Below are 56730 nucleotides of genomic sequence, written 5' to 3' on the forward strand. Positions count from 1 at the left end.
TGCCACTATATCGTTCGACTTGCATGTGTTAAGCCTGCCGCCAGCGTTCGTTCTGAGCCAGAATCAAACTCTCAAGTTGAGTTGATCTGACGATACCATCCATTGGAATATGGACGGCTACTTTAGCTGTTAAGCATCAAGTATTGCGTTCTTTGACGAGAAACCCTTAGTCACAAAGACCAGGCCGAAACCTGATCGATGGAAAAAGAATTTTCTCTTAAGAAACGCATCCGTCGTGATCGTTTGGACCGTGGCCGAAGCCCGTGTCCGCAAGCCATCACGCCGCCTGCGTTTCTCTTCCTAATCTCTTACGATGTCAAACAGCTGGAACCGAGGCTCCGAAGGTCTCCATCAGAAGCCCGTGGGCCCGTCCGGAAGAGGCGGCTTATATGGGCCGCCGCTTAGCCCGTCAACACTCTTTTTTGCGCCCTCTGCAGTTGAGTGTTTAACCACCGTCCCTGCATCAATTTTAGCGCAAAAGAACCACTTGCCGAAAAGATCCGGCTCGCAAATTCGAGCGTTTCGAGGAACCGCATATATAGCCTCTGTTCGACGAAAAGTTCAAGAACTTTTTCACCAACCAGGTGAGCTTTTCAGCGGGCCCGCTTCAGATGCCCGAGGGCGTCGTCTGCGGAAGAGGCGGCTTATATGGACCGCCCTTCTTCCCGTCAACACTCTTTTCCGCCTCTTCTGCAGTTAGGTGCCAGGCACCGTTTCCGCTTCAATTTTGGCGCAAATGAACCAGCCTGCCGAAATCATCCGGCCCGCAAATTCGAGCGTTTCGAGGAACCGACATCGACGCTCTGACTGGAGAAGAATAAAAACTTCCAAGCCATTCAGAGAACCCGGTGCCGGGCCGCTTCAGAGATCCGAAGAACTCGTCAGCGAGTGGCGGCTTATATGGACCGCCGTTCTTCCCGTCAACACCCTTTTCTGCGCCGTGTGCAGTAGAATGTTTAACCATCCATCCTGCTATGTTTACAGCGCAAAAGATCCCGTTGGCCGAACATGTCCGGCTCGCAGATCCGAGCGATTTCAGGGAACCGATATCGAGCTCTGTCTGGGGAAGATTAGAAAACTTCCGAACCAATCAGGTGCGCCGTTACCGGGCCCCGCGTCTGAAACCCGAAGGCCTCGTCAGCGGAGGTGGCGATGTACCCCCGCCCCCCGGATGCGGCAACCCCCTAATGCAGGATTTCATCACAAAACTGCAGGAAAAAGACGGAAGCTTGTCGCGGCTTCCTGCCGGCCAATCCCAAAAGCCCAATGAACACGGGGGCTGCCCCCTAATACTGAGCGGACAGGTACGATTTCATCGCTTCTGCTTCAGCTTCCGTTTCAGCGATCTTCCACTTCACCAGATCCCCGATCGAGATCACCCCGACGAGGCGTCCGTCTGTCATGACGGGCAAATGACGAATCCTCCTGTCGGTCATAAGCTGCAACGCGTCATCTATCTTGGTGGTCGATTCGACCTTGATCACGTCGCGTGTCATCGCGTCGCCAACGTTCAATTCCAGCGCCATGGCGCCCTGACGCGCCACATGGCGCACAATATCCCGCTCAGACAATACGCCGATGATGGTGCCATCATCGTCCAACGCGACCACCGCGCCGATTCGCTTTCCATCCAGCGTGCGGGCTGCGGCCGCCAATGTTTCGCCGGCCTTCACCGAAATGATGGCGAATCCCTTGTCTTTCAGAATTTGGTCGATGGTCATCCATTGCCTCCCTGTGCATACGGCCCCTTTTTTGAGTGCCTGATTTTCAGAAAGCCTATCATAATTCCAATCATGACGCGATCAGGCGTGAAATTGCGCCCGTCCGAGATTGCGTGCGAGGTACCGGAACAGCAGGGCCCCGGCGATGTATCCACCAATATGGGCCTGCCAGGCGATTGCCGAGCCGAACAGCGAAGGCCCCAGGAAGGCGAGAATCAGGTTGCCGACAAAAAAGACCGCGCTCGTCGTCAGGAAATTTCGGTCCAGAAGCCTGACGGGAAGCCCATTCTGGATCATCAGAGCCCCGGCAATCAGGCCGGAGACGCCACCTGAGGCCCCGATGGCCGGTGGCCCATCCGGATAGTGAGCCAGGAGATGGGCAACGGAGCCACCCACGACGCTCACCACAAACAGGCCGAGAAAGGCCAGATTGATGCTGAGGCGAGATCGCGCGATTCGCTCGATCACAGCATAGACCGGCTTGCCGACCGCAATCAGCATTACTGTATTCATGAGGACATGGGACCAGCTGCCGTGAACCAGCGCCGTTCCCGCAAGGGGAATCAGCGCATCCAGCGTATTTCCATACGGAGCATAGCCTCCAGCAATGGGAGAACCGCCTATCCAGCCCCAGAAGCGATCCGGGAAGACTGCGCCTACATCCACGAAAAGCGGGTCCAGCGCGGAGCCTGTGATGAGTCTCAGTCCGTGCATTGCAACAATGGCGAGCGCCAATGCGGTTACAAAGGGAGGCGCATTGATAATGGGGGGCGCTCGCCGTGATTGGCGCATGGACGGTCTCCTGAAACACTCGCTCACTGATAGATGGGCCTTTGAAACAGGATGTCACCCCGATTCGCGGAATGATCATCGTCGCCCGATGCTCTACAGAGCCCACATAGGCCCGACGGCTAGCCCAGCGCGCCACCGCCCCTTTACACCTGCAACTTCCGATCTAGTTCCTCGGGCATGTTCATACGTATCTTTCTCGGCATTATTGCCCTGACGTTCCTTGTGTTCGGAATATGGTCCTTGCTCGACCCGGTGGCCATGAGCTCATCAATGGGCGTGATCACAGGCGGCCCGAATGGGGTGTATGAAACGCGCGGGATCTATGGCGGCGTCAGCCTTGGCGCAGGTCTACTGGCAATTGCAGGCGTTTTTCGCCCGCGCATGGTCCGCCCTGCCCTGTGGTTTGTCACGACTTACATGGGTGGATATGTCTTCGCGCGCATTGTCGGCCTGATTGCGGGTGATGCCCCAACGACGGATTTCCTCATGTTTGCAGGCTTCGAGGTCGCATGCCTTGTCGTCGCAGTCGTCTCATTGGTCGCTTACCGGCCGGATTGAACTGACCAGCGCCGCATGGAAAAAGCCCCGCCGCAAGCGACGGGGCTTCCTGTTGATTCGAGGCTAACGCCCTAGAAAGATTTGCGAACCGTGAGGCCATAAGTCGCTGGCTGGATCGGATAGCCAGAGATAGACCCTGCCTGCGCAACGGCCGGGAATGCTACGGTGATGTACTCGTCATCAAAGATATTCCGTCCCCAGAGCGTAAAGCTCAACCCGGACTCGGTCGTCAGGCCTGCCGACGCGTTGAACGTACTGACTTCTTTCTCGTCGCCGATCAGGGCCTGGTTGGCCGGTTCGTCGAAATAGTCAGACGGGCTTTCATATTGCCAGTCTGCCCGCACGAAGGCGTCATAGGTCTTCACATCAAATGTGTAGGTCGCCGAGGTAGAGGTCGAAACATCCGGAATGCCGTATGGCTTCTGGCCGGAAATGTCGCCGCTCGCCGACTCCTCGAAGCTGTCATAGACGGGATCAAGGAACGTACCGGCAAAGCTGAGCAACAAATTGTCGGTCGCATTCCATTGCGCATCAAGCTCAAGACCTTGCGTGGATTGTTCGCCCGCATTCGCCAGCGCAAAGCCGGTGCCCGTGAAGATGTTCGACTGGAATCCCTCAATGGTCTGGTCGAAGATCGCCACATTGAACGCAAAGTCAGAATAAGCGCCTTTGACGCCCAACTCGTAGACTTTCGATTCTTCCGGCCCGGCAAAGCGCGTACCTGTGGTCAGGTTCGGCACAAGCAAACCACCTTGGGCGAGCAGCGCGTAATCCGCAGATGTTGGTCGACTGTCACGGGACAGGTTCCAGGAAGATGCCTTGAAGCCGGTTGCGTAGGAACCATAAACATTGATCGAGTCGGTCAGGTCGTAGGCCAGACGGAAAGTGACGGACGTGTCCTCATCATCCGTTGAACCGGTTTCTACAGCATTCGGGAAGTTCAGGAATGGCGGCAGGAACTGCAACTGTTGCAACGCGCCGGGTGCGCCGGCTGCTGTTGCCTGAATGGTCGCAAACTCCGTCGGATAGGCGGCAGCGAATGCGCCGACCGCCGCAGGATCGGTCGGATTCACGCCCGCCTGCAACAACAAGCCACCAGCCGTGGCCTGAGTGATGAACGGCGCGGCGGTATTGAGGTCCACGGCCGCAAATGTGTCAGTCGAGACAGCATTCGCAAAGGCGTCCTTGTTCACCTGAGTATAGTTCAGGCCAAAGGTCGCCGTCAGTCGATCAGTGACTTCATAGTCAATTGTACCGAACAATGATGCGGACGTGTCATCCTGACCATAGAACTCAGTGAATCCTTGTCCGGGCTGGAAGAACGTGCCGGGCGCAACTCCAAAGACAACTGGCTCCAATGATGTCAGGAGGCCGGATGACAGGATGTCGATATAGCCCCGAATATCCTGACCGTAGAGCAGTTGGTTCTCGATATCGACGGTTTCATCGAAGTAGAAGCCACCCACCATCCAGCTCAGCGGACCGCTGCCATTGGAGGTCAGACGCACTTCCTGAGTGAAGGTTTCGATTTCGACATCATCGGACTTTCGGCCGAGCAGGTCGGCACTCGTGAAGTCGGAGTCCTGGTTCGTGCTGAGATCGGATGTCCGGTAGGAAGTGATGCTGGTGAGCGTGAAGGCGCCGAGGTCGAAATCCCCCTGCAGCGAAAGGCCGCCATTCTTGATAAGGTTCTCGGACCCGAAATTGTAGGCCACATCATAAGAGAACGGATCCTCTGCAATCAGGTTTCCGCCCAGCGCCAGGATGGCCGCACCGGTTGGACCATTGATGACGTTCGCAGCTGCACAGCAGATTTCGTCGATCTCGTCATAGTCCGCGATCAGGCGGAACGACATGTCATCATTCGGCTCCCAAAGCAGATCGCCGCGCAGGCCCCAACGATTGCGCTCATTGGTATCCGGGCCGTCGCCAAGGTCTTCGACATAGCCATCGCGCGTATTGAAGTTTCCGCCCAGGCTGAAGGCCAGCGTGTCAGAAATCGGGCCAGTAACAAATGCGCCAGCACGGTAACCATTATAGTTGCTGACAGTGCCCTCAACATTGCCGCCCCACTCAAACTGCGGCTTCTGGGTCACGATCGAGATCACACCCGCCGATGCGTTCTTGCCGAACAGAGTCGATTGAGGTCCGCGCAGGACCTCGACGCGCTGAAGGTTTGGTAGGTCAGAAATCTGCGAGGTCGACCGAGAACGATAGACACCATCCACAAACACACCAACCGACGGCTCAATGCCGGCATTGTTGGCGCCGTTGCCGAAGCCCCGAATGATGAAGTTCGTGTTGGACGAAGACTGCTGCTGGCTCACGCGCAACGATGGCACGACAGATTGCAGGTCTCCCAAATCCACAATCTCCGCCTTTTCGATGACGCTCTCATCGACGACCGACACTGCGACTGGCACGTCCTGGAGTGTCTGCTCGCGCTTGGTAGCCGTAATTGTCACCGTCTGGAGCGTGCGGCTTTCATCTTGATCGGTGTCCTGCGCGTGGGCAGGCGTAGAGAGGGTTGCGAATGCAGCAATGCCAGCGCTGACATAGAGCGCCGACTTGAAATGAGCCATTTCAAGAACACTAAATTTTCTGGATTTCACGTGTGGGTCCCTTTGAGCAAGTTTCGATTTTTGTAGGTGGGAGGAATTCAACGGCAACGGATGCCATACTTAATTGTCTAGTCAGATGACCATTCATGACAAGTCATGACCATGAGTAATGGTTAAGAAACCGCATATGCTCTGCTTTCTGGATAGCAGATAGCGAGTTCACAGCCGATCGCGGCGCGAAAGTTCTCCGAGGGCGCGCCTGCGTGATTCGAGTTCGTCCAGTCTGTGTACCGAGATGAGACTCGCGCACCGTGACCCAAATGACGCTTTCTGAAAATTGCCGCCTTGGAGCCAGCAAAACCTCCTCAATGGGGAAAACCTGATCGCGGCGCACCCGAAATTTCCCCCGCGGGGGGAAAGCGGAACTGGAACAGATATTGCGGAACTGGTCTCCGAAGCAGGCCCAGCGGGCTTTGATATCTTTTACGGAGCGAACGCCCCTCATGCACGACCGGTCTATTCACCCGAACACACGTATTATGCTTGAAGCCTGGAAGCGCATGAGCGTTGATCCAGCCTCAGAAGAAGACCGCACACCGCGTGCGAACGACCATCCAGACCTGATCACGAATATCTTCATGATCCAGTCCACACAGGATGGCGCATGGATCTTTCGCACTGCAGGTGACGGCGTATCACAGCTGCTCGGCCGGACGTTGCCGAATCATGACTTTCTCGCGCTTTGGACAGGTCCCGACCGGTCCATGGTCTCGGGCTTGCTGGATGCTGTAAGGCTGGACAGCGCTCCGGGCGTGATCCGCGGCAGCGGCGAAACCCTTACCGGCCAACGTGCTGAAGTAGAGATCACGCTGATGCCGCTGGCTCAATCTTCCGTAGACGGAAATGTGACCCGTTTCCTCGGCCTTTACCAGACGCTCGGCGGCCTGCCGATGCTCAAGGGCCGGCCAATCTGGCGCCACCGGCTGGCTATGCTGGTGCCCCCGGATACGCGTCGCTCGGAACCAGCCCTGAAACTGGTCGCAAGCAACGCGCACTGAACTCTTCGAGGATCAGGCAGCCACAGTCTCCGGCTCTTCCGCCGCGAGAGGCTCCTTACCTAGAATCATGTCGGCGGCCTTCTCGGCGATCATGATCGTCGGTGCGTTGGTGTTGCCACCGATCAATGTTGGAATCACGGACGCATCGACCACGCGCAAGCCTTCGACACCCCGTACACGTAATTCTCCATCGACAGGCGCGTCGTCGCCCGCACCCATCGCGACTGTGCCAATCGGGTGATAGATCGTCTCGCCGGTCCGCCGGATGAAGGCATCAATATCCTCATCCGTCTTCACGCTCTCGCCGGGCATCATCTCTGCGCCTGTGAAGGGCCGCAAGGCATTCTGCGAGCATAAATCACGCAGCATCTTCACCGCTTCGCGCATTGCGCGGCGATCTTCCTCAGCTTCGAGATAGTTCGGATCGATGGCCGGATGCTGGAACGGATCAGATGAGGCCAGGCATACCGTACCGCGGCTTTCCGGGCGCAGCTGGCAAGCGTGGACCGTATAGCCGTCCTTGTTTGCCTGGTGCTTGGCGTGGTCCATCATGATGGCATTGACGAAGTGAAGCTGAAGATCCGGCATTTCCAGGCCCTCACGCGACTTCAGGAATGCTCCCGCCTGAAGATGGTTGTCGGCGCCTGCGCCTGTCTGGTTCATGAGATACTGCAAACCAACCCCGATCTTCTTGAACCCCTTTTGCATGGAGTAGGCAGAAATCGGCTGGGTCATCTCATGGATGACGGTCAGGTCCAGATGATCTTGCAGGTTCTGGCCGACATTCGGGGATTTCACCTCCGTCTTGATGTCAAAGCGGCCCAGATGGTCCGGATTGCCAATGCCTGAGAGTTGCAGCAATTGCGGCGACTGAACTGCGCCAGCACAGACAATGACTTCGCTTGATGCATGAATTTCCTGAGCCAATCGGCCCTTGCCTTCAACCACTTCGACGCCGGTCGCCCGCCCCTTCTCCATGAGAATCTTGGTGACAAGCCCCGTCGAGATCACGGTGAGATTGTCCCGGACACCAACTATGGGGCGCAAATAGCCATATGACGCGCTCCAGCGCTCACCCTTGTGGATTGTTCTTTGATAGCGGCCAAAGCCTTCTTGCTCTGCGCCATTGAAATCTTTCGTGCTGGCATATCCGGCCTGTTCTCCGGCTTGCAGAAAGGCCCGGTAGATCGGCGACGATAGCGGACTCTCGGAAACTTTGAGGGGCCCGTTCGCCCCATGATAGGCGGAATCGCCGCCTTCATAGCCCTCTGATTTCCGGAAATAGGGCAGCACATCTGCAAAACTCCAGCCGCGCAGCCCCATTTGGGCCCACTGATCGTAGTCGCGAGCATGTCCACGAATATAGATCATGCCATTGATTGAAGATGATCCTCCCCAACCCTTGCCACGTGGCCACCAGAGTTTGCGTCCATTCATGTGCCTTTGGGGTTCGGTCCAGAATCCCCAATTGTAAGCGCCCTCCGCTTTGATGAGATTTCCTACCCCAGCGGGCATTCTTACCATCAGAGCATTATCTTTCTTACCAGCCTCAACCAGACAGACCTTGATCGTCGGGTCTTCGCTCAACCTGTTGGCAAGAGCGCAGCCCGCACTACCTGCACCAACAATCACATAATCATACGTCTCCATGAATGGAGCACCTCCCATTAAACCCTATGGTGAAGGAATTGCGCAATTCCATCTGTTTCCCGCAACAGTTTGTGAACGAAACTGGCGTAAGTAAAGTCTAGATGGAGAAGTACAGGCAGGTTGCCCCAACGGCCTCAGGAGATTCCACATGCCAGCACTAGACTTGTCAGTGCCGCAGTTCAAACCGGTGATCAACACAGAAGAGGATCGTCGCCAATACAAGCGAGTCGATCTCGAGCTGGAAGGCTGCTTCCTGGATGAAACCAGCGAAGATCATCAACTTGTAACCGAAAACCTGTCCTGCTCCGGCGCCTACATGCGGGCTGCTACGGTTCCAACGCCGGGCTCCAATGTGATTTGCTATTTCGATGATCTGGGCCGCGTCGCCGGGACTGTCGTGCGTACTTCCAAGGATGGTTTCGCGGTTGAATTCAACGTCGTGCCGCACAAGCGCAAGAAACTTGCTGACCGCCTGAGCTGGCTGATCAACAAGGACTTGATGGAAGCGCCCGAACAGCGCGCGGCCGCCCGCTTTCCAACCGGAGGCCCGGCCTTCATCGGCCGCAAGGATGGCATGCAGATCCCTTGTACTGTCGTCGACATCTCGCTCACCGGCGCCAGCTTCGAGACCAACGGCCAGTTCCAGCCCCCTCCAATTGGTGAAGTCGTCACAGCCGGCAACCTGCGGGGTCGCGTTGTGCGCTCCAGCCAGACCGAATTCGCCGTGAACTTCCTGCGCCCGGACGAGGACGACGCCTAGTCGATGCGTCTCACGCTGTCGCGATGGCGTTTCCAGTTCTCCACATAATGCACCGCTGACATTCGGATCACCTGTATCTGGTGGTCGGAGATCTCCTTCACCACCTTGCCCGGCGCGCCCATGACGAGCGAATTATCAGGGATCACCTTGCCTTCGGGAATCAATGTGTGCGCCCCGATGATACAATTCTTGCCAATCTTGGCGTTGTTCAGAATGGTCGAACCAATCCCGATCAGCGTTTCTTCGCCGATCGTGCACCCATGAAGCATCACCATATGGCCGACGGTCACGTCTCGCCCAATCGTTAGCGGGCATCCGACATCGGTGTGGAGCACGCTGCCATCCTGGATATTGGAATTCTCGCCAATCGTGATCGGGTCGTTATCGCCGCGCAGCACGGCACCATACCAAACCGAGGCGTTCTCCTTCATCACGACATTGCCCATGACCTGCGCATTGTCGGCTACCCAGTAACTGCCACTCTCCGGTAGGGTCGGTCGGGTTCCGTCAATCTCGTAAATAGCCATGGGTCTTGCGTCTCCTCATTATTTCGCGGGCGGAATTATCATTTAATCTTCTGATAACCTTGGTACACTCTAATCATCAACAGATTCGGAGTTGGAGACGGTCATCACCAGACCTTGTCACACCCCGCCGCCCGGAGAACGCTCCCGGGAACTGGCCACACCGCCCACGGGGCGGATGGCCCTTTCTTCCTCCCAGTTTCCGCCAAGCCATCGCGCGATTCCGCCGGTGGCTTTTTTCTTGCCCGCAACCAAGGAGAACTTCCATGGGTAAACGCAATGCAGCAAAACGGATGAAGCAAGGTTCAGAGATGAACCCGAATATCTGGTTCGAGGAGGGTGCCCGCGGCAAGGGCCCGAAGCTGCAAGCCATAGAAGGCGGACGAGGCTGGCATCCAGACGATGCCGACCCGAAGCAAGAACATCAGCGTGCTGAAGGTGGTCGCACACAACGTTACCAGAAAACAGTCAAGCCCCGCACCGAGAACCAGGCCGAACTGATGAAGGCCATGGATGACAAGGCGCTTGTCGCGGCACTCGGCCCTGCCGGGACGGGCAAGACATATCTTGCCGTCTGCAAAGCGGTCGAGGCGCTGCAGAAGGGCAAGGTCGCCCGGATCATTCTGTCTCGCCCTGCGGTAGAAGCTGGCGAGCAGATCGGTTTCCTGCCCGGCGCAATGGAAGACAAGCTCGCCCCGTACCTGCGTCCTCTTTACGACGCGCTGTCCGACCGGCTCTCGCCCGGACAGCTGAAACACATGCTGGCCGAAGGGGTCATCGAGATTGCCCCGATCGGGTTCATGCGGGGCCGAACCCTGAACAATGCCTTCATCGTCATCGATGAGGCACAGAACTGCACTTACACCCAGCTGAAGATGTTGCTCACCCGGCTTGGCTGGCACTCGACGATGGTTATCACGGGTGATCCGGCCCAGTCTGACCTGCTGCCGGAATTTTCAGGTCTCGCTAATGCCGCCGAACGGCTCGAAAAACTCGGCGGCGCCTCAGTCATTCGCCTCGAAGGCAAGGATGTTGTCCGCCATCCACTTGTCGCGGAAATGCTCGACGTTCTTTAGTCTGACTTCAAATGAGTATTTCGCCCGCCCTGGAGATTCTTCGGGGCGGGCTTTTTTTAGCGTCAGGCGTTTCGCGTGATCCAGTCCGGATAGCTGACATTCGACCAATCGCCAAAGCCAAACCGGTCCACTTGCCGGGTGAGTTCAGCGGGGTTCTCATGTTCCAGGCACAGTGTCGAATACTGATGCCCGCCCAGAGACGCCTTCGCGATCTCCGCGCGCAGGCCGCCTGCATCGGTCGCTATGTGGCGTCGCTTGTCGACCACGACTTCGTCTCCTTCCGCGAGCAATGCCTCCCGTAACGCCGCCAGGCTGGTCAGCGCTGTGGGAATGGTGGGAAAGAGACGCGCCAGCGTCGCCCGGTCTTCATCATCCAATGGAAAACGGGAGGAGACGACCGGCCGCCAATGTTCGAGGCCGCCGTCACGAGTCAGCAATTCCTTGATTCCGAACTGCGCCCCGCCCCGCAATTTGGCTTGGGCTGGCGCGCGGGATGGCACACGGAAATAGATGTTGGTGCGGGGAGGCTCGGCGGCGAAATCCAGCGCGGCCCGCAGGCGCTGCTCAATCGCGACGCCTGCCTCCGGCCAGATCCGGTATTCCATAGAGCCGGATTAGCTGTCCCCATGCTCGTCCCCTTTTCCGATCGGGGGTTTTCCGAACCAATGTGTTTCCAACATTCGGATCGGCAGCAGGATCAGGACCGACAGCAGCACAGCAAGGAAAGCGAGCCGGAGATAGCCCGCCCCGCAAGCCAGGCCAATCGCGCCTGCGAGCCAGATACTGGCGCCGGTCGTCAGTCCTCGCACGGACCCACGGCCATGGATGATGGTGCCAGCCGCCAGGAAGGCAACCCCCGCCGTCACGGCTTGCACGACACGCGTCGGGTCAAGCTGGGTGATGTCATCATCCCCGCCAAAGGAATGGATCATCTCGATGGCAATCAACATGAATACGGACGAAGCAAGCGCCGTCAGCATATGCGTTCGCAAGCCGGCGGGCCGGTCGCGAACCTCGCGTTCAAACCCGACGATCAGGCCCGCCACACACGCTGCCAGCAGCCGCGTAGCCATGACACCCAAGGGCACATCGCTGTCGAAGGAAAGCTTCAGCAGATCGTCCATTCAGGACGAACGTACAAGATGCCGTTTGGTTGCGCTGGAAGGCCTAGGCTTCGTCGTCCTCGCCCTTGGCTACCGACGCGGCGAGCGCCGCCGATAGGAAGAGATCAATATCGCCATCCAGCACGCCGGACGTGTCGGAAGTTTCGACCTCTGTCCGGAGGTCCTTCACCATCTGATAGGGCTGGAGCACATAGGAGCGAATCTGGTGGCCGAAGCCAATAGCGCTTTTCTCTGCATACTGCGCATCGGCGACTGAACGGCGGGTCTGCAATTCCAGCTCATAGAGCTTGGAACGCAGCATCTGCCAGGCCTGGTCCCGGTTGCGGTGTTGCGACCGGTCGTTCTGGCATTGCACCACGATGCCCGTCGGCTCGTGCGTCAGGCGGACGGCGGAATCGGTCCGGTTAACGTGCTGGCCACCCGCGCCGGATGCGCGATACGTATCGGTGCGCACATCCGACGGATTGATTTCGATCTCGATATTGTCGTCGATCACGGGCGTGACGGCGACCGACGCGAAGCTCGTATGGCGGCGCGCCGAGGAGTCGAATGGCGAAATCCGCACAAGACGATGCACGCCCGTTTCTGATTTGAGCCAGCCATAGGCATTCTCGCCCTTGAACTGGAGCGTGGCAGACTTGATCCCGGCTTCCTCGCCTTCGCGCTCGTCGAGTTCCTCGACCTTCATATCGTGCGCCTCGGCCCAGCGCACATACATGCGGCGCAGGATATTGGCCCAGTCCTGGCTTTCTGTGCCGCCTTCGCCCGCATTGATCTGGATGAAACAATCATTGCCGTCGGCTTCACCGGACAGTAGCGCCGCGAGTTCGGCCTTCTCGGCGCGCGCCGCGGCCTTTTTCAGATTGGCCTCAATATCGGCAATCATGTCGTCATCGCCCTCGGCGAGTTCGAGCAGTTCCTCGGCATCATTGGCTTCGCGCTGCAGCGCTTCGACGGTCTCAATGCCGTCAGCAAGGCGCTGGCGCTCGCGCATCATGGCCTGGGCGGCCTGCGGGTCGTCCCAGAAATCCGGGCGCTCGGAGAGTGCAGTCAGCTCATCGAGACGTTTTGTGGCTGTATCCCAGTCAAAGACGCCTCCGTAGCAAATCGGCGGACTGGCGGATCTGGTCTGTAAGCGTTTTGATTTCTGCGGACATGGGATCAGCCTCTATTTGCACACGTCATTGAAAATGCGAGAGGCGGGGCATAGCGCGCCCGCCTCTCTGCGTCAAAAGTCGATTTGTCAATAAATGTCGCCGAGATTGTCATCCACTGGCGCTTCAGGCGCTGGGCGTGGCTGTCCGGGCTGGCCCGGGAACAGTCCCTGATCCTCCTGAACAATGCCGGCATCTCGCTCCGGATCGAATCCACCCGATGCGGCGCCTGTGCCTGCTCCACAATTCCCCGAAATGGACAGGCAGTCGCTGGTATCGCGGAAGGCGCTCATGCCGGGCTCGGTGCCGGGACGGAAGGCTTCATCAATGATGACTGCCGTGTCCGGTCCAGGCAGCTCACCCGTGCGCGCATCGATTTTCACGAGGCGTACGCCAGGCGGAATACGGAACGGAATGGCCGGATCATCTGCCAGCGCCTTTTCCATGAATTCGGTGAAGATCGGCGCAGCAACCGAACCGCCAGCCTCCCCCTCGCCAAGCGAACGGTTGTCATCGAAGCCGACGCGAACACCGACGACGAGGTCTGGAGAATAGCCCATGAACACCGCGTCGCGATACTCATCTGTCGTACCGGTCTTGCCGGCCAGCGGTTTGCCAACCCTTCTGGCCCGGCGGCCTGTCCCGCGTTCGACCACGCCTTCCAGCATATGCGTCACCTGGTAGGCCACGATCGGGTCCAGAACCTGCTCGCCAACTTCCTCAAGTTGAGGCGGTTCCCCGCCGTTCCAAACTTCAGCATGACAATCTTCGCACGGACGCTCGTCATGCTGGAACAAGGTGCGGCCATGACGGTCCTGCACCCGGTCCAGAAGGGTTGGGTTGATCTTCCGGCCACCATTCACAAAGCCCGCATAGCCACGCGCCATGTCGATCAGATAGGCATCCCCGGCGCCCAGCGACATGGCTGGATAAGGTGGCAGGTCTTCATAGACGCCCATGCGTTCGGCAAGGTCAGACACTGCATCCATGCCGATGTCCTGCGCAACGCGCGCCGTGACAAGGTTCAGCGATTTCTCGAGCGCAATGCGCAACGTGACCATGCCGTAGGTGCGCCCTTCAGTATAGTTTGATGGGCGCCAATAATCATCTGTGGACACGTCGAACGCCACAAAGGGGGCATCCAGCATCCGACTGGCCGGCGTATAACCCTTTTCCAGGGCAGCCGCGTAGACAAACGCCTTGAAGCTCGAGCCCGGCTGACGCTTCGATTGCGTGACGCGATTATAGCTCGACTTGAAGAAAGAATACCCGCCCTGCATTGCCAGGATGCGTCCGGTATGCGGGTCCAACGCGACCAGCGCACCATCCGCCTCCGGCACCTGCCGCAAAATTGCATTGCCAACCGGGATCATCATCGGTTCGGGTTCTGGCTGGTCGATCTCGTCGCCATCCGGGTCTAGTTCCAATTCTGCCGGCGCAGCTGTCTCTTCGGCATTCAGAACTTTACGCTTCAATTCGGCGATCACGACGTCGCCCACATTCAGGCCGCCCTTGCCTTCGGCCGGCTTGTAAGTCGCAGCCCATTCGACTTCCTCGGTGGGCAACGGGATGGTCGCGCCATCTGTCAGCAGCAATTCAGCGCCTCTGGAGCCAAGCTTGGTAACCAGCGCAGCTTCCCAGGTGCCATAGCCACCGGGCAGTTTCACATCGTCCAGCTGTTCGAGAATGTCTTCAGCCTTCGGGTCCAATGTCGTGACAGGGCCGCGCCAACCATGACGACGGTCATAAGCAATCAAACCGTTCTGCAACGCATCTTGCGCGGCCAGCTGCAGCTTGGTGTCGATGGTTGAACGAATGGAAAGCCCGCCTTGCTGGAGCGTGTCTTCACCATATGACTTGATCAGGTCCCGGCGCAGCTCCTGTACGAAATAGGTCGCTGCCGCATATTCCGGCCCTTTCAGGCGACGCGTCGTTGTCAGTGGCTTTGCAACAGCTTCGTCCGCCTCTTCGCGCGTGATGTAGCCATCCTCGACCATACGGCGCAAAACATAGTTCCGGCGCTGAAGCAGGCGCTTGGGACGACTATAGGGGTTCACCGACGAAGGTGCCTTGGCCAGCGATGCGAGGATCGCAGCTTCCGAGAGGTCGAGTTCCGGCAGTGACTTGTCAAAATAGTTCAGCGCCGCCGAGCCGACACCGTATGAGCGATATCCGAGATAGATTTCATTGAGATAGAGTTCGAGAATCTCTTCCTTGGAGAATTCCTTCTCCATGCGCTGTGCGATGATCGCTTCCTTGGCCTTCCGGGTCAGGTTCTGGTCGCGTGTCAGCAGCATGTTCTTGGCGACCTGCTGGGTGATCGTTGAACCACCTTCAAGCCCACCGGACCGGGTGATCTTGTTCTTTGCAGAGTTCAGCCCACCGCGCACAATACCTTTATAATCAAGCCCGCCATGCGTGAAGAAGCTCTTATCCTCGGCCGATACGAATGCGTACACGACATGGTTCGGGATTGATTCATACGGAACAAACACCCGGTGCTGGTCTGCAAATTCGGCGATCAGCGTGCCATCACCCGCATGGACCCGCGACGTAATCGGCGGCTCATATTGCTTCAGCTTGGCGATGGACGGCACTTGGCGGCCAAGGGCTGCGAAATACAACCACAACGCCACGAAACTGAGCGCTGCAAGCACGAAACCCAGAATGACCAGGCGGCGGGCCCAAACCCAAACCCAAGGGGGGCCGGGCAGAAACCGGCGCTTTGGTTCAGGTTCCTGCATGTGAGGATTCATATGATTCGACATAGTTTTCCCGTCAGCGTTCGCATCGCGGAATCGCATTGATATCCGGCAATAGTAAGGCGCGTCGGGGGCCGGTAAAAGGTCTCAGCTGCCTGACAATTCAGTCAGATATCCTGCTGGTCAATCTCCCCGTCCCCGATGGAGACGCTAGGCAATGGCCGGCGCTCGGGTCTCGGAGACTTGAGGCCATCCGCCAACTTGGCTTCCAGCTCCGCTCGCTCCCTGGCCGGCGGACGATTTTCGATCGCGTTTTGCCAGGCTTCGCGCGCCTCTTCCTTCTTGCCCTGATGCCAGTAGATGTCGCCAAGGTGCGTTTCGATTTCCCAGTGCTTGTGGGGTTTCAGCTCCGCGCGAGACTGTTCGATCAGCCGCTGGGCATCCTTCAGGTGCCCCATCTTGAAATAGGCCCAGCCAAGCGAGTCCGTAATGTAGGGATCGCGCTCGGCCAGCGAACGTGCCCGGTAAAGCACCTTGAAGCCTTCTTCATGCTTGTCGGTATACTCGATCAGAAAATACCCGAGCGAATTCAACGTATAGGGATCGTTTGGTCGGCCCAGCAGCTCGGTGCGCAGAATGGCCAGCGCCTGATTTACCTCGCCAATCTTGCCCAGAGAGTTGGCCAGCGCCATGCGGCGATCATGCGTATCATCCAGTTCACGGGCCTTCGCCGCGTGTACGGCAGCGGCTTCCAGGTCGCCAAACTGGCCCTTGATCTCAGCNNGCAGCGAGACCATGAGCAGAGGCGCGCTCCGCCTGGTTCGAGGCCAACGAAATCACCTCGTCCACCAATTTGGACGAACCATTCTGATCATTCAGCAAGGTGCGCAACTGCAGCGCACCATACAGCGTCCGCAGGCGGTCATCTTCATCCGTGATTTCCAGCGCGCGCGCCACCGCAGCCCGTGCTCCTACCTCATCACCAGACATGATCAGCGCCTGCCCGGCCGCGATCTGCAATGAGGCCGTCTCTTGCGGCGCGCTCAGCGCAACATGCGCCACGCCATCATACAGCGCGCTTTCGTAAAGCTGGTCGATGACGGCGGCACGCAGCCCTTCATCTTCCGGATTTATTAGCAATGCGACCTGATCGAAGGCCGAGCGCTGGTCATCAAATCCCTCAATCCTGCCACCCATCATGATCGTGCGAATAATGCGCTGCTCCTGCAGGGCGCGCGAAACATCCGCCAGCGACTGCGCAAATGCAGCCGGCACATCCAGGGGTTCATTGTCGAGATTTTTTCCGGTCTCGAGGCTTTCAATGGCGGCTGCGTAGCTGATCGCCTCTTCAGGCTCTGCATCAGCCAGCTTTTGGTAGACCGCCTTGGACTCCTCAATCCGACCAAGCCGCTGCAACAACAGGGCATGGCGCGAAATTACCGTGCGGACGTGGCTATAGAGCAGGCCCTTTGGGTCAAACTGATGTTCCGGCGCCTCGATCTCGGCGGGTGTCATGAACTCATAGACCGCGAGCGCCTGTTCTGGCCGTCCTGATGCTTCCAGCATGGCGGCAAGGGACAGGTCTCCCGTCAGACCAGGCATGGCCCCCGCAGCACCGCGATGGCGCTCGATCGCCTCATCCGGACGCCCGTCCATGGCGAGCAACCACGCATCAAGAAAGGCGTAGAAGCCGGTCTCGCCCTCTTCATCGCTCTGGCTATTGGCGGTCTTCAATATGTTGCGCGCCGCAACCGTGTCGCCGTCAGCCGCCCGGTCCAGCGCCAAGAAGGCATCAAATAGTGGACTGACATCGCGGTCTTCCTGCGACAGGCCGGAGGTCATCTGGAGGAAGGCGGCCATGTCACCGGCCTTCACCGCATCCAGCGGCGCCGGATAAGCGGAAATACCGACCGGCTTGCCGTTTGCCCCTATCACAGCAGTGGCGCGGGCCGCCGGGGAGAGTGGCACAGCGCTTTGAGCGATCGGCACTTCGGCCTCGACCTCCCGCAAGGCAGGTGCGGGCTCTGTGGCGCAGGCCCCAAGGGCGAGCGAAAGAGTCAGGATAGAGGCAGTAAGAGTTAGTCTTGGGCGCATATGAACGGCTCACTTCGGGTTCGCTTTGACGCCGAGTGAAGCAGTCCGATGCGGCAAGAGCAAGGCGCGAAATGGAGAAAGCGCGACAGGGTTAACCCCATCGCGCTTTCCGGAAACCATAAGGCTTGAAGCCCTGATTACATGTTCGGATAGGCCGGGCCGCCACCACCTTCGGGCACCGTCCAATTGATGTTCAGATTTGGATCCTTGATGTCGCAAGTCTTGCAGTGAATACAGTTTTGGGAGTTGATCTGGAACTTCAGTTCGCCGCCCTCCTCAATCCACTCATAGACGCCTGCCGGGCAGTAACGCGCCGATGGGCCAGCATAGACATCATGCTCGGAAGCCTTCTGAAGCGCCACTTCCTTCACGACAAGATGAACGGGCTGGTCTTCGCCGTGATAGGTATTGGTGAAGGACACATTGGTCAGCTTGTCGAAGCTGATCTTGCCATCCGGCTTCGGATAGTCGATCGGCTTGAACTTCTTGGCTGGTTTCAGCGCGGCTGCATCCGTCTTGCCATGCTTCAGCGTACCAAAGAATGAGAAGCCGCCGAACAGGCTGGAAATCCACATTTCGAGGCCGCCCATCGGAATACCGATCGCCGTTCCCAGCTTGGACCAGAGCGGCTTCACGTTCCGCACCTGCTTCAGCTCCTTGTAGACCGAAGAAGCCTTGTAGGCATCCTCGTATGAGGTCAGCACGTCGCCCTGACGGCCAGCCTTGATGGCTTCATAGGCAGCTTCCGCACCCATCATGCCCGTCAGGATCGCATTGTGGCTGCCCTTGATGCGCGGCACGTTGACGAAGCCTGCACCACACCCGATCAGCGCGCCGCCGGGGAATGAGAGTTTCGGCACCGACTGAAAGCCGCCCTCGGTGATGGCCCGCGCGCCGTAGGCGACACGCTTGCCGCCTTCCAGGTGCGGCAGCACGGAGGGGTGGTGCTTGAAGCGCTGGAATTCCTGATAGGGCGAAATGTACGGGTTCTCATAGTTCAGATGAACCACGAAGCCGACCGATACGAACGGCTCGCCATTGTCTCGGAAATGGTAGAGGAAGCTGCCGCCGCCGGTCGAATTATCGAGCGGCCAGCCCATCGTGTGCTGGACGTAGCCCTCATTGAATTGCTCTTCGGGTATGGACCACAGCTCTTTCAGGCCGAGGCCAAATTTCTGCGGGTCGCGGCCTTCATCCAGATTGTACTTGGCGATCAGCTGCTTCGTCAGCGAGCCCCGGGCGCCTTCGGCGAACAAGACATATTTGCCGAGCAACTCCATGCCCGGCTCATAGTCCGGCTTGTGCGTACCATCGGCGGCGATACCCATGACACCGGCGACGATGCCTTTGACTTCGCCATTTTCACCCAGCACGAGATCTGAGGCGGCAAAGCCGGGGAAGATTTCCACGCCCATATTCTCGGCTTCCTGGCCCAGCCAGCGCGCCACATTGGCGAGCGAGCCAGTATAGTTGCCATGGTTCTTCATGAAGCCCGGCATAGGCAGCCAGGAAATGTCTGCCTCGCCCTTCGGGCCGAGGAATTTGAACTTGTCGCCGGTGACTTCGGTCTTCAGCGGACGGTCGTCGCGCTCACGCCAGCCGGGGATCAGCTTGTCGAGGCCGACCGGGTCCATGACCACGCCGGACAGAATGTGAGCGCCAATCTCGCCGCCCTTCTCGATCACGACGACTTCAATGTCTTCGCCAGCTTCCTGTGCGAGTTGTTTTGCCCGGATCGCCGCGGACAGACCCGCAGGGCCACCGCCAACGATGACCAGGTCATATTCCATCGACTCGCGCTGTACAGCGTCATCAGCCATTGGTTTCTCCTCCTTGCGGGTGATAGGGTGCCCGCTCATAAGCCCATTTGATTAAGCAATTACAGCGTCTATCAGGAAGGTCCAGAGCGTCCAGATGCCCACCCCTGCGTCAATTGATGCAATTAAGGCCCTCACCGAGTGGTGGGGCGACATGGGCGTGGAAGTCGATGACGCTGCGGTAAAGGCCTATCTGAAGGTTGCCGACAGTGCCGCGCCGCCTGCTGCAGTTGCCCAGGATGCCCCTGTGCGCCGCCCACGCCGGAAGAAAACGGACTGGGTTGAAGAGGCCAAAATTGCCGCAGCGGCCTGTGATTCGGTCGAGGCGCTAAAAGCCGCCATCGTAGCCTTTGAAGGCAGCCCGCTGAAAAGCGCATCAGAAAATACAGTCGTCTATGATGGCACGCCGGGTGCCAGCCTGATGGTGATCGGCGAAGGGCCGGGCGCCGAAGAGGACCGCAAGGGCCTGCCCTTTGTGGGCAAGGCCGGACAGCTGCTCGACAAGATGCTGGCGGCCATTCACCGTGACCGCACGGAAAATGCCTTCATTACCAATGTGAATTACTGGCGCCCCCCGGCCAACCGGAATCCGGAAGCCGAGGAGCTCGCCGTATGTCGTCCGTTTGTGGATCGGATGGTGGAACTGGTCGCTCCGAAAGTGATTATTGCCGCGGGCGGCGTGCCAGCCAAGTCCTTGCTCGATAGCGCAGATGGCATCATGCGCCTGCGTGGCACGGAACATGTTTTCAAGACCGCCGGTGGATTCACCGCCCCGCTGATCCCAATCCTGCACCCGGCCTATCTTTTGCGCCGCCCACAGGACAAGTCCCGCGCATGGCGGGACTTGTTGCTGGTGGAGAAACGGCTCGGGGAGCTTGAATCGTGAAAAAGGGGAATTCAAGGCTTGGCGAATTCGGCAAAGGCATCCTGACACTTTTGACCGTTGGCTTCCTCGTCTTTCTTCTGGCTCTTGCACTGACGCACTGGCTGCTGAGTGTGCCATTATTGCAAACAGTGCTTTCGGTAGCCATCGGCGCGGGCTTCGTCATTGGCTCGATTGCGGCGTGTTCCAGACCCCTCCGAAATTGGATCTATGATAATTTTTACCTTCCGGACCTGCCATTTTGACGGGGTCAAAATGGTCAGCGTCCCCACTGGCCTGAGCGCCAAAAACCGGGACCGTCAGAACTAATCAGGTAATTATTCCTCCAGAGCCTCCTCGGCCTTCTGATCAACCAGCTTCATTTCGCGTTGCTTGCGCTCAAGGAAGGCTTCGCCGATCGAGCCATCTTTATCAGGGCCAATCACGTCCTTTGCGACGGGGAAGATTTCGGTCTCTTCCTCATCGATATGATGCTCGTAATCATGGCGCAGCGTCTTGAAACGCGTCAGCCAGCCAGGGGAACTCATGTCCATTTCATCCAGTTCCTGAATGATGTCGTCCAGTTCCTTGTGCTCGGCAACCGAGTGACGGCCCTTCGGCTGGCCCTCCTCGCCCTTCATCAGGGGCGCATAAAATGTCTCTTCCTCGGCGGCGGCATGCCCGCCCACATCGTAATAGAACTCCTTCCAGAGCTTGCGGCGCTTGGACGAGTCGCCTTCTGTCTCGGCCAGTTGGGCCAACAGGTCGCGATGGGAGTCATGGTCTTTCTTCAGGGTTTCGTAAATCGAGGGCATGTGAGGGATCCTTTGTCTGGTTTCTCTCAAACGCGTTAACCCCTGCCCGGTTCCGCGCCATGCGATTGCCTGATAGGGAGAGAAAATGCCCGCACCGCTCTCGATCATCATTCCCACACTGAACGCCGCCAGCGACCTGCCAGAGTGTCTGCAGGCCTTGATGCCGGGGCTTGAGCTGGGGCTGATCCGTGAGGTGATTGTCTCGGATGGCGGCTCGGACGATGCTACGCCGCGCATTGCCGGGGACACCGGCGCGACGTGGATCACCGGCGCCAGCGGTCGCGGCGCGCAACTCGCCGCCGGCGCCGACACTGCACGCGGCGACTGGTTGCTCTTTCTGCATGCCGACACGTATCTCTCGCCCGACTGGGCTGAACGCGCCGCCCACCATATGGATCGCCGCGCTGAATCGGCCGCGGCTTTCACACTGAGATATCGCTCGGACGATCGCGCCGCCCGCTGGCTGGAAGCTCGCGCCAATCGGCGCGCGCGCATGTTCGGCCTGCCCTATGGCGATCAAGGTCTGCTGATCTCCCGCAAGCTGTACGATGCGGTCGGCGGCTTTGCCGACGTGCCCTTGATGGAAGACGTGATGATAGCAAGGGCCCTCGGCAAGAAACGGCTTGTCCTGCTGAACGCCGACGCGCGCACCTCGGCTGAAAAGTATGAGCGCGATGGCTGGCGCAGGCGCGCCTGGAGCAATGCCTTCCTGCTCACCCGTTTCTTGTTGGGGGCGAAACCTGAAATCCTCGCCAAGGCGTATCGTTGATGCGGCGCACCCGTGTCCTCATCTTCGCCAAGCCGCCCCGCATGGGGCTGGCCAAGACGCGACTCGCCGCCGGTTTGGGCCGTACCGAAGCGCGCCGCATTGCACATTTCACGCTCGCCCGCACCATGCGAGCCGTCCGCTCCAGCGGCCTGGACGTGGCCCTCTATCTCGCGCCAGACCACGCGCTTGGCGAAACACTGGGCGGAACTTGGCCGCCACACCTGCCCCGCTTCAGTCAGGGGTCAGGCACGCTGACCGAGCGACTTGGCAAAGGCCTCGCCGACTCGCCGAATGGGCCGGTCCTCTTCATTGGCACCGATGCTCCGGACATTTCTGCCACTCTGCTACGCCAGGCCGTTCGTGCGTTACAACGCACCGATGCCGTGTTTGGCCCAGCAGATGATGGCGGCTTCTGGCTTTTCGGTGTGAACAAACGCCCCGGTCTTCCATCACTTTTCGACAATGTACGCTGGTCCGGTCCCCATGCACGCGCTGATGTGCAAGCAAACCTTCCCTCCTCATTTCGCCTGACACTGTTAGAAACATTGCAGGATCTGGATGAAGAGCCGGATTGGCGAAGGTGGAATGCAAACAAACTTCGTTAACTTGACCCAGGTTATCGTCCCCAACGGAAAAGCATTGTCCAACAGAATTCTTGGCCCCAGAGAGCAGGACGCCCATGTATCGACTGATCTATATCAGCACTGCGTCTGACGCCCTCACGTCCGCCGATGTCGATGCGATTGTTGACGCGTCGATCCGCAATAATGCACCTCGGAACATAACGGGGGTCCTGATCTATAATGGTTTGAACTTTCTCCAGGTGCTGGAAGGCACACGACTGAACGTCGAAGAGGTCTTCAACCGTATTGTCCAAGACCCTCGCCATATTTCGGTCACCACGGTTCTGGCCGAATCCGCAGAGCTGCGCATGTTTGCCGGCTGGAGTATGGCCGGACGAAAGACCTCGGCGCTGGCTGGCCGACATGAATATGAGAAGATCGGTGAAACGCAGGATGTCCTGGCCCGCCAGATGCCAGCCCGTGTCCGTCAAATTCTGGAAAATTTCTGCTCGCTGAAGGGCATTTGATTCCACAGGTTTTCGGCATTCACGTAAATTTATGTTCTTGATTTGTTCCGTTATCTGTGGCCTGTTCTGGTCATGAGAACTGGACAGAAACTCTCCCCCACCGGCAGAATAAATTTGATCGACACACGCCAGGTTGAAGAACGCTTCCAGCAGCGTGGGCGCGGAGCGATCTCAAACCAGACCGGCCGTTTCGAGCTCGAAACACGCCAGGCCTTTGATGATGGCTGGGGCACGATTGAGGATGATGACAGCCGGATGGAGACCCTTCTGATGAAGGATTCGGCCCGCACCATCATCACCTTCAACAAATCGCCTGACATCTCGTTCGACAGAACGGTAAACCCGTATCGCGGCTGCGAGCATGGCTGCATCTATTGCTTTGCCCGACCAACCCATGCCTGGGGCGGGCTTTCGGCAGGGCTCGATTTCGAGAGCAAGCTGTTCTTCAAGGACAATGCCGTCGAGCTGCTGAAACGGGAATTGTCGCGGCCACGCTATATCCCCCGGGTCATCGCGATGGGCATGAATACCGATGCCTACCAGCCCGTAGAGCGGGAAAAGCGCCTGACCCGTAGCCTGCTGGAGGTTCTGTCCGCGCACCGCCACCCGCTCAGCCTTTTAACCAAGTCAGCTCTGATCCAGCGCGACATCGACCTGATCGCGCCGATGGCCGAAGCAGGGCTTGCACGAGTTGGCATCTCTCTGACCACGCTGGATCGCACGCTCTCACGCAAGATGGAGCCGCGCGCCGCCACGCCGCAGCGTCGACTGGACACGATCCGCGCCCTCAGCGACGCAGGTATTGAAGTAACCGTAATGACTGCGCCAATCATTCCCGGCCTCAATGATCATGAGATCGAAAACCTGCTGGAAGCCGCCGCCGATCATGGCGCGACCCGTGCGGGCTATGTGCTGTTGCGCCTGCCCTACGAGATCAAGGATCTGTTCCATGAATGGCTGGTCCAGCATGTACCGGATCGGGCCGCCCGGGTGATCAACCACATCAGGGACATGCGCGGCGGCAAGGATTATGACGCCAACTGGCATGAACGGATGCGCGGCGGCGGCCCGGTGGCCGACATCATCTCAAGGCGCTTCGGCCGCTGCGCTGCCAAGCTCGGCATGAACCAGCCACGGGGCGCCCTGCGCACTGACCTCTTTCGCATCATTGAGGATTGCGGCGGCCAGATGCGCCTCGATATCTAGGAGAAATCGAGCACAATCCGTCCGTCGATGTCACCCGCGAGCATCTTGTCGAATACACTGTTGATCTCTTCCAGACGTGCCGTTGCCGTATGGGCTTTCACGGCGCCAAGCTTGGCGAAATCCAGCGATTCCTGGAGATCCAGCCGCGTCCCGACAATGGACCCGCGCACCGTGATCCCATTCAGCACCATGTTGAAAATCGACAGAGGAAAGTCGCCGGGCGGCAATCCGTTCAGCGAAACCGTCCCACCCCGCCTGACCATGCCGAGCGCTTGCTCAAAGGCCTTCACTGACACGGCCGTGACGAGAGCGCCATGTGCTCCGCCAATCTCCTTGCGCAGGAAGGCTGCCGGATCCGTTTTGGCGGCATTCACAGTCACCTCCGCGCCAAGCTGCTTCGCGAGGGCAAGCTTGGAATCATCGATATCCACCGCCGCCACGCGACGTCCCATGGCTTTTGCGTATTGAACCGCCATGTGGCCAAGACCGCCCACGCCTGAAATCACCACCCAGTCGCCGGGCTTGGTGTCAGTCACCTTGAGCCCCTTGTAGACCGTAACGCCTGCGCACAGGATCGGTGCGATTTCCACGAATGGAATATTATCCGGCAAATGCCCCACATAATTCGGGTCCGCTATGGCGTATTCGGCAAACCCGCCATTCACGGAGTAGCCCGTATTGCGCTGGCTCTCGCAGAGAGTCTCCCAGCCGCCCATGCAATGGTCACAATGCCCGCAAGCTGAATAGAGCCACGGCACGCCCACCCGGTCGCCTTCCTTCACATGCGTGACACCCGCTCCCACGCCCGAGACGAAACCAACGCCCTCATGACCCGGTATGAAGGGCGGATTGGGCCTTACCGGCCAGTCACCATGCGCGGCGTGCAGATCGGTATGGCAGACACCGCACGCTTCGATCTTGACCTGAATTTCGCCCGGCCCCGGCTCCGGAGCTTTCACCTCCTCAATCACCAGCGGTTTGCCAAATTCACGCACCACGGCGGCTTTCATGCTTTTTGCGGTCATTGTCGTCTCGCCTCCATTTTCCGGAAGTTTAGGCAAAGCCTCAGAAAGCGGGATAAGGACAAACCCTGAATTTGGCTGGGTAACGGGTCTTTCCCGAAATGCGGCCTTGCATGCCGCACCTTACACACTGCCAATTCACAGGCTTTCCCCGATTTTATCCACAGCACTATCCACAAGGAAAATCTGCGGCTAGTTTCGATATCGAAACATTTCGGGCTGATTCGGATGCGCAATAATTAGGGATTCAGAAACCGGCGTCCGGCACTGATTCGCGCTTCGATAAGACACATAGCGCAAGCGGGGCTGAACCAATGGAATTACAGAAGAACGTGATCATGCAGGGCGATTGCATCGACATCCTGTCACGCCTGCCGGACAGGTCGGTTGATCTCGTCTTTGCCGACCCTCCCTACAACCTCCAGCTTGGTGGTGGCCTGACCCGACCCGATCAGTCCGTGGTCGATGGTGTTGACGACGATTGGGACAAGTTCGACAGCTTCGATGCCTATGACCTGTTCTGCCACCAGTGGCTGGAAGAGTGCCGCCGCGTCCTGAAGGATGATGGCGCAATCTGGGTGATTGGCTCGTACCACAACATCTTCCGCGTCGGCACCGCGCTGCAGGATCTCGACTACTGGATCCTCAACGACGTGGTGTGGCGCAAGACCAACCCCATGCCGAACTTCCGCGGCCGGCGCTTCACCAACGCCCACGAGACCATGATCTGGGNNGTCGGCGCGATCCTGCAGGATCAGGGCTTCTGGATCCAGAATGACGTGATCTGGCTGAAATCGAACCCCATGCCGAACTTCAAGGGCACCCGCTTCCAGAATGCCCACGAAACCCTGATCTGGGCCGGAAAGTCCGAACAGTCTAAATGCACATTCAATTACGACGCGCTGAAAGTCTTCAATGACGACAAGCAGATGCGCTCCGACTGGATGATCCCGCTTTGCACAGGCGGCGAACGCCTCAAGGATGACGACGGCAAGAAAGCTCACCCGACGCAGAAGCCGGAAAGCCTTTTGCAGCGCGTCCTGCTGGCAACGACCAATCCGGGCGACACGGTCCTCGACCCATTCTCCGGCACCGGGACCACCGCCGCCGCCGCCAAACGCCTCGGTCGCAACTATGTCGGCATCGAGCGCGACGAGACCTATGCGCGCCTGTCGCGGGCCCGCCTGAAGGCCATCGAGCCCATTGAAGGCGCTGTGCTCGAAACGGAGCGCAGCAAGAAATCCCTGCCGCGCGTGCCATTCGGCGCACTACTGGAAAATGGCTGGCTGAAACCTGGCGACCGCCTGTTCAGCCCCCAGCGTCGCTATCAGGCCCGTATCCGCGTCGACGGCTCGCTGACCACCGGCACGTCCACCGGATCGATCCACCGCCTCGGCGCACATGTCCAACAGGCGCCGGCCTGTAATGGCTGGACTTATTGGCACTATGAGGATCCCAAGCGGAACCTCGCTCCAATCGACATGCTGCGCCGGCGCTATCGAGAGGAAATGGGCCTCAACTAGAGCTTGTTTCTGGCGTCACAGCACATTCGGGTGTTGTGACGCTCAGATTCGCGAGAACAGGTTTCTTGCGAGCGTTTCTGCGACCGCAGCATGGTTCGGGATCGTCCCCGAAAGCGTGATATTGAACTGATGCTCGCCCACATCGACCCAGATTGCGCTGTCACCCAAATAGCCATCTGAGGCCACGCGCGTCAGAACGACGGCCCGGTCTCCCAATCCGGAAATCGCTTCTCCGCCTATTTCCAACATTCGGTCGAGGCTGGTATCGCCTTGGCCATACCGCGCGAGCGTTACGGACTTTGCATTTGCCCCGTAGCCACTGCTCCATTTGCAACCTGCTGCCCCGTAAACGGCGCTGTGCAGGCCATCTTCCGGCGTTGCGCCGATCATGGAGCCAACACTTTCGTCGGACCAGATTTCACAGAACTCCAGAGCGGGCACAATCTCCCGAAACTGCTTTTCAGTAGTGGGCGCGGTTGGCAGTTTGGCAGCAACTTCCTCGGCGGTTGCCGCAAGGCGCACAGGGTCTGTCTCCAGACCCGTCACGAAGATCGTTACAAGCTTCTCGTCCTGTTCAAATCCCATCGCGTACGGGCGCTCTTTCTCCCACGCCGTATCGTACAGAATAAACGCTGCATCGCCGGGTCCGGGCTGGCCTTTCACAACAGGCGGCGCGTCCAGATTGTAGTCCCTGTCCTTTAGCGGTGTCGCGGTTGCAGCAGAAGCCACCGACACGACGACCGAGAAGCCCGCATTCCTGGACCACCTGCACTCCTCATTCGAAACCTCCCGGCGGACCAGCACATAATTTGTCTCTGCCGTTGCGACCGCCGTGGTGTCCGACAAAAACGGGCACGGCGCTGTTTCCTTGACGGTCTCGGCAACCAGACCAAACAATGCGTCTCGATTGAGCGGCGTCGTCGGCAAAGCAGCGCTAAGCCCCTGTTCGGACACATGATCATCAGCGGAGCCTTCCGCCGACTCTGCTTGCTGTGACAACGAAGCCGATTGATCGGCCGATCCGGTTGCGGAGGTTTCATTTCCGCATGCTGTGAGTGTCAACACTGTGCCCAAGGCGCACAATGCGAACGCGTTTCTGAATGTCATGGTATGTCCCCGATCTACTGTTCGAGAACTGTATAGGATGGACAGTCGGGAATGCCTAGGAATACCCGCCCTGTCGGGCGCGCCCGAACCAAAGCGGCGCTGGATCAGTCCTGCGCCGCTTTTTCTATGGCATCATAATAGCGTTGCCAGCAGATCTGTCCGATCTGGTTGTATTCCAGCATCTTGTCCGCCATCCGCAGGAACCCTTCCTGGTCTCCGAGCGCCGGTGGCAGCAATGGGTCGAAATTGATCGCCCGGATCACCGGCTGCCCGATCAGGAGGGTCTCGCGCGCTGCCTCATCCACGCTGCGCGTCATCAAGCCAGCCAGACTGGTCTCCATGGCCTGGATCGCGCGCGCATAGGATTGCGACAACTCTTCCGGTGACCACAGGCGCGTCCAGTCAAACGACCCCGCCATCGCGACCTGAGAGGTTCGGGTCAGGATAATACCGTCATCCGCGCCGATATCGATCAGACTGGTCCGATGCGTGTCCAGTTCACTCGCCAGGTTGGCAGGACGAACCCAGAAACCTTCCTCCGTCTGCTGGTATCCGAACAGGGCCAACGCCCGCTCACGTGCCCGAAGCTGCTTGCGGTCGCTCCGGCCAAGATGCCTGGTCAACGCCACCAGCCAGTCGCCATTCCAGTCGACCACCCGGTCAGCCACATTCTGCCACTGCTGCACCCGACGCTTGAGTGCCTGCGCTCTGGGGCCTGGAACATAGACACCGCGTTCTCGGCTCTCCAGCAGATCATCCTTCATCAGGCGCGTCACAGCCACACGCAGGGTCGCCGCCTCGATCCCGAACAGTGCCGCCGCATTGATAAGCCGGCCAATCGGCTGGGGCGCATCCGTCGTACTGCTCATCAAGGACAGGATAAGCGCGCGCGCTGACACGTCTTCAGACTTGAGAGGTTCAAAATAATACACGAATTGACTCATAATGAAATTATATGTAACAAACCTTAAAGCACAGGATGGAGACCTGCCATGTCGAACACGATGAAGCTATCCGAAGCGCTGACAAAGGATGAGCTTCGCGAGTTGCGCACGAAGTCTGATCTTCGCGCGTTGGCGACGCTTGTCTGGAATTGGGGGTTGATCATTGCGGCCTTTGCGGTCGCCATCATCTGGCCAAATCCGCTGACAATCCTCGCAGGTATCCTCATTCTGGGCGGTCGCCAGCTCGGCCTGGGCATCATCAATCACGATTGCGCCCACCACGCCTTTTTCAAGAGTCAGAGGGTCGATGATTTCGTCGGCCACTGGATCGCGGGCGCGCCGATGAACATCTCCCTGCCCGCCTATCGCGCCTACCATTTGAAGCACCACAAATATGCGGGCACGCCAGACGATCCCGACATCATCTTTGTAAAGAACTACCCTGTCCCGAAGGACAGCCTGCGTCGAAAATTCGTGCGCGACCTGACCGGCCAGACGGGCCTGCGCGATACGCTGCGCAAGATCCGCAGCTTCAAACTATCGCGCAACTGGCCGTGGCTCACGTTCCATATCGCACTGGCCGGCACCCTCACCGCTATTGGCGCACCGTGGGCCTACCTCATGTGGTGGGCGGCAGAACTCTTCATCTATCCAGCCATAGTGCGCCTGCGCCAGATCGGCGAGCATGGCACCGCGAAAGACCGGACCAGCCTCGATCCGCGCCTCAATACCGGCACCACGGTCGCCCCATTCTGGCAGCGCGTGCTGATCGCGCCGAATGATGTGAACTATCATCTCGAGCATCACATGTTTGCATCAATCCCGCCTTACAGGCTGAAACGGCTCCACAAGCTGCTGTCATCGCGCGGCTATTACGAGACATTTGATTGCATCTCGCATGGCTATGACGATGTTATCCGCCGCGCTGTCCGCAATGACGCCCCAGAGATGGTGCCTGCTGAATAGGCTGGCGCTACTCAACCGCGATCCAGAACGGACCGGCCGGCATCCCGGTCCCGTCGAAGAGATTGCAGAGGGGGGAATCGCCCTGACAATAGCGGACCTCGGACACCGCCTCATCTTCTGCCTGCACGACCACAGTATCGCCATCAAGCTTGGCTGAAGCATATTTGCACGCATCCGCATCGCACAGCTCCATGCCAATCACACTCCCTGCACTGACCGTCACCAAGCCGTCTTCCACACCCTCAAACGCAATACGAATTGTGCTGCCGTCTCGCACCGCCCGACTCGCCACGGCGCCAGACGCGCCTGCATCCACCTCACCATAAACGAGAGACTTCATCACCCGCACGACCCGTTCGGCCACCGCGAGCTTGTTTGGCGGATGAATGTCCACCGGATCGCCCATATCAATCGTCACGGCGAGCGCCACACGATCATCCCTGGCAGCGACGCGGCGCATGGATTCTCGGATCACCCCCCAGCCCGGCTTGCCAGCCTCTGTGGGTAGCGCGCCATATCGCGGCAGCTGCACAACAGTTACCGGCAAGTCAGCTCCAAACTTCGCGCGCCAATCCTGCACCAGCAGATCAAGCAGACTTTCATAGGCGACGCCATCGCCCGCATTGGATTCGCCCTGATACCAGATTGCCCCTTTCAGGCGGATGCCAGACAACGGCGCAATCATCGCATTGTGCAACATCGTGTAGCCCTTGATCGTGAACCAGGGCGCAGGCTTCGGAGCGCTTACGGCCGAATCCACTTTGCGATAGGCCCACCCCTCGGCCAGCGACTGGCTTGAGCCGTCCTCCAATTCCACGCGCAATTCAGAAGCCGGTCCGTTCATGCCGCCATCGCCATAATCATTATGGGCGTTGACCAAAATAGTGTTCTTGCCCGGCTTGAGGAGATCGGCTGAAACCTCGTACGCGCGCAATCCTCCCCAATGGAATGTCGTGCCAATTGCCGTGCCGTTCAGCCAGGTCATGTCGGTATCATCGACCGCGCCAATATGGATGGTCGCAGCCTGCTCTGCCTGCTGAGGAGTCAGATCAAAACTGACCTTGTGCCAAACCATGCCGAGATGATCGGTGAGTTCCGGGTCTCCCCATTTGCGCCAGTCGCGCAGCGTGCCGGGCACGGGCTTCCACTCGCCTGCGTCTGCATCTTCCCACGGCGCAGTTCCTTCGGTCGCGGGGTCGTCCCGCCAGCTCTGCTGCCAGCTTTCCGAATAGATCTTCGCTGCCACGCCCCGGTCAGTCTTGTAGGTTTCCAGCAAGGCCACTTGTTTGGTATGGTCCGGCATTGCGCCGATGATCTCGCCATCAATCCAGGGCTCGATGCGTGAGCCGCCCCAGCTCGAATTGATCAGACCGACAGGAACATCATAGGCTTCTGACAATGCCCGCCCGGCATAGTAACAGACTGCCGAGAACCCCGCTGCGGTCTCCGGCGTCGTGACGGCCCAAGCGCTGTCGCCCGGCAATTCCGCATTCGGAGCAAGCGAGAGATCCTTTTCGACCTGCAGCAGGCGAATATTGGAGTGGTCCGCAGCGGCGACTTCCCGTTCAGCATAGGTCACACGTGACAGTGGATATTCCATGTTCGACTGGCCGGAACACAAGAACACATCGCCCGCCAGCACATCCTCTAACGCCTGCACTGTATCACCTTCGACGGTGACGGAAATTTCATGTGATCCGCCTGCTGAAAGCTCGGGAAACTCGACCCACCATCGGCCGTCCCGGCCGGCACGAACAGGCGTGGACGCCGCGTCCAGCGAAACGATGAATTCCGCGCCGGGATCCGCCGTTCCGAACAGGCGCACCGGTGCATCGCGCTGGATCACCATATGGTCACCGAACACGCTGGCGAGCTTCGGCGCCTCTGCATGTGCGCCCAGTCCAATCAGGGCCAACGCCCCGCATGCCATCATCGTCTTGCTGGTAAACATGTCCTGTTCCGCCCTCTTGTATTTTGGCAGGAACTTTCCCGAAGGCGATGATATTGTCCAGTGTTAGCGGTAACTAAATTTCCGCAACTGCCAGCCGGAACGCCTTGGCAAACACGCTTGGCAGGCCTTCGACCTCATCGAGTTTGACCCACCGGCCGTCGGCAACTTTCGGCTTGCGCGATGCCTCGGCGCGCATCACCCGAAAGCGAAACGCGAAATGCGTGAAGACATGGCGTACCTCGCCGACCTCCTCCCAGGCCGCTTCGGCAGGCGAAGGCGTTGGCGGAAAATCGCCCTCCACCCAATCGCCCGTCGGCAGCGCCAGCATCCCGCCGAGCAGGCCCTTGTCCGGGCGGCGCACCAGCAGCGCTTCCCCCTTCACGACCAACACATAAGCAATTCCAAACCGTACGGGCTTTGGCACTTTTGCGGGCTTGATCGGATAGCGTTCAGGCGCCCCTTCGGCCCGCGCTGCGCACAGGGACGACAGTGGACAGATCAGGCAGTTCGGCTTGGTCGGCGTGCACACGGTTGCGCCCAGATCCATCAGCGCTTCAGCAAATTCTCCCGGCCGGTCCTCCGGCACCAGCGCCCGCACTGTTTCGGCAATCACCTTCTTCTCAGCGGCCCATTCGCCTTTCAATGCCAGCAGGCGCGCGAACACGCGATCGACATTGCCATCCACCGCCGCCGCTTTCTGGTCAAAGGCAATCGCCGCGATCGCGCCAGCCGTATATGGCCCGATACCGGGCAGTTTGCGCAGTTCGGCCTCTGTTTCCGGAAAGCCTCCGCGTGCAGCGACTTCACGCGCACATTTCAGCAAATTCCGCGCTCGCGCATAATAGCCGAGGCCCGCCCACGCACTCATCACCTCTTCATCCTTTGCCGCCGCCAGCGCCTCAATGGTTGGCCAGCGCGTAAGGAAGGTATGAAAGTATGGGGTGCCATGCGGGATGGTCGTCTGCTGCATCATGATCTCGCAGAGCCAGACACGGTACGGGTCAGGCCGCTCGCCCACTGCCCGGTCTGCCGGCAGCGTGCGCCAGGGCAAGTCGCGTGCATGACGCTCGAACCACGGCAGCAATTTGCCCGGCAGGCTGTTCAAATCTCTGTGCTTTGCCGGTGCCATGCCTTTTCCTCGCCCGAAAGCCGTGCAATCTCGTACGAATGGTCACGAGATCAACCCTTGATCCCATAGAGGAAGCTCGCGCGCGCGTCCGCCTGCGCTACCAGCGCGCGACACGCACTTATTCCAACATGCGCCAGGTCGGGCTTGCCGCGGAACGGGTCGGCCGTAAATCCGGCGCCAAGAAACTGCCCCCCATTCAGGTTCTCCGCCAGCGCTGGCGCGAGATCGCTGGCGAACAACTCTATAAATACTGCCGCCCGGAGCGGCTCAGCGGTGGCAAGGATGGTCGCGTGCTGACCCTGCTCGTCGTGCCGCAAGCCGCCCCGATGGTGCAGCACCAGTCCGAAACGCTGCGACAGCGCGTGTCAGTGTCCGCGGGCGGCGACATTACCGCCATCAAGATCAAGCAGGGATCGCTCGGAACAGAACCGCCCAAGACGCTGCGTCGCAAAACGCGTCCGCTCTCACTGAAAGAGCGCAAGGAACTTGAGGAATCGACCTCCGGAATTCAGAACGACAAGCTGCGCGCCGCAATTGTTGCACTCGGCGAGGCCATGTTAACCGCAGAAGATACGCCGCCCAACGCCAAGCCTGGCAAGGATAGCGGCCTGCCATTCTGATCCCGCCCTGCCCGCAAGGAGCCCCGACATGCTGAAATCCATTCTGACTGCCGTCACGGCTGCCGCCTTCCTGGCCATGCCTGCCCTTGCCGAAGACCTGTCTGTTGGCCACTCCAAGGGCTCGAAAGACGCGCCACTGACGATCATCGAATACGGGTCTCTCACATGCGGTGGATGCAAATACTTCCACGACAAGATCCTGCCACGCATCGAGGCCGATTATATCGAGACCGGCAAGGTCCGTTTCATCTTCCGTGAAGTCCTGCGCAATGATGTCGATACGGCTCTCGTGACCATGGCGCGCTGCGCTGGCCGGGACAAATTCTTCGAGGCAACCGGCACAATGTTTGCGCGTCAGCCTGATGTCATCAAGTCGGCGCAAGCTGGTACGGTGCTCGACACTTTCATCGAGATCGGCACGCCCTATGGCATTCGGGACGTCGACACGTTCAATGCCTGCTACACCGACATGAATGTCCGGCTCGACATGGCCGAAGTGCAGGAAAGCGCCGAGGAATATGAGCTGCGCGGCACGCCAACGCTGGTTATCAACGGCGAGGAAAAATACGTCGATGACGACTTCAAGTCGGCCGATGCGTTCGCCGCTTATCTCGACACACAGCTTGCCGCGCTCCCCGATTCGACCGGTTCAGAGGCAAATTAGTTAACAGAACAGGTGGTTGCAGTTAATCAATTGGCAACCAAACCGACTCAATCCTTAACGCGAAGGTTATGATCATGAATTTCTTCTCACGACGCACTGCGCTTGCAGCGATTTCAGCGCTGGCCCTGGTCGCCTGTGGCGACACCGGTGCCGACACATCGCCTGCAGGTGGCAACGCCGTGACAGCTGGCAGCGAGCTTGGCCACGTCAAAGGGGCGGCAGACGCACCTGTCACCCTGATCGAATATGCCTCGCCCACCTGCCCGGCCTGCAAGTACTGGCATGATGACATCCAGCCAGTTGTCCAATCGGACTATATCGACTCCGGCAAGGTGAAACTCGTCTTCCGCGAATACCCACTCCACGCGCCGGATGTTCCTGCTTACCTCGTCGCCATGTGCGCGGGCGAAGACAAGTACTTCGACGTGCTGGACGAGCTGTTCGAATACCAGTCCGGCATCATCGAATCCGCGCAAAACGGCGTCCTGAAGGCCATGCTCCAGACCATCGGCCAGCGGCACGGCATTGAAACCGAAGCCGACTTCGATGCCTGCATGAACAATCGCGACCTGCGCCAACAGATGGCGGACATCTACCAGACGTCCGAAAAGTTCGGCGTCACCGGCACACCAACCTTCATCATCAATGGTGAAGTGCACCAGTTCGCCAACATGAACTCCGCTGAGAAGGTCACAGCCGCGCTGGACGCCGCGCTTGAAGCTGCAGGCGTCTCAACAGACGAGTAAGGATATGGGGGAGCCAGTATGAAGATAACCGAACTCCGTATTGCTGGCTTCAAATCCTTTGTGGACCCTCAGGACGTGCCAATCGAACCCGGCCTGACCGGGATCGTCGGGCCGAATGGCTGTGGCAAGTCCAATCTTCTGGAAGCCCTTCGCTGGGCCATGGGCGCAAGCTCTGCACGTGCCATGCGCGGCGGGGAGATGGATGACCTCATCTTCTCCGGTGCGGATGGGCGGCCGGCCCGCGAGACCGCTGAAGTCACGCTCGTGCTGGACAATTCCAAACGCACCGCGCCACCGGAATTCAACGCCTCCGACACACTGGAAGTTATCCGCCGCCTGAAGCGCGGCGCAGGCTCCACCTACAAGCTGAATGGCCGGACTGTACGCGGCAAGGACATCCAGCTCCTGTTCGCGGATGCTTCGACCGGCGCGAACTCCCCGGCTCTCGTGCGCCAGGGTCAGATTTCGGAACTGATCGGCTCCAAGCCGCAGAACCGCCGCCGTATCCTTGAGGAAGCCGCCGGCATTGCAGGCCTCAATTCCCGCCGTCACGAAGCCGAGCTGAAGCTGAACGGCGCCGAGACCAATCTGGAGCGCCTGTCGGAAGTCTCCGCTGAAGTCGAGCGCCAGCTCGCCAGCCTCAAGCGCCAGGCCGCCAAGGCCCGCAAATACAAGCGCCTGTCTGAAGAGATCCACGCCCTCGACGCGCTGATCGCGCACCTGCGCTGGCATGAGGCCAAACTCGCCTGCGACACGGCCCGCACGCAATTGGACGAAGCCCGCCGCGCGGTTGAGGAAAAGACACGCGAAGACGCGATGCGGGAACGCGAGCGCATTGAGGCCGGTGAAGGACTCAATCCCCTGCGCGAAGCTGAAAGCGTTGCCGCCGCCAAGCTCGGACAGGCGCGCATCACGCTGGCAAGGCTGGAAACCGAGCGCAAGGTCGCCGCCGAGACCCATGAACGCCTCGATGCCGAAGCGACCCGCCTGATGGAAGACATCGAGCGCGAGCAGGACCAGAAACTCGAAGCCGAAGACGCCCTCGCCCATGCGAAGTTTGAGCTGTCTTCGCTGCCGGTCCTGAACGAAGCCCAGAACGAGGAAATCGAGGCCGAGACGCGAAAGGCGCTCGAAGATGCCCGCACACGTCTCGCGGGCGCGGAGAAAGCAGCCGACGAAGCGCAGGAACGCCTGTCGGAAGTGCGCGCCCAGCGCCGCGCTTCGGAGGAGAATGCCTCCGCCCAACGGCGTCGCCAGTCTCAGCTCAGTTCTGAAATCGACCGCCTGAAAGGCGAAATGGCCCGGATCGAAGATGCCGTGTCGCTGGTCGGCCGCCTGCGCGATGCCAAAGCGGCCGAACAGGATGCCGAAGCCGCCCTGCAAGACGCCGAACGCGCCGTCGAAACCGCCGAGGCCACACTCAATTCGACCCGTGAGGCGGAAACGTCCGCACAGGCGCCCCGGGATGCGGCCCAGCAAGATGTGCGCGCGCTCGAGGCCGAAATTTCTGGTCTGCACAAGCTGCTTCGCAAGGCCGAAGGCCCAAAAGCCCCGCCAGTTGTCGAGCGCATTCGCACGCAGGATGGCTACGAGAAAGCCATTGCAGCCGCTCTGGGCGACGATATCGAAGCCCCAACAGATCGCTCTGCCGCAATGTATTGGGGCGGCGCGTCGCTGGCTTCGCAATCCCTGCCGCAGGGTGCCCGCCCGCTGACAGATGTGACCGAGGCTCCCGGCGAGCTCGCGGCGCGGCTTGCCCAATGCGGCGTTGTGGACGTGGCCGATGGCGAGCGCCTGATGGCCCAGCTCCAGCCCGGCCAACGACTGGTTTCCGTCGAGGGGCATCTCTGGCGCTGGGATGGTTATATCCGCACACCAGATGCACCGGTCAGCGCAGCTGCACGTCTTGAACAACAGGCCCGGCTTGAAGCCGCCGAAGCCGAACTGCCCGCTCTGACCGCCACCTATGAGGCGCGTGAGGCAGACCTTGTAGCTGCCCGTGACGCCCGTCAGACGGCTGAGGTGAAACTCCGCGACCTGCGCCAGGCCATTGCCCCGGCCCAGCGCGCGCTCAGCGAGGCACGCAATCGCGTCTCACAGGAAGCACAAGCCTCCGAACGCGCAGCCATGAAGCGTGACACAAGCGGTGAAGCCCTTACCCGCGCCGAGGCCGACCTTGCCATGGTCAATGAGACGCTGGCCATGATTGCACCGGAAGGCCCGGCGGAAAACGAAGCCGCGCTCGAAACCCGGCTCGCCGAAGCACGTACGATGGTGGCCGAAGCCCGCACCGCTGAGATCGAAGCGCGCGGCCGCCTGACAGACATTACACGCGGTCGCGAACAGGCTGCTGCGCGTCGCGATGGCCTCGAACGCGACATCAAGACATGGTCCGGCCGCATTACCGCGACCGAGGAGCGCGTGGCGCGCCTGATTGAGCGCCGCCAGTCTGCTGCTTCCGATGCCCTGGCCGCCAAGGCACGCCCCGAACAGCTGGCCGCCGAGATCGAGAACCGCAGCAACGAAGTCGAAGCGCTGGAAACCGAACGCAAGCGCGTCGCAGACCAGCTCGCCGAAAAAGAAGCCGCCATCCGCGAGGCCGAACAGGCCGCCCGCGCCGCCGCCAATGCCGCCTCAGAAGCGCGCGAGAACCTTGCCGGTTGGAAGGTGAAGCTCGAAAACGCCGAAGGCCGGCTCGAAGAATCGGTCGAGATCGCCCGCAACAATTTCCAGCGTACGCCGGAAGGCCTGTTGGCGATTGCCGAAGCAGGCCTCGAAGAAGAGACGATGGGCGAGTTCACGCCCCGCGATGCCGAACGCCGCGCCGATGAGCTCCGCCGCACGCGCGACCAGCTGGGCGGCGTGAACATGAATGCCGAGGAAGAAGCCGAAGAACTCGAAGAACGGCTCGGTTCGCAGGTGACCGAGAAGGAAGACCTCGTCGCCGCGATCGGCAAGCTGCGCCAGGGCGTCGATGCCCTGAACGCCGAAGGCCGCGAACGCCTGCTGAAGGCGTTCGAGCAGGTCAATGAACACTTCAAGGCGCTGTTCACAGCCCTGTTCCGCGGCGGCCAGGCTGAGCTGCGCCTCGTCGATGCCGATGATCCGCTGCAAGCCGGGCTCGAAATCATGGCTCAGCCACCTGGCAAGAAGCTCGGCACGCTGAACCTCATGTCCGGCGGCGAACAGGCCCTGACGGCGGCCGCACTGATCTTTGCGGTCTTCCTGTCCCGCCCCGCGCCGATCTGTGTGCTGGACGAGGTGGNNGTGGACGCGCCGCTCGATGACGCCAATGTCGACCGTTTCTGCAACATGCTGAACGAAATGCGCCAGCGCACCGATACGCGCTTCGTGGTGATTACCCACAATCCGGTCACGATGAGCCGGATGGACCGTCTTTTCGGCGTCACGATGCGGGAAAAAGGCGTTTCCAAGCTGGTTTCTGTGGACCTGCAGGCAGCCGAAGAGCTCGTTGCGGCGGAGTAGCGCACACCCACACTATAGAAATCCAATAGAATCAGACCTCTAGCTTTCTGCAATCGCGGTTGACTTGCCTGCCCCCAATACATAGTTTGCGCCGAAATCCGGGGGGCACCCCATCAGAAGGGATTCGCTTGCGCGAAGCTTAGCAAACCATGTCCAGTGAAGGCCCGAACGACCTCGGTGAACGTATCGCCCAGGCTCAGGCGGCCAGAGCGGCAAAGGATGCTGCAAAACGCAAGTTGGATGCAGATGATGGAAGTCTTTCGGCCGGGGCCTACGCCCTGCGATACGGCGCGGAATTTGTCGCCTGCATCTTTGTCGGAGGCCTCATTGGTTTCTGGATCGACGCATTCGCAGGAACAAAGCCCTGGGGCCTGCTGATTGTCGGGACACTCGGCTTCGCAGCAGGTATACGAGCGATGATGCGCGCCTATCGGGAGCTGAATGCCCGGGCGCTAGGAAACTTATCGGAGCCTGAGGCTCCAACAGACGGGACCGGGAACGAATGAACTTCGCTCTGCAAAACACCGCGATTGATCCGATCCACCAGTTCCAGGTCACGAAGTGGCTGGACCTGCGCCTCGGCAATATCGACATTTCCTTCACCAACGCCTCCGGCTTCATGCTGCTGGGCGTGGTGCTCTGCATCGCCTTCTTCGGCTACGCCGCTTCCAAGAAGGCGCTGGTGCCGGGCCGTACGCAATCCATGGCCGAGATTGGCTATGGCTTCGTCGCCGACATGGTCCGCTCGACCGCTGGTGAAGAAGGCCTGCGTTTCTTCCCGTTCGTCTTCACGCTTTTCTTCTTCGTATTCTTTGCCAACATGATCGGCATGGTGCCTTACGCCTTCACCACAACCAGCCATCTGGTCGTGACCGGCGCCCTGGCCCTGCTCGTGATCGGCATCGTCATCGGCTTCGGCATCTGGAAGAACGGCCTCAGCTTCTTCAAACTGTTCGCCCCATCGGGCGCCCCTTGGCCGATCTATTTCATCCTCGTGCCTATCGAGGTCATTTCCTTCCTGGCCCGTCCGGTCACACTGGCGCTGCGTCTGTTCGCCAACATGCTGGCTGGCCACATCATGCTGAAACTGTTTGCAACCTTTGCAGCCCAGCTCATCGGCGCGGCCTTGTCCGGCGCGGTGTTCATGGGTGTGGTCGGCATCCTGGCCTTCGGTATGGGTATCGCGCTCAACGCACTCGAACTTCTTGTGGCAGGTCTTCAGGCCTATGTTTTCGCAATCCTGACCTGCGTTTACCTGAACGACGCACTGCACCCGTCACACTAAGGACTCTTCGCCAGTGCGGCCCTTGGGCACGCACTAAAAAACTTGACGCAGCCTAACGAACACGCTTCACGGGCCGCAAATTATTGAAACCCTTGCATTCCAAACAGGAGACGACCATGGAAGGCGATATCGCACTCGGCCTCAAATATGTAGGCGCTGGCCTCGCAACTCTCGGCATGATCGGTGCCGCGATCGGTGTGGGCAACATCTTCAGCTCGTTCCTCGACGCTGCCATGCGCAACCCGTCCGCTGCACCACAGCAGACCGGTAACCTCTTCATCGGTATGGCCCTCGCAGAGGCACTCGGCATCCTGTCGTTCCTCGTGGCCGTCCTGATCCTGTTCGTGGTCTAAGCCACTTACACGCCAAGAACGGGCCGGCGGACTTGATAGACCACCGGCCCGATCCAGCCTGATGCTGCACTTGAGGTACTGAAATGCTGCTCGCCCTGCTTGCGGAAACTGCCCATCACCTACCGGATGACGCGCCGCCTCCGTTCCCGCCTTTCGAGGCGTGGCACATGCCGGGCCAGTTGTTCTGGCTCGCGATCCTTTTCGCGACCCTCTACTTCTCCCTCTCGCGCTTCATCCTGCCAAAGATGTCGGACACGATCGAAAAACGGTCTGACCGCATCGCCTCTGATCTTGATCAGGCAGCCAAGCTGAACGAGCAGGCCACCGAAGCCCAGCAGGCGCTCGAACTGCGCATTGCCCAGGCCAAGGCGAAAGCCCGCGAAACAGCGAACAAGGCAGCGGCCAAGATTGATGCCGAAATGACGGCTGAAACGGCTCGCGTCGACGCCGAGATCGAAAAGAAGCTGGACGCTGCCGAAGAGCGGATCTCCGCCCTGCGCGCAACGGCCATGCAGAATGTCGAACAAATCGCTGTAGACGCAGCTGACGCCATGACGGCCCGTTTCGGCCTCAAGGCCTCTGCGGCTGACCTCAAGAAAGCCGTTTCGACGGCTCTGAATTAAGAGAGACATGCAGATGACCCTTCGTCTTGCCCCTGCCCTCACCTTCGCTGCGCTGGTCGCATCACCCGCCTTTGCCGCATCTGATGCGCATGGCGGTGGCGGCTTCATCGGCGGCTTCATGTATTCGCTGACCGATCCGGTCACGCACACCGCATTCCTGGCTTTCGCGGCCTTCCTGTTGATCGCATGGCGCATGGGCGCCCTGAAGACGATCCTCGGCGGCCTCGACAAGCGCGCAGACGACATCCGCAACGAGCTGGAAGAAGCCCAGAGCCTGCGCGAGCAGGCGGCTGAAGCCCTCGCCCTCGCTGAGCGTCGCCAGCAGGATGCAGACAAGGAAGCCGAAGCGATGATCGCCCAGGCCAAGGACGACGCCAAGCGGATCATGAAAGAGGCCCGCAAGGATATTGCAGACCGCCTCGCCCGCCGCGAAGCGCTGGCCGAAGCCCGCATCACTCGCGCCGAAGCCGAAGCGACCGAGGAAGTCCGCCGCGCCGCTGCAGACGCTGCCACGGCCGCTGCGAAACGCCTTCTGGCCGAAGACACGGCCGTCGACCAATTCGAATCCGCTGCCCGCGAAATCGAAAAAGCCCTCGGCTAGAGCGGGGACACCTTTCAGCCTCTCCCCGGCTCATATTTTTTAGAACCCCTGACCTGCCGCGCAGTTCAGGGGTTTTTTGTATCTGCTATCCAACCGCCCTCTGCTCGACGGCAAACTCTGGGGCATGGACACCCTGCTCGCTCCACTGGCTTCGCCCCTACCTTCCTGTCTGGAACCCCACCGGTTCTGGATCTGGCTGCAGATGGTCGCGTGGCGTCTCTATGTGCGCGCCGTGAAAGGCAGGGGCATCCCCTTCATGACGGTCATTGATCGGCAGGGAACCGTATACCTGAAATGGATCGGACATCCTCCGCACGAATTCCCGCAAGCTTCCGACGACCCGCTGGCCTTCACACCGTCAAAAGCCTTCCGCATCGCGCTTGGCGATCTGTCGTCCGCCCATCCGGGTGAGCGTGGGAGACTCAGCTCACCTACCACGAGCCCCCCGGCCTGCGCCCCCGTCAGCGCATCAGTCAGCTCACCTGTCAGCGCCTCGGTCAGCGCCTCGGTCAGCGCCCATGCGGCCGCTGTGCCCGCTCCGGACACCTGACCGAAACCCTTCCCCCGGAAAATTCATCAGCCCACCCAGCGCCCTCACAGGCGTCGCTCAGGCTTGTCCAATCGCGGGCGGACTGGCGCGGCGTGCCCGACCCGGCGTCTCTCCGACATGTTTCTTGAATGCCCGTTTGAAAGCTGCCTCGGAACTGTAGCCCACAGTTTCTGCCGCTTCCGCGATCGACACGCTGCTGTTTGACAGCAGGCTGGAAGCCAGTTGCATCCGCCAGCGCGTCAGGTAACGGGATGGCGGCTCGCCCGTATATGCCGCGAACCGGTCAGCCAGAGCCGAACGCGACATGCCCGCTTCCTTGGCCAGCTTGTACAGCGTCCACGGCTCAGCGGGGCGTGTATGGATCAGGCGCAGTACCGCGCCCACCCGCTCATCCCGTAGGCCCGAAATCCAGCCAACCGAATCTTCACTCAAGGTCTCGATATAGTGGCGCAGCGTCTGAACGAACATCAGCTCGCTCAACTTGGCCAGAACCGTCTGGCTGCCGGCTTCCGGGCGCTCATCCTCGTCCAGCGCCGAGACGATCAAATTCTGCATCAACGCCCATGTACTGTCGGTGGGCCGCACGATCATCATCCCTGGCAAGGCGCTCAGCAGCGGATTGAATGGCCGGGCATCACAGCCGAAATATCCGCAAACAAACGTTGCGGGCGTGCCGTCTCCGCCAATCTGGACGTGATTATAGGGCGTCACGCGCTTGGCCGCATCCCGATACGGCTCCACGTCAACCTTTGGGATCATGTTCGGCTTCTGATCGGACGCGATGAAATGCTCTGCCCCCTGAGGCAAGATCATGATCTCGCCAGACCGCAAGGTCTGCGGTTCGGTATCGCCTGCGGTTGACCACGCCCACGCATCGCCATCAATCATCACGTGAAACGGAATCACATGCTGAACATGCGGCATCACGATGGAGCCGATCTCGTCCATTGACGGGTTGGTTGTCACCCAGGGCGCCGACGCATTGACCTTGAAATAAAAGGCCGCTTCAAATCGAACGGCACTCAAAACCTGCGATAATACATCCATACGCGTCCCCCTGAGACCGAAACGGTCTCGATCCGAGCCACACTCTGGATGAATGAGCATTTTTTCCGGATGCAGGAGAATTACGTATTTAGGGCAACAATGCAAATATCCTCCCACGAACAGCGCGATTGTCGTGCTTATGGGGGACGGGGAAACGCAATGACCAATGTTGTAATCAATACACTGGGCGGGAGCACGCAAAGCTATTCCGCAAACGAACTTCAACAGTCGACCGGATGCCGGATCATCACGCCGGAAGCCGATGACTATGACGCGCGCCGCGCCATCTGGAACGGCATGATCGATAAACGGCCGGCTGCCATTCTGGTCGCCAGGGACGAAGCTGGCATCGCCGCTGCGGTAAGCTTCGCTTCCACCAATGGCTTGCTTATGTCGCTGCGCTCTGGCGGACACAATATCGCCGGCATGGCGCTTTGCGATGACGGGCTCGTGCTCGACATGCAGGACATGAAGGCGGTCACCGTCGATCCGGAGGCCCGGACGGCGCGGGTTCAGCCCGGCGCGTCTCTCGGCGATGTCGACCGGGCCACACAGGAATTCGGACTGGTCGTGCCAACTGGCATCAATTCAACAACAGGAATAGCCGGGCTGGCGCTGGGGGGTGGATTTGGCTGGGTGACGCGGAAGTATGGACTGACGGTGGATTGCCTGAAATCCGTACGGCTCGTGACCGCTTCAGGCTCGATCATCACTGCAAGCAAGACTGAAAATTCCGATGTATTCTGGGCCCTTCAGGGTGGTGGTGGGAATTTCGGTGTCGTCACCGAATTCACATTCGACCTGCACCCCGTTGGCCCGGAAGTGTTTGCAGGCATGCTGGTCCATCCGATTGCGGATTTTCCAGATGTGACCCGCGCACTTCAGGCGCTCGTTGCAGACGCGCCGGACGAACTGACCTGCTGGGCCGTTTCGCGCAAGGCCCCGCCCCTGCCTTTCATACCTGAGGAATGGCATGGCCGTGAAGTCATGGTGGTTCCTTTCTGCTTTATCGGTGATCTGAACGCTGCAGAGGCCGCCACATTGGGCGTGCGCTCCATCGGAAATCCGATTGCAACTCATTTTGGCCCGATGCCGTTCGCCGACTGGCAAACCAGTTTCGATCCGCTGCTCACCGAAGGCGCACGCAATTACTGGAAAAGCCATGATGTCGCCGCCTTCAGTGACGCCGCCATCGACATTATACATGAAGCGGTCAACAATCTGCCTTCGGATGAATGCGAGATTTTCTTCGGGCATGTCGGTGGCGCTGCGACGCGCATTCCGGCGGATGCCACGGCTTGGCCAAACCGTCAGTCCCATTTTGTGGTCAACGTCCATACGCGCTGGCAAGACCCGGCCGATGACGGAAAATGTGTTCAATGGGCCCGGAAACTGTTCCAGGCATTGGAGCCCCACGCCATGGGTACGCGCTATGTAAACTTCATTCCCGAGGGGGACGAAGCCAATAATCTGGAAGACGCCTTTGGGGAAAATCTTGACCGGCTTGTACGCATCAAGGAAGCAACCGACCCCGACAATCTGTTTCGCACGAACATCAATCTGACGCGCAAGATACCAGCCGGGGTGGCCGGCTAGCTCAGCTGGAGCTCGACCAAGCGCTTATAGGCGCCACTGGAGGCCATCAGCGCGTCATGCGTGCCTTCCTCCACCGCGCGGCCGTCTTCCATCACAATGATGCGGTCGGCCGCGCGAACTGTAGAAAGGCGATGCGCAATAATCAGCGTGGTGCGGCCCTTGGAGAATTCCGCAAGGGCCGCCTGCACTTTTGCTTCGCTCTCGGCGTCGAGGGCCGATGTCGCCTCGTCCAGCAACAGGATCGGCGCACCGCGCAGGATCGCCCGCGCCAGGGCCACGCGCTGGCGTTGGCCGCCGGAAAGGTTGCGGCCCATCTCGCCTGCAGGCGACTGGTAGCCGTCCGGCATCGACATGATGAATTCATGCGCATTAGCCGCCTTGGCCGCCGCCTCGATCTCTGCATTGGTCGCGCCAAGACGCCCGAGCGCAATATTGTTCTGGACCGTATCGTCGAACAGCGCTGAGTCCTGCGCCACCAGCCCGATATTGGCCCGGAGCGTATCGCCCACAATGCCGCGCACATTCTTGCCATCCACGCTTACCGCGCCGGACTCGGCATCATAGAGGCGCATGAGCAGGTTGAAGACAGTCGACTTGCCCGCGCCCGACGGGCCGACAATCGCCACCGTCTCGCCCGGCGCGGCGACAAAGGACAATCCGTTCAATGCCCGCGTGCCATCCGGATAGGCAAAGCTGACCCCATCAAACACCACATGTCCGTTGATCCGGTTCAAGCGCTCAGCATCTGGTGCATCCGCAATATGAGTCGTCGCGTCGACAATCTCGAACACGCGATCGGCTGCGGCGCCGCCTTCCTGCGCCACAGCATTCAGTGTGCCGAGTGCGCGCAGTTCCGGCGAGACGATGCCCAGCGCGGCAATGAAACCGAGCAGGTCGCCAAGGGTCATTGCCCCCTGCGACATACGCCAGGCCGCAAAGCCGAGAATTCCGGCCAATGCAGCGCCACCCGCAACTTCAAGAATCGGGTCAACCGCCGCCCGGTCCGTCAGCACTTTCAAGAACAATTTGGAGCGCTCCACAAAGCCCTGCCGCGCACGGGATTTCTGGTACGGCTCAAGCCCGTAAGCCTTCACCACCCGCGCCGATTGGAAGCCTTCCGACAGGAGCGATGTCACCTGCCCGACCTGCTTCTGGGCCTGTTTGGAGCGTTTGCGAATGCGGTTGCCGAGGCCGATGACCGGCCCGAACGCAATCGGATAGGCGACCAGCAACAGCAGGGTCAGCTGCCAGTCGATGACCAGCATCACACCGAACATGCCGATCACGGTGATCGTGCTTTTGGTGAAATTGTTGGCAAAGCGCAGCGCCGCATCGCGGATCGCGTTCACATCATTGATGAAGCGCGAGACAAAGTCGCCGGACGCATCCGCCGCCACACGCGCATAATCACCATCGGTCAGGGAATCGAACTGGCTCGATTGCACCGACACCAACCCGCGCTGGACGCCGGTATTGTTGAACAGGGTCATCAGGTAGAGCGAGAGCGCCCGCGCACAGGACAGGGCCACGATTGCGCCGCCGATCCACCAGATCCAGTCAGGGCCGGACACGGGCACCTGCGCCTCATCCCCGAAACTCGCTTGCAGTCGATCGCCAAGCATCTTCAGCACCAGCGAATAGCCCATGGCGCTGAGCGAGGTCAGCAGGGCCATGAGCGTGCCGGCGGCGAACCAGCCGATATGCTGGCGGAAATAGGCTGCAAACAGGCGCCTCAGGCTCCCCTTCTGCTTGGGGGCCTTAGCTGTCACCACCTCAGACGTGATGGTGGTCTCCCGTTTCCGGGTCCAGCAGCTTGTGAGCGTGCAGGATGAAATAGCGCGTTTCGGCATTGTCGACCGTACGCTGGGCAGCATTCTTCCAGGCGTCGTAGGCTTCCTTGTAGTTCGGGAAAGCCCCGACAAAGTCGACCTTGGACAGGTCTTCGAATTCCACTTCGGTCACATCCTTCAGCTCGCCGCCGAATACGATGTGGAGAAGTTGTTTGGTCTCGCGGGTAGTATCGCCCATTTTGGCTGGCTCCGTAGTCGCTGGAGGCACCATTTTCGGCGCCCTTTCCTGTGGGTCAGGTATATCCACAAATTCTGACCTGCGCACTAACAGAGGATGCAGGGCGTTTCCAGAAGCAATAACGCTCCTTTGTGCAGGTACTGCCCGGTTGAATATGAGTTTTTCGCCGCGATGTGTCGTGGCAACACCACCCGCTTCCTCGATGAGGATCGTGCCCGCAGCCAGATCCCAGTCCGCCTTCTGACCCAGAACGAGCGTTGCGTCCCATTTTCCTGCCGCCACGAAGGCCATCCGCAACAGGGTGGAGTTGGGCTTCGGCCGGGCGACGGTAACGGGCGGCCAAGGCTCCGGCCAGCCTGGGTGCTCCAGCATTGTCTCCGCCGCAATCAGGCGGCAACCTGCCTCGGCGGCGCACTCACTGACCCGGATGGCGGCGCCGTTCAGAAACGCCCCCTGCCCGCGATGCGCCTCGTAGAATTCGTCCAGTTCCGGCGCATACAGCACCCCGCCCACCGAGATGCCCTCTTCCACAATGGCAAGCCCGATGCACCAATGCGGATCACCGCGAATATAGGCGCGGGTGCCGTCAATCGGGTCCACGACCCAGCAGCGATCCTTTTGGCGCGCATGGGGATCGTCGAGCGTCTCTTCGGACAGCCAACCATATTCCGGACGGAAGCGTGTCAGTCGATCCGAGCAGAGCTGGTTCACGGCCATATCGGCTTCGGTCACCGGACTACCGCCGCTCTTGTGCCAGGTCTCTGCCGTTTGGCCGCCGAGCATGAAGGACTGCGCCAATTTCCCGGCTTCCTGCGCGAGCTCACGCAGGATTTTCATGTCTTCAAACAGGGTGCGGTCAGCTACCCGCAAGACTCATATCCTCGATGAGAATGCTCGGCGCGTCCCGCGTTCCCCGGAACTCAAGGTCCGAGGCCGGGATCAGCCGCGCAAACATGGAAGGCAGGTCACCCGCGATGGTGACTTCGGACACCGGATAGGCAATCTCGCCATCCTCGAACCAGAAGCCCGACACGCCGACCGAATAGTCGCCATTGTTCGGATTGATGGACGGCCCGAACATGTCGGTTACCAAAAGGCCCTTGCCCGCCCCCTTGACCAGTTCGCCGGGAGTCTTGTCTCCGGCCTTCAGGTAGAGGTTCGACGTGGTCACGCCGGGAGGATCGCCAAAGCCGAGCGCGGAAAAGCCGTTCGGCTCCATGCCCAGCTGGCGCGCCGAAGAGGAATTCAGCAGCCAACTGGTCAGTCGGCCATTATCGATCAGGTGAGTTTCCTGCACCGGCAGGCCTTCACCATCATGGCTGCGCGAACCCATGCCCATCGGGCGGAATGGATCGTCAATGATGTGGATACCATCCGCGAAGACCTGCTCGCCCATCCGGTCTTTCAGGAAGCTGACACCGCGCGCAACTGACGGGCCGGAAATCGCCCCCAGGAATGCCCCTATGAGACCCGCAGAGACCCGCCGATCATACAGGACAGCGGCCTTCTGCGTGTTCAGCTTGCGTGAGCCAAGGCGCGAGATCGTGCGCTCACCTGCCGTGATTCCGATCTCGGCAGCTGTCGGGCGGTCTTTCTTGAAGCGGACTGACCAGCTGTCATAGTCCCGCTCCATATGGCCATCGCGCTCTGCCACCGCAGCAAGGCCAAGGCTGGTCGACGTGCCTGTCTTGAAGGCGGAAAAGCCATTGCTGGCCGCAACCCAGCGCGAGGAACGGTTCCAGGATGCGCCACACCCGGCGACCGTCTTGATGCCTTCAATGCCCAAGGCGGCTGCTTCGGCTGTCAGCGCTTCGGATTCCAGGATGTCGGCGGAGATTTCCGGTTCGCCGGTCAGATCCATGTCGAGATCGCCTGTCGCCAGCTTGTCCGCATCCGGCAGGCCGCAATATTTGTCTTCGGGCACAGCGCCCGCCATCGCCACGCAGCGTTCCGCGAGCGCCTTCAGCCCTTCCGGCGACAAATCCGCGCCGGATACGTGCGCCTGTCGCTTGCCATACAGGCAGCGAAGGGCGACCGAGCGCCCCTCTTCACGTTCAATGCTCTCCAGCGCGCCGTCGCGGACGGAAACGCTTACGCCTTCGCTCTCGCCAATCCGGGCGTCGGCAGCGTCTGCACCTTCCTTTCGGCAATGGTCCAGTAGTCCGGCAAGCAATTCGGCCGGCGGTATCTTGAAATCAGCCATTCTGGCTAGATGGACGCTGCGCTCGCCTCGCGCAACTGCGCAAATCAGGCGAAGGCGTGGTACAGGATCGCCAGCGCCGTCAGCGCCATTGCAATCCAGCTGAGCAGGATGCCTCCGGCCCGCATGGCCATGATTGTCACGCCAAGCCCGATGACATGCATCAATCGCCCGAGCGTGAAGACGCCACCTGCAACATGGATGGCCCAGGCCGGCAGTCCCATCAGTGCCAAAATGACAAGGCCGACCAGCATGGACGGGATGTATTCCGTGGCATTGCCGTGCACACGCGTACGCAATTCCAGCATCTCATTGCCGCCGGTCCCGACCGAGACTTTGGCCGACTGCCGCACGGACACGACCCGGAACGCCAGATAGATCAAGAGCAGCATGTTCACGGCGACATATACGCCGGCCACTTCAAGTGATGTCATTGTGGTTTCCTCCCCATTTGAAAAAGGCCACCGACGCGAATCGATGGCCTGTTCTTATTCAATCGTGATTCTGATTGAGTCGCTCAGTCGTCGCGACGCGCATCAGGCAAGCGGTCGTTTATGTCATCGCGAATATCCAGCAATGTCACGATCAGGCCGCAGACGAGGCTGGCCGCGATCCATCCGCCCACTGTGAACACCGCAAAGTCGGCCACTTGAGCAATCGTATCGGTCAGACCAAGCAACTCGCCCGTAAATTCACCTCGATTGTAAAGGCCAAGCGCGATGCCCCCAACGATGATCGCAATGTATGCGACATAGACCATCGTGCGGAAGCTATTGATAATAAAGAACTTCATGAGATCCCCTTCCTATATTCCAAACTAATTCTATGCAGATTGGTGCCACCCGTCGCCCAATTACACGCGAGAAGCGAACTTCCCATGACCGGGCGACGTCGATTTTGCGACAGGCCCAGATTATTCATCGTCTGCCACCGCTAGTTCGCACGAAATCATTGCGGTCAGCGAAGATGCAAATTCGAGCTGGTCAGCCATGGTCAGGGATTCCACGAAATCCTCGACATCGCGCTTCTCGCGGCCGATCGCAGCGGCTGTGCGCCGAAACAGGTCCGGACTCAGCTTTTCTTCCATGGCACCCGTGATACACGCGCAGGTCTCCGGACCTTCACCATCGGCGATGCAGGCCTCGGTCAACATTTCACGGTCGGATTTCTGGCTGCAGGCGGCAAGCATGGCCAAGCAAAGGCCGGTCAGGATCAGGACGCGCATTCTGGCAGCTCCGGTATCTGTTCGGCTCAGCCAAGCACGAAATTAACTAACAGGAAAGCAACTATTCCCGTTGCAGGATCTTGTCGACCTGGATGCCTTTTCCGAACTCGCGCAGGAAACTTTCCTTCACTTCCATCCGGTCATAGTCGTCTGAAACCCAGTCGAGAAAAGGTTTCCAGTCTTCAGGCGCGCGCCCGGCATTGTAATCGGCATAGGCTTGGAAAAACGCGTCCAGCATGCCGGTCTTGCCATGTTTGACGTGAAGGTATTTCAGCGACAGCTGCTCCACCGCTTGCTCGAAAGGAACCTTTTCCCGCAACAGCTTGTAGAGCACGGACATCAGCCCCGCACGATCTGCGCCCGACTTGCAATGCATGAGAGCCGGGTATTCGATCGATTCGAACAAGTCTTTCGCTGCGAACAATGCCTCTTTCGTCGGTGTGTCGCGGGAGAAGACCTGGAAATCGACCAGCGTGATTCCCGCTTTTTCGCAGGCCTCCTTCTCCAGAAGGTAATAGCCCTTGGTGCTTTCCCCGCGCAGGTTCAGGATGGTGCGAATGCCGAGCGTCTCGGCATATTCAACCACCTTCTTGGGCGAGGGCTGGTTGGCGCGCCACATCTCCGGCGAAATCTGGTGCAGGTTCGAGAACGCTGCCCGCAGAAACCCGTGGTCTCCCCAGACCAGTTCCCGGCGCGCGCGGGCACGACCCTGCGTCGTCGACAGGTCCGGCGCTATATGCGGCTTGCGATTCTTTTTCGATCTCAGCTTTACCATTGCCCCGCGATTAGCGGTCGGGCCCGCCATCGGCAAGCACAGGCGACACAAAGAAAAAGTCAGGTGCGCTGCATCCAAACACGCCTCTGCCGGCATCTACCCTACAAAGGCGCCGAACACGACGCCCCGGAACAAGCCTGAAGGAGCTTTTAAAATGAGCGAAGATATTGTTGTCCCCGTAGTCTTTTTTGGTGCCATTGCCGGGATTGTCTGGTTGGTTAGCCACTACAATTTCAAGAAACGCCTGACCCTGCATGAAACTGTGCGGCATGCGGTCGACAAGGGCCAGGACCTGACCGGCGAGACGATGGAAAAACTCGCCCTGATCACCGATCCGGTCCGCGCCGATTTGCGCCGGGGCGTCCTGTTCCTTGCCGTCGGAGTGGCCTTCGGCTTTCTCGGTGTGATGGTTGGCATGGAAGAAGGTGAAGCCGTCAAACCCATGATCGGCGTCGCATCCTTCCCTGTCTTCATCGGTCTGGCCTATCTTGGTCTCTGGGCAGCGAGTCGTCGTGGGCAACAGGGTTGAGCTGAGGTTGGTTGCCAAGGGAGGGCGCGACATGCGCAGCGATCCGGACCTGGCCGCAAGCGCCGCACGAGGCCATGAGGCAGACTTTGCCGAACTCGTGCGCCGCCATCAGGCCCGCGTGCGCGGCATGGCGCGGCGCCTGACCGGCGCGGCCAGCGACGGGGATGACATCGCGCAAGCGACGTTCCTGAAGGCCTGGCAGAAGATCGGTTCCTATGCCGGCGGAACCTTCTCGGCCTGGATCTGCACAATCTGCTGGCGCGAATATCTGCAAGCCCGCCGAAAGCAGAAGATCGAGATAGAGTTTGACGAAACGGCAGAGATCATTCCGTTCGAGCGCACCCAGTCCGATCAGGTCGGTGAACAGATGGACCTCAATCGGGCGCTGAATACCTTGTCTGAAGCCCAGCGGGTCTGCGTGGTGCTGTGCGTCGCCTCAGGCCTGTCCCATCGCGAAGCGGCCGAGGCCACCGGCTGGCCGCTTGGCACGATAAAATCCCATGTAACGCGCGGCGTGGCCGCGCTCCGCAAACACCTTGAAAGCAGCCATGTGGCGTGATGGAGTACGATGATGCGTGACCAGGAAACCTATTCAGACCTGACCGATCTCTTCACGGCGGAAGACCGCGCGCTGGATCCGGCCCCGTTCGTGAATGACGTGATGGGCGGCATTCGCCGAAAATCCCTCTTTCGCAAACTGGTGCTGGGCGCTGTCGGTATGGTGGGTGCTGGCGTGGCGGCCGTGCAGTTACCGAGCTTGCTGACGGGTTGGAGCGGGCTCGATACACTGGTCACCCAGACTGTTACCGATGCCCAGCAGGATGCCAGCCTGCTCGCGACGGCCGATCCGATATGGCTCATGGTAGGCGGCGTGGTCGCGCTGAGCCTTCTGGCCATAACGGCCTGGGAGAAAGCCTAGGCCTTCACGCGCCAGCCCATGCCTTCCAGCAGGGCTTTCGTCTCGTAGAGCGGTAGGCCGACAATCGCCGTGTAGCTGCCATTGATATGGGTGATGAAGGCGCCGGCCATGCCTTGAATGCCATAGCCGCCCGCCTTGCCCTGCCATTCGCCGCTGGCAATATAGGCAGCGATTTCCTGATCTGTCAGGCGCTTCACCTTCACCCGAGCAAGCACGGTACGGCTGCTCACGCGGCCATCGGGGGCTTTCACGGCGATACCGGTAAGACATTGGTGTGCCCGGCCTGAAAGAAGCCGCAGGAAGGCCTCGGCCTCTTCCGCATCGGCAGCTTTTTCGAGGTTTCTCTGGCCCAGCGAAACCACGGTATCCGCGGCCAGCACAAACCCAGCCTCCGGACAGGCCATGGCCTTCTCCCGCGCCAGCCTTTCGGCCAGCGCACGCGGAGATTCGTCCTTGCGACGGGATTCGTCGATGTCAGTGGGGCAGATCGCGTCCGGCACAATCCCGATCTGGGCGAGCAGGTCTCGCCGCCGGGGACTCGCACTGGCGAGGATCAGGGGAACATGCCCTGAGGACGCCATATCTCTTATTTGAAGCGGTAGGTGATACGACCCTTGGTCAGGTCGTAAGGGGTCATCTCAACCATGACCTTGTCCCCGGTCAGCACGCGGATGCGGTTCTTGCGCATCTTGCCAGCCGTGTGGGCAATGATTTCGTGGTCGTTCTCGAGTTTAACGCGGAACGTCGCGTTCGGCAGCAGTTCCACGACTGTGCCTTCGAATTCAATCAGTTCTTCCTTCGACATGCAGTCTCCAATAAAGGGCGGTCCATTGCGCCGCCGAAACGCATATAGGGGGCGCATAAAGGTTTGCACGGATTCCGGCAAGATTTGAAGTTCAGCAAAATGCCCCGTCATGCGGGCATTTTCAGCGTATTCCCGCGCGTCTCCTGCAGACGCGACCCTGTTCCGCACCATCTTAATGCTTATATTCGCATATTGGCTGATACGCCGCCCGCAACAATAACTACGAGCACAACCTGATGAAAGCCCAGCACAAACCCCAGACGAAGGATGCCTTTGACCTCATGTCGGAGCGCATTCACGAGGCCTCAGAAGTGCTGAAGGCCATGTCGAGTGATACGCGGTTGAAGATCATGTGCGCGCTGAATGAGGGCGAGCACCCTGTTCATCAGCTGGCCGACATGACCGGCCAATCGCATTCCGCTGTGTCCCAACACCTGGCAAAGCTGCGTGCGGCCGGTCTGGTCGAAAGCCGCCGGGATGCGCAGACGATCTATTATCGTTGCGCGGGCGGGATCGGCAGGGCGCTGGTCGACACGCTGTGCGCCTATTACCGCTAAGCCTGTTGCAGCAACGCCATATTTGAAAACATCCTTTTGAATCAGGATACGTTTTCGATACAGATTCCTGCTATAAGACCCGCATGTCGCAGTCACTGACCCGGGCGAGTTTCGAACTCCACCAGATTGAACCGATCCTGTCATGGGCCGGAACGTCGGGTGTGGACGTTGACGGCCTGCTGGATCGACTGGGCATCGATCCGGGCAAACGCACAAGCCAACCCGGCACGCAGATTGATCTGGTCGACTATTATCGCATCCAACGCGAGATCGCCCGGTCCTTCGACGACCTGACTGCGCAACTTTCTGAACGAAAGCTGCTCTACCAGACCGGCACATTTGTCGTGACGCAGATCCAGGCGGCCTCGACCCTGCAAGACGCAATCCGGAGCCTCGCTTCGCATTTCAACATGATGCATGGCGGGCGCTACAACTATGTCCGCCAGACCGACTCGATGCTGGCGCTGGTGGTGGATGATTCGACTTTCCCCTATCGCTTTCGCGATGATCGTGCGTTGACGCATTTCGTCGGCGACGCCTTGCTGATCAAGACTCATGCCCTGCTCGACAGCCTGACCGGCGGCGCCGCAGGCCGGGCGCTCAAACGGGTGAGCCTGCTCAGGAACCGGAATGATGACGGCAATGGCCAGCTGCAATTCTGGCAGGTGCCCATCGGCTACGGTCATGCAGCCTATGAGCTGATCTATGATATCGACATAGCCTGCGAGACCATTCCCGCCACCCCGGAAGTCGATCTGACCGCTGACGGGATTTTCGCGCGCGTCATCCGCCATCTTGAAGCCATCGCGCCTTCTTCCGACTCGCGAAGCTATTCGGTGCGCACAGCCGACCTGATCTCGGATGGACACGAAACCCAGCAAGCTGTCGCCCGGCATCTGGACGTGAGCGTTGCAACCTTGCGCCGCCGCCTGAGTGAAGAGCACACAAATTTCCGGGACATCCTCCAGGAAAGCCGCGCCGAACGGGCCGGCCTGATGCTGGCACAAGGCACAAGCGTCACCCAAGTTGCGGAATTTCTTGGCTATTCCGATGTGCGCGCCTTCAATCGGGCGTTCAAGAAGATGCGCGGTGTTTCGCCTGCCGTCTATGCCAGGTCCAGCATGGAAACAGCTCAAACCTGACGCGCCTGAGCGAAAATGTTCACTTGCGTTGAGCCCTCAGGTCATCGCCCAAGCGCGCATGTTCTGGATAACTCCCGTCAAATACAAAGAATACTCGGGAGGAAAAATTGGGAAATCACAAAATGAATACGCTGAGATTCGGTCTCGTGTCGGCGCTGGCGCTGACCGCAGGCCAGTACGCTGCGCATGCGCAGGATGCGGATGATGAGGCCCCGGAAGAGGCCCGCACGCTAGGCCGGGTGACCGTCACCGCCCAACGCCGCGAAGAAGACCTGATCGATGTACCACTGTCCGTTTCTGCGTTCAGCGCGGACCAGCTGGAAGCCACCGGCGCGGTCGATATCACGTCCATCCAGCGTTCGACCCCGAACGCAACGATCGAAGTGGCGCGCGGCTCCAACTCCACCCTGATCGCCTTCATTCGCGGCGTCGGCCAGCAGGACCCGCTCTGGGGCTTCGAGCCCGGCGTCGGTCTCTACGTTGATGATGTCTACATTGCACGCCCACAAGGCGCGATCCTCGACATTTTCGACATCGAACGGATCGAAGTCCTGCGCGGACCGCAAGGCACGCTCTATGGCCGCAACACGATTGGCGGCGCGATTAAATACGTCACCGCCAAGATGGACGACGAGCCGGACCTGAAAGCCAAGGTCAATGTCGGCTCCTACAGCCAGCTCGACACGATCGTATCCGGTTCGGTACCGCTCAGCGACACATTCAAGGTCGGCGGCGCGATCGCCAACTACCAACGCGACGGTTACGGGGAGAACCTCTTCACCGGCGCAGACCATTACGACAAGGACGTCCTCGCCTATCGAGTAAGCGCCGAATGGGCACCGACCGACTCGCTGTTCTTCCGCTTTGCCTATGATAAATCTGAAGACGACTCCAACGCCAAGCATGGCCATCGCCTGATCCCGAGTGGCGACGGCACCCTGCCGGTCACGGATAATGTCTATGACACCCGCGCCGGTATCGGTGATGACAACTCTGTCGAAACCGAAGGCTACTCCCTCACCGGCGAGTGGGACGTCAATAACGAGATCACGCTGAAATCGATCACGGCCTATCGTGAAGGCGCAACGGTTACGCCGATCGACTTCGACGCCCTGCCCGGTCAGGATTTCGATGTCCCGGCTTACTATAATGACGACCAGTTCAGCCAGGAATTCCAGATGCTGTACAATGGCGATCGCCTGTCTGGCGTTGCTGGCATCTACTATCTTGATGGCAGTGCCGACGGCGCATTCGACCTGTTGCTCAGCGCGCTGGGCCTGACGGTCTATCAGGCTGGCAAGCAGGACAAGGAAAACTTCTCCGTCTACGGCGATTTCACCTATGATGTGACTGACCAGTGGAGCGTGTCCCTCGGTGGTCGCTTCACCAAGGATGAAACCACTGCAGACGTGACGCGTGAGCTGTGGCTCGGCATGGGCTCCGGCTCGTTCGATCCGACCAATACCAGCTCGATCTTCTTCGTCACCCAGACCGGCTATGAAGGCCTGAACCGGGAAGACGAAGAGTTTACTCCGCGCATTTCGGTTTCCTACAAGCCAACGGACGACCTGAACATCTACGCAACCTACGCTCAGGGCTTCAAGGCAGGCGGCTTCGACCCGCGGGCACGTGCCGACCTCGACACGCTCGGACTCTCACAGGAAGGCTTCGGACCGGAGAAGGTCGACAGCTATGAAATCGGTATCAAAGGTAGCTTCTTCGATGATCGCCTTTTGCTGAACACAGCCGTCTTCTTTGCTGAATATACCGATCAGCAGATCACAGTTCAGAGTGGCGCCGATTCCGACAATGACGGCGTGAACGACACCTTTGTTTCCTCGGTCTTTAATGCGGGCTCATCGGAATACACCGGCCTCGAGCTTGAGGGCAGCTGGTTCATCAATGATGAGTTCACCCTGATGGGGAACCTCGGCTATATCGATGCTGAAATTCAGGAAATCCTGTCCGCCGGCACCAATATCGCCGACCAGTTCGTGACGCAGA

Annotated in this window: 55 protein-coding genes, 1 rRNA gene and 1 pseudogene (1 of these 57 only partly in view); 29 read left to right on the forward strand and 28 right to left on the reverse strand. The window is 59.6% G+C overall.

Annotated features, from left to right (window positions below; all coding sequences use genetic code 11):
• From B2P82_RS00300 to B2P82_RS00310, 3 genes are all read right to left on the reverse strand, one after another.
• Window positions 1-79 (reverse strand): 16S ribosomal RNA (locus tag B2P82_RS00300); the annotation flags it as partial.
• A gap of 1207 nt (window positions 80-1286) precedes the next feature.
• The gene (locus B2P82_RS00305; RefSeq protein ID WP_290479461.1) at window positions 1287-1721 is read right to left on the reverse strand and encodes a CBS domain-containing protein; all 435 of its coding nucleotides are present in this window, start codon (window positions 1719-1721) and stop codon (window positions 1287-1289) included.
• An 81-nt stretch (window positions 1722-1802) separates the two neighbouring features.
• A complete protein-coding gene (locus tag B2P82_RS00310; protein WP_290494263.1) occupies window positions 1803-2513 on the reverse strand; it encodes a rhomboid family intramembrane serine protease in 711 nt (236 codons plus the stop codon).
• A 177-nt stretch (window positions 2514-2690) separates the two neighbouring features.
• Between B2P82_RS00310 and B2P82_RS00315 the strand changes: the two genes are divergently transcribed.
• Window positions 2691-3071 (forward strand): DUF4345 domain-containing protein, encoded by a 381-nt coding sequence (locus B2P82_RS00315; protein WP_290494265.1) that lies wholly within the window; start codon window positions 2691-2693, stop codon window positions 3069-3071.
• 71 nt (window positions 3072-3142) lie between these two features.
• Here B2P82_RS00315 and B2P82_RS00320 read toward each other — a convergent pair whose 3' ends face one another.
• Window positions 3143-5683, reverse strand: a complete 2541-nt coding sequence (locus B2P82_RS00320; protein WP_290494267.1) for a TonB-dependent receptor — start codon at window positions 5681-5683, stop codon at window positions 3143-3145.
• 452 nt (window positions 5684-6135) lie between these two features.
• Here B2P82_RS00320 and B2P82_RS00325 point away from each other — a divergent pair, with 452 nt between their 5' ends.
• A complete protein-coding gene (locus B2P82_RS00325) occupies window positions 6136-6690 on the forward strand; it encodes a PAS domain-containing protein (protein WP_290494269.1) in 555 nt (184 codons plus the stop codon).
• 12 nt (window positions 6691-6702) lie between these two features.
• Here B2P82_RS00325 and B2P82_RS00330 read toward each other — a convergent pair whose 3' ends face one another.
• Window positions 6703-8340: a choline dehydrogenase gene (locus tag B2P82_RS00330; RefSeq protein ID WP_290494271.1), complete on the reverse strand. Its 1638-nt coding sequence runs from the start codon at window positions 8338-8340 to the stop codon at window positions 6703-6705.
• A gap of 148 nt (window positions 8341-8488) precedes the next feature.
• On the opposite strand from B2P82_RS00330, the gene B2P82_RS00335 reads away from it, so the two are divergent.
• Window positions 8489-9100, forward strand: a complete 612-nt coding sequence (locus tag B2P82_RS00335) for a PilZ domain-containing protein (RefSeq protein ID WP_290494273.1) — start codon at window positions 8489-8491, stop codon at window positions 9098-9100.
• 170 nt (window positions 9101-9270) lie between these two features.
• Here the strand turns inward: B2P82_RS00335 and B2P82_RS00340 are convergent.
• Window positions 9271-9627 (reverse strand): annotated as a pseudogene (locus tag B2P82_RS00340) (gamma carbonic anhydrase family protein); the annotation flags it as partial.
• A 263-nt stretch (window positions 9628-9890) separates the two neighbouring features.
• Here B2P82_RS00340 and B2P82_RS00345 point away from each other — a divergent pair.
• A complete protein-coding gene (locus B2P82_RS00345) occupies window positions 9891-10700 on the forward strand; it encodes a PhoH family protein (RefSeq protein ID WP_206990855.1) in 810 nt (269 codons plus the stop codon).
• 62 nt (window positions 10701-10762) lie between these two features.
• Here the strand turns inward: B2P82_RS00345 and B2P82_RS00350 are convergent, their stop codons facing one another.
• From B2P82_RS00350 to B2P82_RS00375, 6 genes are all read right to left on the reverse strand, one after another.
• On the reverse strand, window positions 10763-11305 hold the full coding sequence (locus B2P82_RS00350; protein WP_290494276.1) for a hypothetical protein: 543 nt from the start codon (window positions 11303-11305) through the stop codon (window positions 10763-10765).
• Window positions 11306-11314: 9 nt separating this feature from the next.
• A complete protein-coding gene (locus B2P82_RS00355) occupies window positions 11315-11824 on the reverse strand; it encodes an MgtC/SapB family protein (protein WP_290494278.1) in 510 nt (169 codons plus the stop codon).
• Window positions 11825-11867: 43 nt separating this feature from the next.
• Window positions 11868-12981, reverse strand: a protein-coding gene (prfB, locus tag B2P82_RS00360) for a peptide chain release factor 2 (protein ID WP_156947800.1) whose coding sequence is annotated in 2 segments (ribosomal slippage) — window positions 11868-12911 and window positions 12913-12981 — 1113 coding nt in all. Because the reading frame shifts where the segments join, the coding sequence is not laid out codon by codon here.
• An 86-nt stretch (window positions 12982-13067) separates the two neighbouring features.
• A complete protein-coding gene (locus B2P82_RS00365) occupies window positions 13068-15722 on the reverse strand; it encodes a penicillin-binding protein 1A (protein WP_290494280.1) in 2655 nt (884 codons plus the stop codon).
• Between the two features lie 125 nt (window positions 15723-15847).
• Window positions 15848-16477 carry a tetratricopeptide repeat protein gene (locus B2P82_RS00370; RefSeq protein WP_290494282.1) on the reverse strand — a complete coding sequence of 210 codons (630 nt, stop codon included), beginning with the start codon at window positions 16475-16477 and terminating at the stop codon, window positions 15848-15850.
• Between the two features lie 1434 nt (window positions 16478-17911).
• Window positions 17912-19594 (reverse strand): electron transfer flavoprotein-ubiquinone oxidoreductase, encoded by a 1683-nt coding sequence (locus B2P82_RS00375; protein ID WP_290494285.1) that lies wholly within the window; start codon window positions 19592-19594, stop codon window positions 17912-17914.
• A 94-nt stretch (window positions 19595-19688) separates the two neighbouring features.
• On the opposite strand from B2P82_RS00375, the gene B2P82_RS00380 reads away from it, so the two are divergent.
• The gene (locus tag B2P82_RS00380; protein WP_290494287.1) at window positions 19689-20477 is read left to right on the forward strand and encodes a uracil-DNA glycosylase; all 789 of its coding nucleotides are present in this window, start codon (window positions 19689-19691) and stop codon (window positions 20475-20477) included.
• On the forward strand, window positions 20474-20719 hold the full coding sequence (locus B2P82_RS00385) for a hypothetical protein (RefSeq protein ID WP_290485372.1): 246 nt from the start codon (window positions 20474-20476) through the stop codon (window positions 20717-20719). The genes B2P82_RS00380 and B2P82_RS00385 overlap by 4 nt, the downstream gene beginning before the upstream one ends.
• A gap of 72 nt (window positions 20720-20791) precedes the next feature.
• On the opposite strand, the gene B2P82_RS00390 is transcribed toward B2P82_RS00385, so the two are convergent.
• Window positions 20792-21268, reverse strand: coding sequence for a hemerythrin domain-containing protein (locus B2P82_RS00390; protein WP_034811465.1), 477 nt, complete (start codon window positions 21266-21268; stop codon window positions 20792-20794).
• Between the two features lie 85 nt (window positions 21269-21353).
• On the opposite strand from B2P82_RS00390, the gene B2P82_RS00395 reads away from it, so the two are divergent.
• From B2P82_RS00395 to B2P82_RS00410, 4 genes are all read left to right on the forward strand, one after another.
• On the forward strand, window positions 21354-22037 hold the full coding sequence (locus tag B2P82_RS00395; protein WP_290494289.1) for a TIGR04283 family arsenosugar biosynthesis glycosyltransferase: 684 nt from the start codon (window positions 21354-21356) through the stop codon (window positions 22035-22037).
• The gene (locus B2P82_RS00400; RefSeq protein WP_290494291.1) at window positions 22037-22642 is read left to right on the forward strand and encodes a TIGR04282 family arsenosugar biosynthesis glycosyltransferase; all 606 of its coding nucleotides are present in this window, start codon (window positions 22037-22039) and stop codon (window positions 22640-22642) included. The genes B2P82_RS00395 and B2P82_RS00400 overlap by 1 nt, the downstream gene beginning before the upstream one ends.
• Before the next feature lie 74 nt (window positions 22643-22716).
• Complete coding sequence (locus tag B2P82_RS00405; RefSeq protein WP_206990864.1) at window positions 22717-23127, forward strand: BLUF domain-containing protein; 411 nt, start codon at window positions 22717-22719, stop codon at window positions 23125-23127.
• A gap of 114 nt (window positions 23128-23241) precedes the next feature.
• Window positions 23242-24333 (forward strand): PA0069 family radical SAM protein, encoded by a 1092-nt coding sequence (locus tag B2P82_RS00410; protein ID WP_242517334.1) that lies wholly within the window; start codon window positions 23242-23244, stop codon window positions 24331-24333.
• Here the strand turns inward: B2P82_RS00410 and adhP are convergent.
• Window positions 24330-25358, reverse strand: a complete 1029-nt coding sequence (gene adhP / locus B2P82_RS00415; protein ID WP_290494295.1) for an alcohol dehydrogenase AdhP — start codon at window positions 25356-25358, stop codon at window positions 24330-24332. The two genes, B2P82_RS00410 and adhP, sit on opposite strands and share 4 nt — an antisense overlap.
• Window positions 25359-25669: 311 nt before the next feature.
• On the opposite strand from adhP, the gene B2P82_RS00420 reads away from it, so the two are divergent.
• Window positions 25670-26878 carry a site-specific DNA-methyltransferase gene (locus tag B2P82_RS00420; protein ID WP_290494297.1) on the forward strand — a complete coding sequence of 403 codons (1209 nt, stop codon included), beginning with the start codon at window positions 25670-25672 and terminating at the stop codon, window positions 26876-26878.
• A gap of 42 nt (window positions 26879-26920) precedes the next feature.
• On the opposite strand, the gene B2P82_RS00425 is transcribed toward B2P82_RS00420, so the two are convergent.
• Together B2P82_RS00425 and B2P82_RS00430 are read right to left on the reverse strand one after the other, a co-directional pair.
• On the reverse strand, window positions 26921-27985 hold the full coding sequence (locus B2P82_RS00425) for a BON domain-containing protein (protein WP_290494299.1): 1065 nt from the start codon (window positions 27983-27985) through the stop codon (window positions 26921-26923).
• 104 nt (window positions 27986-28089) lie between these two features.
• On the reverse strand, window positions 28090-28929 hold the full coding sequence (locus B2P82_RS00430) for a hypothetical protein (RefSeq protein WP_290494302.1): 840 nt from the start codon (window positions 28927-28929) through the stop codon (window positions 28090-28092).
• A 48-nt stretch (window positions 28930-28977) separates the two neighbouring features.
• Between B2P82_RS00430 and B2P82_RS00435 the strand changes: the two genes are divergently transcribed.
• Complete coding sequence (locus B2P82_RS00435; protein ID WP_290494304.1) at window positions 28978-29895, forward strand: fatty acid desaturase family protein; 918 nt, start codon at window positions 28978-28980, stop codon at window positions 29893-29895.
• A gap of 7 nt (window positions 29896-29902) precedes the next feature.
• Here B2P82_RS00435 and B2P82_RS00440 read toward each other — a convergent pair whose 3' ends face one another.
• Together B2P82_RS00440 and mutY are read right to left on the reverse strand one after the other, a co-directional pair.
• The gene (locus tag B2P82_RS00440) at window positions 29903-31846 is read right to left on the reverse strand and encodes a sialate O-acetylesterase (protein ID WP_290494307.1); all 1944 of its coding nucleotides are present in this window, start codon (window positions 31844-31846) and stop codon (window positions 29903-29905) included.
• 73 nt (window positions 31847-31919) lie between these two features.
• Complete coding sequence (gene mutY, locus B2P82_RS00445; protein ID WP_290494309.1) at window positions 31920-32975, reverse strand: A/G-specific adenine glycosylase; 1056 nt, start codon at window positions 32973-32975, stop codon at window positions 31920-31922.
• Between the two features lie 38 nt (window positions 32976-33013).
• Between mutY and B2P82_RS00450 the strand changes: the two genes are divergently transcribed.
• The 10 genes from B2P82_RS00450 (at window position 33014) to B2P82_RS00495 (ending at window position 41903) form a co-directional block, all read left to right on the forward strand.
• Entirely contained in the window at window positions 33014-33595 is a 582-nt protein-coding gene (locus B2P82_RS00450) for a DUF721 domain-containing protein (protein ID WP_290494311.1), read from the forward strand.
• Between the two features lie 28 nt (window positions 33596-33623).
• Window positions 33624-34259, forward strand: a complete 636-nt coding sequence (locus B2P82_RS00455; protein ID WP_290494313.1) for a DsbA family protein — start codon at window positions 33624-33626, stop codon at window positions 34257-34259.
• 74 nt (window positions 34260-34333) lie between these two features.
• Window positions 34334-35005, forward strand: a complete 672-nt coding sequence (locus B2P82_RS00460; RefSeq protein ID WP_198019722.1) for a DsbA family protein — start codon at window positions 34334-34336, stop codon at window positions 35003-35005.
• Between the two features lie 18 nt (window positions 35006-35023).
• Entirely contained in the window at window positions 35024-38491 is a 3468-nt protein-coding gene (smc, locus tag B2P82_RS00465; protein WP_290494316.1) for a chromosome segregation protein SMC, read from the forward strand.
• 149 nt (window positions 38492-38640) lie between these two features.
• A complete protein-coding gene (locus B2P82_RS00470; RefSeq protein ID WP_051607505.1) occupies window positions 38641-38997 on the forward strand; it encodes an AtpZ/AtpI family protein in 357 nt (118 codons plus the stop codon).
• Complete coding sequence (locus B2P82_RS00475) at window positions 38994-39776, forward strand: F0F1 ATP synthase subunit A (protein ID WP_206990875.1); 783 nt, start codon at window positions 38994-38996, stop codon at window positions 39774-39776. Before B2P82_RS00470 ends, B2P82_RS00475 begins: the two co-directional genes overlap by 4 nt.
• A gap of 116 nt (window positions 39777-39892) precedes the next feature.
• On the forward strand, window positions 39893-40129 hold the full coding sequence (locus tag B2P82_RS00480; RefSeq protein ID WP_027838455.1) for a F0F1 ATP synthase subunit C: 237 nt from the start codon (window positions 39893-39895) through the stop codon (window positions 40127-40129).
• An 83-nt stretch (window positions 40130-40212) separates the two neighbouring features.
• Complete coding sequence (locus tag B2P82_RS00485) at window positions 40213-40752, forward strand: F0F1 ATP synthase subunit B family protein (RefSeq protein WP_034811441.1); 540 nt, start codon at window positions 40213-40215, stop codon at window positions 40750-40752.
• 13 nt (window positions 40753-40765) lie between these two features.
• Window positions 40766-41353 (forward strand): F0F1 ATP synthase subunit B family protein, encoded by a 588-nt coding sequence (locus B2P82_RS00490; RefSeq protein WP_206990878.1) that lies wholly within the window; start codon window positions 40766-40768, stop codon window positions 41351-41353.
• A gap of 124 nt (window positions 41354-41477) precedes the next feature.
• A complete protein-coding gene (locus tag B2P82_RS00495) occupies window positions 41478-41903 on the forward strand; it encodes a hypothetical protein (RefSeq protein ID WP_290494320.1) in 426 nt (141 codons plus the stop codon).
• A gap of 57 nt (window positions 41904-41960) precedes the next feature.
• Here the strand turns inward: B2P82_RS00495 and B2P82_RS00500 are convergent, their stop codons facing one another.
• Window positions 41961-42950: an AraC family transcriptional regulator gene (locus B2P82_RS00500; RefSeq protein WP_290494322.1), complete on the reverse strand. Its 990-nt coding sequence runs from the start codon at window positions 42948-42950 to the stop codon at window positions 41961-41963.
• Window positions 42951-43109: 159 nt separating this feature from the next.
• Between B2P82_RS00500 and B2P82_RS00505 the strand changes: the two genes are divergently transcribed.
• Entirely contained in the window at window positions 43110-44546 is a 1437-nt protein-coding gene (locus B2P82_RS00505) for an FAD-binding oxidoreductase (protein ID WP_290494324.1), read from the forward strand.
• Here B2P82_RS00505 and B2P82_RS00510 read toward each other — a convergent pair.
• From B2P82_RS00510 to B2P82_RS00540, 7 genes are all read right to left on the reverse strand, one after another.
• Window positions 44543-46315: an ABC transporter ATP-binding protein gene (locus tag B2P82_RS00510; RefSeq protein WP_290494326.1), complete on the reverse strand. Its 1773-nt coding sequence runs from the start codon at window positions 46313-46315 to the stop codon at window positions 44543-44545. The two genes, B2P82_RS00505 and B2P82_RS00510, sit on opposite strands and share 4 nt — an antisense overlap.
• A gap of 4 nt (window positions 46316-46319) precedes the next feature.
• Entirely contained in the window at window positions 46320-47444 is a 1125-nt protein-coding gene (locus tag B2P82_RS00515; RefSeq protein ID WP_290482692.1) for an inositol monophosphatase family protein, read from the reverse strand.
• Window positions 47431-48777 (reverse strand): TldD/PmbA family protein, encoded by a 1347-nt coding sequence (locus tag B2P82_RS00520; RefSeq protein ID WP_290494328.1) that lies wholly within the window; start codon window positions 48775-48777, stop codon window positions 47431-47433. Before B2P82_RS00520 ends, B2P82_RS00515 begins: the two co-directional genes overlap by 14 nt.
• A 44-nt stretch (window positions 48778-48821) precedes the next feature.
• Window positions 48822-49208 (reverse strand): MAPEG family protein, encoded by a 387-nt coding sequence (locus B2P82_RS00525; RefSeq protein WP_290494329.1) that lies wholly within the window; start codon window positions 49206-49208, stop codon window positions 48822-48824.
• A gap of 83 nt (window positions 49209-49291) precedes the next feature.
• Complete coding sequence (locus B2P82_RS00530) at window positions 49292-49567, reverse strand: hypothetical protein (RefSeq protein WP_034811433.1); 276 nt, start codon at window positions 49565-49567, stop codon at window positions 49292-49294.
• 120 nt (window positions 49568-49687) lie between these two features.
• A complete protein-coding gene (locus B2P82_RS00535) occupies window positions 49688-49999 on the reverse strand; it encodes a hypothetical protein (RefSeq protein ID WP_034811431.1) in 312 nt (103 codons plus the stop codon).
• Window positions 50000-50060: 61 nt separating this feature from the next.
• Window positions 50061-50774 (reverse strand): fused DSP-PTPase phosphatase/NAD kinase-like protein, encoded by a 714-nt coding sequence (locus B2P82_RS00540; protein ID WP_051607503.1) that lies wholly within the window; start codon window positions 50772-50774, stop codon window positions 50061-50063.
• Between the two features lie 154 nt (window positions 50775-50928).
• Between B2P82_RS00540 and B2P82_RS00545 the strand changes: the two genes are divergently transcribed.
• The 3 genes from B2P82_RS00545 to B2P82_RS00555 are packed head-to-tail and all read left to right on the forward strand — an operon-like array spanning window position 50929 to window position 52222.
• Entirely contained in the window at window positions 50929-51303 is a 375-nt protein-coding gene (locus B2P82_RS00545; protein WP_206990885.1) for a DUF6249 domain-containing protein, read from the forward strand.
• Between the two features lie 31 nt (window positions 51304-51334).
• Complete coding sequence (locus B2P82_RS00550) at window positions 51335-51862, forward strand: RNA polymerase sigma factor (protein WP_290494331.1); 528 nt, start codon at window positions 51335-51337, stop codon at window positions 51860-51862.
• Between the two features lie 9 nt (window positions 51863-51871).
• Complete coding sequence (locus tag B2P82_RS00555) at window positions 51872-52222, forward strand: hypothetical protein (RefSeq protein ID WP_290494333.1); 351 nt, start codon at window positions 51872-51874, stop codon at window positions 52220-52222.
• On the opposite strand, the gene B2P82_RS00560 is transcribed toward B2P82_RS00555, so the two are convergent.
• On the reverse strand, window positions 52219-52803 hold the full coding sequence (locus B2P82_RS00560; protein WP_290494335.1) for a Maf family protein: 585 nt from the start codon (window positions 52801-52803) through the stop codon (window positions 52219-52221). The two genes, B2P82_RS00555 and B2P82_RS00560, sit on opposite strands and share 4 nt — an antisense overlap.
• A gap of 5 nt (window positions 52804-52808) precedes the next feature.
• Window positions 52809-53027, reverse strand: coding sequence for a translation initiation factor IF-1 (gene infA / locus B2P82_RS00565; protein ID WP_011646371.1), 219 nt, complete (start codon window positions 53025-53027; stop codon window positions 52809-52811).
• Between the two features lie 236 nt (window positions 53028-53263).
• On the opposite strand from infA, the gene B2P82_RS00570 reads away from it, so the two are divergent.
• The 3 genes from B2P82_RS00570 to B2P82_RS00580 all read left to right on the forward strand — a co-directional run.
• Entirely contained in the window at window positions 53264-53584 is a 321-nt protein-coding gene (locus B2P82_RS00570) for an ArsR/SmtB family transcription factor (protein ID WP_233347512.1), read from the forward strand.
• Window positions 53585-53667: 83 nt separating this feature from the next.
• Window positions 53668-54726 (forward strand): helix-turn-helix domain-containing protein, encoded by a 1059-nt coding sequence (locus B2P82_RS00575; protein ID WP_290494337.1) that lies wholly within the window; start codon window positions 53668-53670, stop codon window positions 54724-54726.
• A gap of 122 nt (window positions 54727-54848) precedes the next feature.
• Window positions 54849-56730, forward strand: partial view of a TonB-dependent receptor gene (locus B2P82_RS00580; RefSeq protein WP_290494340.1) — the 5' portion only. It continues 401 nt past the right edge of the window; 1882 of the gene's 2283 nt are visible here — the first part of the coding sequence; its start codon is at window positions 54849-54851; its stop codon lies beyond the right edge, outside the window.

The sequence above is a fragment of the Hyphomonas sp. UBA4494 genome (assembly GCF_002388935.1).
Classification (GTDB): Bacteria; Pseudomonadota; Alphaproteobacteria; order Caulobacterales; family Hyphomonadaceae; genus Hyphomonas.

Excerpts from the sequence above, each read along its gene's own strand:
- B2P82_RS00305 (WP_290479461.1), bottom strand. The coding sequence starts at position 1,721 with ATGACCATCGACCAAATTCTGAAAGACAAGGGATTCGCCATCATTTCG.
- B2P82_RS00310 (WP_290494263.1), bottom strand. The coding sequence starts at position 2,513 with ATGCGCCAATCACGGCGAGCGCCCCCCATTATCAATGCGCCTCCCTTT.
- B2P82_RS00315 (WP_290494265.1), top strand. The coding sequence starts at position 2,691 with ATGTTCATACGTATCTTTCTCGGCATTATTGCCCTGACGTTCCTTGTG.
- B2P82_RS00325 (WP_290494269.1), top strand. The coding sequence starts at position 6,136 with ATGCACGACCGGTCTATTCACCCGAACACACGTATTATGCTTGAAGCC.
- B2P82_RS00330 (WP_290494271.1), bottom strand. The coding sequence starts at position 8,340 with ATGGAGACGTATGATTATGTGATTGTTGGTGCAGGTAGTGCGGGCTGC.
- B2P82_RS00335 (WP_290494273.1), top strand. The coding sequence starts at position 8,489 with ATGCCAGCACTAGACTTGTCAGTGCCGCAGTTCAAACCGGTGATCAAC.
- B2P82_RS00345 (WP_206990855.1), top strand. The coding sequence starts at position 9,891 with ATGGGTAAACGCAATGCAGCAAAACGGATGAAGCAAGGTTCAGAGATG.
- B2P82_RS00350 (WP_290494276.1), bottom strand. The coding sequence starts at position 11,305 with ATGGAATACCGGATCTGGCCGGAGGCAGGCGTCGCGATTGAGCAGCGC.
- B2P82_RS00355 (WP_290494278.1), bottom strand. The coding sequence starts at position 11,824 with ATGGACGATCTGCTGAAGCTTTCCTTCGACAGCGATGTGCCCTTGGGT.
- B2P82_RS00365 (WP_290494280.1), bottom strand. The coding sequence starts at position 15,722 with ATGCAGGAACCTGAACCAAAGCGCCGGTTTCTGCCCGGCCCCCCTTGG.
- B2P82_RS00375 (WP_290494285.1), bottom strand. The coding sequence starts at position 19,594 with ATGGCTGATGACGCTGTACAGCGCGAGTCGATGGAATATGACCTGGTC.
- B2P82_RS00380 (WP_290494287.1), top strand. The coding sequence starts at position 19,689 with ATGCCCACCCCTGCGTCAATTGATGCAATTAAGGCCCTCACCGAGTGG.
- B2P82_RS00390 (WP_034811465.1), bottom strand. The coding sequence starts at position 21,268 with ATGCCCTCGATTTACGAAACCCTGAAGAAAGACCATGACTCCCATCGC.
- B2P82_RS00395 (WP_290494289.1), top strand. The coding sequence starts at position 21,354 with ATGCCCGCACCGCTCTCGATCATCATTCCCACACTGAACGCCGCCAGC.
- B2P82_RS00400 (WP_290494291.1), top strand. The coding sequence starts at position 22,037 with ATGCGGCGCACCCGTGTCCTCATCTTCGCCAAGCCGCCCCGCATGGGG.
- B2P82_RS00405 (WP_206990864.1), top strand. The coding sequence starts at position 22,717 with ATGTATCGACTGATCTATATCAGCACTGCGTCTGACGCCCTCACGTCC.
- adhP (WP_290494295.1), bottom strand. The coding sequence starts at position 25,358 with ATGACCGCAAAAAGCATGAAAGCCGCCGTGGTGCGTGAATTTGGCAAA.
- B2P82_RS00425 (WP_290494299.1), bottom strand. The coding sequence starts at position 27,985 with ATGACATTCAGAAACGCGTTCGCATTGTGCGCCTTGGGCACAGTGTTG.
- B2P82_RS00430 (WP_290494302.1), bottom strand. The coding sequence starts at position 28,929 with ATGAGTCAATTCGTGTATTATTTTGAACCTCTCAAGTCTGAAGACGTG.
- B2P82_RS00435 (WP_290494304.1), top strand. The coding sequence starts at position 28,978 with ATGTCGAACACGATGAAGCTATCCGAAGCGCTGACAAAGGATGAGCTT.
- B2P82_RS00440 (WP_290494307.1), bottom strand. The coding sequence starts at position 31,846 with ATGTTTACCAGCAAGACGATGATGGCATGCGGGGCGTTGGCCCTGATT.
- mutY (WP_290494309.1), bottom strand. The coding sequence starts at position 32,975 with ATGGCACCGGCAAAGCACAGAGATTTGAACAGCCTGCCGGGCAAATTG.
- B2P82_RS00450 (WP_290494311.1), top strand. The coding sequence starts at position 33,014 with ATGGTCACGAGATCAACCCTTGATCCCATAGAGGAAGCTCGCGCGCGC.
- B2P82_RS00455 (WP_290494313.1), top strand. The coding sequence starts at position 33,624 with ATGCTGAAATCCATTCTGACTGCCGTCACGGCTGCCGCCTTCCTGGCC.
- B2P82_RS00460 (WP_198019722.1), top strand. The coding sequence starts at position 34,334 with ATGAATTTCTTCTCACGACGCACTGCGCTTGCAGCGATTTCAGCGCTG.
- B2P82_RS00470 (WP_051607505.1), top strand. The coding sequence starts at position 38,641 with ATGTCCAGTGAAGGCCCGAACGACCTCGGTGAACGTATCGCCCAGGCT.
- B2P82_RS00475 (WP_206990875.1), top strand. The coding sequence starts at position 38,994 with ATGAACTTCGCTCTGCAAAACACCGCGATTGATCCGATCCACCAGTTC.
- B2P82_RS00480 (WP_027838455.1), top strand. The coding sequence starts at position 39,893 with ATGGAAGGCGATATCGCACTCGGCCTCAAATATGTAGGCGCTGGCCTC.
- B2P82_RS00485 (WP_034811441.1), top strand. The coding sequence starts at position 40,213 with ATGCTGCTCGCCCTGCTTGCGGAAACTGCCCATCACCTACCGGATGAC.
- B2P82_RS00490 (WP_206990878.1), top strand. The coding sequence starts at position 40,766 with ATGACCCTTCGTCTTGCCCCTGCCCTCACCTTCGCTGCGCTGGTCGCA.
- B2P82_RS00495 (WP_290494320.1), top strand. The coding sequence starts at position 41,478 with ATGGACACCCTGCTCGCTCCACTGGCTTCGCCCCTACCTTCCTGTCTG.
- B2P82_RS00500 (WP_290494322.1), bottom strand. The coding sequence starts at position 42,950 with ATGGATGTATTATCGCAGGTTTTGAGTGCCGTTCGATTTGAAGCGGCC.
- B2P82_RS00505 (WP_290494324.1), top strand. The coding sequence starts at position 43,110 with ATGACCAATGTTGTAATCAATACACTGGGCGGGAGCACGCAAAGCTAT.
- B2P82_RS00520 (WP_290494328.1), bottom strand. The coding sequence starts at position 48,777 with ATGGCTGATTTCAAGATACCGCCGGCCGAATTGCTTGCCGGACTACTG.
- B2P82_RS00525 (WP_290494329.1), bottom strand. The coding sequence starts at position 49,208 with ATGACATCACTTGAAGTGGCCGGCGTATATGTCGCCGTGAACATGCTG.
- B2P82_RS00530 (WP_034811433.1), bottom strand. The coding sequence starts at position 49,567 with ATGAAGTTCTTTATTATCAATAGCTTCCGCACGATGGTCTATGTCGCA.
- B2P82_RS00535 (WP_034811431.1), bottom strand. The coding sequence starts at position 49,999 with ATGCGCGTCCTGATCCTGACCGGCCTTTGCTTGGCCATGCTTGCCGCC.
- B2P82_RS00540 (WP_051607503.1), bottom strand. The coding sequence starts at position 50,774 with ATGGTAAAGCTGAGATCGAAAAAGAATCGCAAGCCGCATATAGCGCCG.
- B2P82_RS00545 (WP_206990885.1), top strand. The coding sequence starts at position 50,929 with ATGAGCGAAGATATTGTTGTCCCCGTAGTCTTTTTTGGTGCCATTGCC.
- B2P82_RS00550 (WP_290494331.1), top strand. The coding sequence starts at position 51,335 with ATGCGCAGCGATCCGGACCTGGCCGCAAGCGCCGCACGAGGCCATGAG.
- B2P82_RS00555 (WP_290494333.1), top strand. The coding sequence starts at position 51,872 with ATGATGCGTGACCAGGAAACCTATTCAGACCTGACCGATCTCTTCACG.
- B2P82_RS00560 (WP_290494335.1), bottom strand. The coding sequence starts at position 52,803 with ATGGCGTCCTCAGGGCATGTTCCCCTGATCCTCGCCAGTGCGAGTCCC.
- infA (WP_011646371.1), bottom strand. The coding sequence starts at position 53,027 with ATGTCGAAGGAAGAACTGATTGAATTCGAAGGCACAGTCGTGGAACTG.
- B2P82_RS00570 (WP_233347512.1), top strand. The coding sequence starts at position 53,264 with ATGAAAGCCCAGCACAAACCCCAGACGAAGGATGCCTTTGACCTCATG.
- B2P82_RS00575 (WP_290494337.1), top strand. The coding sequence starts at position 53,668 with ATGTCGCAGTCACTGACCCGGGCGAGTTTCGAACTCCACCAGATTGAA.